Genomic DNA, 54,854 nt, shown 5'->3' on the forward strand with positions numbered 1-54,854 from the left:
GCATCGCCCACCCCGTCCACCACCTGCCCGAGCACATCTGGCACTGGTCGTCCTGGCGACGAACATGCCAAGCCCGTACCCGCGCCAGCCACTACAAACGCAGAGGTCACGATCTGTCGTTGCAGTACTAAGCATGGTCGCCGAGTTTGAATCCGATCTGATTCGGATGCGCACCCGCGAGGGCATGGCCGTGGCCCGGGCCAAGGGCCGGCTGCGGGGCAAGCAGCCAAAACTCTCTGCCCTGCAGCGGCGCCATTTGATGGCGTTGCATGCCCGGGGCGAGCACAACCAGGCTGAGCTGGCGGAGCTGTTCGGGGTTTCGAGGGCGACGATCTACCGCACCATTCAACGAGAGAGTGCCCGGGCCACCCGCTGAGAGCTCAGATGGTCGTTGCCTGCGGCAGCTCCCGGATCCGCCGGTAGAGGGTGGCCCGCGACATTCCGAGGTCCCGGGCGACCTGGGTGGCTGGCTCCCCGGACTCGACCAGGCGCAGGGCGTTACGGATCTGCGAGTCGGTGAAGGTCTGGCGCCGTCCACCCAGGTCCTTGCCGGCCGCTCTGCGCTTGGCCACGGAGTCGGTGATCCGCTCCCGCTTGATCTCCAGTTCCATCTGCGCCAAAGCAGCCATGACCGTGAACACCATCGAGCCCATCGGGGTGGCGGTGTCCACGTCTCCCCCACCGAGGTTGAGCACCCGTAGACCGGCACCCCTGCCCCGCAGCGCCTCGGCGAAGGCCAGCATGTTCTGCGTCGAGCGTCCCAGACGGTCCAGCGTCGTGATCACCAGCGTGTCGCCCCTCTCGAGCGCTGCCACCGCTTTGTCGAACGCCGGACGGGACGCACGGCCTCCAGATACTCCACTGTCCACATAAATGTCATCGCGCCGCACGCCGGCGGCCAGTAGGTCAGACACTTGACGGTCTGCGTCCTGTTGCCGTGTCGACACGCGCGCATACCCGATCAGCTTTCCCATGTCCACCCCATCTGTCTCGCAACTAACGTTGAGTGTTCAATTCTAGGGGCGCGGATAAAGCACAAGGATGCGAGACACACCAATCCGCGGAATCATGCGGGCGCAAATTCCCCGGACGAGACGTCTCGCATCCCCTGCCTTATGACGCAGCTGCGACTGACGCCACCACAGCAATCACCATCCGATCCCCTGTACCTTGTGTATTCGATGCACAACGAGCACGGGGATTTCATGCAGGTACGACCGTCGCCCCGTCTCTGAACCTGTGCTCCTCAGGTGCACGCCAGTACTTCAGTTCCGTACTCGACACGGCATCACATACTTGGATGGTCACAGTGACCCGCGGCTTCGACTCCGAAGGCGCAACACTGGAGACGGCGATCACCGCTTTCACCGCATCTTTGCGCGAGCACGCCGAGGACCGGGCTGAGCGCCTCCGGCATGCCCCCAACCATGCTGTGTCTCGTCGACGAACTCTCCCGCCGTGGGGTTCCCATCCAGGGAACCAGCGCAATGACCGAGGACGACGCCGAGAAGCGAATCCACCGGCTCCGGAGCGAGCAGGATGACTCGACGCGGGCCCTGCCCACGGTCCGCTCGACAGCTCCGCCACCAGCACGAGCATCATTCGGAACCCGCGCCGGCCCATCCTTACCATGAGGGCATGTCCTCACCTCAGCACGTCGGCCGGCCGGGCGTCGGCGTGGTCATCCCGGCCTTCAACGAAGAAGCGGTCCTGCGCAGGTGCCTGCAGGCGGTGTTGGACCAGACGGTGGCCGCGCAGCAGATCATCGTCGTCGACAACGCTTCCACGGACGGCACCCGTGATGTGGTGAACCGGATGCAGGACGAGAACCCGCACGCTCCGCTGATCCTCGTCCAGCAGCATGCCGCACAGGGGTTGGTCCCCACCCGCAACGCCGGCCTCGACGCCGCCCGCGCAGAGGTACTGGGCCGCATCGATGCGGACTCCGTGCTCGCCCCGGACTGGGTGGCCCAGGTCCAGCAGGCCTTCACGGACCCGGACCTGGCCGCCGCGACCGGCCCGGTGTTCTACTACGACCTGCCGCTCCCCCGACTGGGATTGGCCATCGATGCTGCCGGACGGCACCTCATGATGAAATGGGTCGCCGATCAGCACCCGTTCCTGTACGGCTCCAACATGGCCATCCGCCGCACCGCCTGGGAACAGATCCGCACCACGACCTGCCGGGACGCCCACGACCAGATGCACGAGGACATCGACCTGTCGCTGCACCTGAGCGAACACGGACTGAAGGTCGCCTACCGCCCAGTCATGGTCGCCGGCGTCTCAGCCCGTCGCATGGACGACTCTCCTGCGCGCTTCCACCACTACGTGGGCCGCTACCACCGCACCTACCGTGCCCACCAGATCAGCAGCCCCATTCCCGCCGCGGCAGGCACCATCCTCCGCTGCCTGTACTGGCCACTGAAACTCGTGAGAGCCCTACGCCGGCCTCGGCCCTTCCCCAGCAGCCGCTCCACCGGGCCGGCTCCTGACCGCTGAACGACGACACCGGCACGGTCCCGGAGATGATCGCCAGGAAACACCCCGAGATCACGGCATGGCACCGTCTCACCGCCTGATCGCCTCATGTCCCTCGGGCCGCGTCTTCGTCCGCTGCGGGGCCCAGCCCCCGGCCGCCGTCGCGACGTGGTTCCGCACCGACGACCAGGACATCGGCATGGACATCCGCATCCCCGGGACTTCCGCCGTCGAGCTGCGCCCCCGCTCCCCCACCCACTGGGTGGCCACCTCCTCTCCCCCGGCGAGCACTCCCGGGTGACCAGGACCTCCCTCAGACCGCTGATCTGCTGGGCGTCGGCGAAGGCCTCCGCCGCTCCGGGGACCGGGTCCGGGGCGACATCCACCATCGTGGCCAAGGTGGCCTCGACGTCGTCCTCGTCCTGCAGGCATCGGGCCAGCTCGCCGAGCCGGGACGCCAGGTCCCCGTCCACGCCGGTGCGGGGCCGACCGCCGGAGGGATCCCGGTGCGGCTGCGTCGATGCGTGCATGCCCCCCGCTCTCCCGCGCCCTGCCCCGGCACGCACCGGCCGGACGGGCCCGCAACCGGTGCCCCCTTCGCGGAACGAGCACCGCGCGCTCGGCGGGACACCCCCCAGGCCTGCGCCCGAGGGGCGCCGTGGACACATTGCTCAGCGTGCTTTCATGGTCGACGGCTCAGCGTCTAGGCTGAAGCAGCACGACCGGGCTTCCTCCGGGCCCCGTGCGGTCCAGCCCCGGCCGCCCCGTGCTTCCCCTGCGATCCGAAGGACGGCATGAACGACTCCGCGTCCGGGGCTCTGGCTGTCGAGCTCCACCCGCACTCCCCCACGCAGTGGGTGGCCACCTACTACCCCATGGTCCACACCCCGTCGGGTCGCTGGGCGGACGTCACCTGGGCGCTGCACCAGCGCTGCATGCCCCCCGCCCCCGCACTCGTGGCACCGGCGCGGTGGATGGAGGCGCGCAGTCCCGACCCGGACCACGCCTGCTACGCCGGCCACCGCGCCTGGAGCGAGGCACTGGCCGCCGGGTACGCCGCGGCCCTGACCGTGCTCGAGGCCGAGGCCACCGAGGAGGGCTCCTCCCTGGAGGACCCGGACCGGCTGCGACAGGCGTCGGTCGTCGTCCCCGCCGGACAGCTGGCGGAGTGGGTGCTCGACGACCTCGAGGACGAGACCGCGCAGATGGGCCGCTGAGCCTCCGCCGGTCGGACCGCTCGCCCCCGGTCCCGCGGACGTCCCGGGGATCACCGGCGGAAGGAGGCCCCGCGGTGGTCGTCGGCCAGCCGCGGACCGGCCCCGGTCAGGACCTCGCGCAGCGTCCGACCGGCGGGGACGCTCCCGGGCTCCGGCAGCAGGCCGCGGCGCCGCAGCTCCGGCGAGACCATCGTCGTGAACCGCTCCAGGTCCGCCGGCCGCACGGCCGCCGAGATGTTGAAGCCGTCCACGCCGGCCTCCTCGCGCCAGCGCTCGAGCTCGTCCGCCACGGTGGCGGGCGCCCCGGCGATGACGGGCCCCCGGCCGCCGATGGCCACGAACTCGGCCAGGTCCCGCACCGTCCAGGTCCGGTCCGGGGACAGCGAGGTGAACGCCGCGAGCGCGGACTGGTTGGCGTCGGTGGCCACGTACTCGAGCGGTGCGTCGGGGTCCGCGCCGGCGAGGTCGACCCCGGTCCAGCCGCCGAACAGGGACAGTGCGCCCGGGATGTCCACGTGCCGGCGGTACCCCTCCAGGCGGGCGCGGGCCTCGTCGTCGGTCTCGGCGACCACCACGGTGGCCATGGTGAAGGTCTTGACCGCGTCCTCGGCCCGGCCGCGCTCGACCAGCCCGGCGCGGACACCGTCGGTCCACCGGCGCACGAGCCGCGGGGTGTTCCCGATGAAGAAGATGGCCTCGGCGTGGTCCACGGCGAACTGCTGTCCGCGCTTGGAGGCGCCCGCCTGGAACAGCAGGGGGGTGCCCTGGGGGCCGGGGTGGGTCAGCGCGTGGCCGGGCACGGAGAAGTAGGTGCCCTCGTGGCCGACGGGGTGCGCGCGGTCCGGGTCCACGAAGACCCCGGCACCGGCGTCGGCCGGCACCGCCCCGGGCTCGAAGGAGCCCTCGAGCAGCTTGTACATGACCTCCATGTACTCGTCGGCGCGGTCGTAGCGCTCGTCGTGCGGGATCTGCCGGTCCATGCCCAGGTTCCGGGCGGCGGAGTCCTGGTAGGAGGTCACCACGTTCCACGCCACCCGGCCGCGGGTGAAGTGGTCCAGGGTCGCGAAGGTGCGGGCCAGCAGGTAGGGCGCCTCGTAGGTCACGGAGGCGGTCACGCCGAAGCCGAGCCGCTCGGTCACCGCGGCCATCGCCGGCACCGCGACGAGCGGGTCGAGCAGCGGGTACTGCACTCCCCCGCGGGCGGTGGCCTCGGTCCCGCCGCCGTAGACGTCGTAGACGCCCGGGATGTCGGCCAGGAACAGCGAGGCGAAGCCGCCCTCCTCGAGGGTGCGGGCCAGGGACGTCCAGTACTCCAGCGTGTCGAACCCTGCGACCCCGGCCTCGGGGTGGCGCCACAGACCCGGTGACTGGTGCACGGGCACCATCATGTCGAAGGCGTTCAGCAGCAGGGGGCGGCTCATGCGGTGGTCCTCTCGGTGGTGGTCCCGGCGGCGGCGCCGACCGGTGCGCGGTCGGCCCCGGCCGCGGTGGAACCGGCGTGCAGGTCGGTGAGCTCGGCGCCGCGCTGCTGGCGGGCGGGGTCCTTCGCGGCCAGGGCGGCGACGACGGAGAGCACGGACAGCCCGGAGAGGTATCCGGCGATCAGCCACGGGGTGTCCCCGCCGGCGGCGAACAGCAGGGCGGCGATCATCGGCATCAGCCCGCCGCCCAGGACGGTGCCGACCTGGTAGCCGAAGCTCACCCCCGAGTACCGCACGTGCACGGGGAACTGCTCGGCGAACCAGGCCGCCTGCGGTCCGTAGATGGCGTCGTGGACGAGGTTGATGCCGAGGACCACCACGAGCGGGAGCAGGGCGAGCGGGCCGGAGCCGAGGAAGGCGAACAGCACCCAGCCGAAGACGCCGATCGCCGCGTAGGCGCTCACCGAGACGACCCTGCGGCCCACCCGGTCCGACAGCCAGCCCCAGAAGGGGGTGGTGAACAGGCCGATGGCCGAGGCGATCATCACCGCGGTCACGCCGGAGGAGCTGTCCCCGCGCACGTCCCGCAGGTAGGTGAGCATGTAGACCGTCACCAGGTAGTAGACGGCGTTCTGGGCCAGGCGCAGGCCGACCGTGACCAGCAGCGGGCGGCGGTGGTGGAGCAGCAGCTCCCGCAGGGGTGCTGCGGCCACGTTGCCCGAGGCCCGGTGCTCCAGGAACTCGGGGGCGTCGGCCACGCCGAGGCGGATCCACAGGCCGACCGCCACCAGCAGCGCCGAGAGCAGGAAGGGGATGCGCCAGCCGTAGGCGGCGAACTGCTCCGCGCTCATGACGTGCTGCACGACGAAGAACGCGCCGGTGGCCAGCAGCATGCCGGCCGAGGAGCCGATCTGGGTGAAGGACCCGAAGAACCCGCGGTGCCGGGCCGGGGAGTGCTCCACGCTCAGCAGCGCGGAGCCGCCCCATTCGGCGCCGGCGGACAGGCCCTGCAGGATCCGCAGGGCGACGAGCCCGACGACGGCCCACCAGCCGATCACCTCGTAGGTCGGCAGCAGGCCGATCAGGGTGGAGGCCACGCCCATGAGCAGCAGGGAGGCCACGAGCAGGGCCTTGCGGCCGATCCGGTCGCCCAGGTGGCCGGCGACGATCCCGCCCAGGGGCCGGGCGATCACCCCGACCGCGAGGGTGGCGAAGGAGGCGACGATGCCGCCGAGCTCGGTGGCCATGGGGAAGAACTGGACGTTGAAGACCAGTGCGGCGGCGGTGCCGTAGAGGTAGAAGTCGTACCACTCGATGGTGGTGCCGGCGAAGGCCGAGGCCAGGACGCGCTTCTTGCCGTGGACGACGCTGGTGCGTCCCGCGGCGGCCGTGGTCGGGGTGGTCATGCGTCAGACTCCTGGGGTTCGGTCGGCGGCGGTCCTGGCGTCGCCGATGGCGTTCAGGCCCTCCGGCAGGGTGCCGTTGATGAGGTAGTCGCCGAGGGCGCGGGCCCGGAAGGCGATCGGGTTGTGGGTGGCCACGGTCTGGGCGTTGCGCCAGTGCCGGTCCAGGCCCTTGGCCGTAGACGTGGCGGACGCGCCCACCGTGAGGAACAAGTCCTGGGCGGCGCCGAGCGCCAGCTCCGGCACGGTGACCTGGGCGTGCTCCACGGCGATCTCGGACTCGTGCAGCGCCGCCGGGAGGGTCCCGGTGAACTCCGGGCGGTCGGCGCCGGACGCCGCGGCGGCGGCGATCCCGGCGTCCAGGGCGCGGGCGGCGTGCAGCACGGTGGCCTCCGCGGCGAAGGCCTTGGCGGAGATCCGGCCGGTCGCCTCCTGGATCAGCGGGTCCTCGCGGAACGGCAGGCCGAGGCCGGTGTTGAAGGTCCGCCGGCGGGTGGCGATGGTCCCCACGGCGTCCCGCCGGGCGGCGCGGGCGATGCCGGCCAGCACGGCCAGCAGCACGAGCTGGAAGAAGGCGGCCTCGTGGACGGCCTCCGCGCTGCCGGCGGTGCGGTCCAGCACGGCGTCGTCCGGGACGCGCACGCGGTCGAAGTGGCGGTGCCGGTGCCGGTGAGCTTCTGCCCGAAGCCGTCCCAGTCGTCCTCGAGCGTGACCCCCGGGGCGTCCGTGGCGACCACGGCGAAGCGGCGCCCGTCCCGGCCGTCGAGGGCGGCCGAGACGCGGGTGTAGTCGCAGAAGATGGAGCCGGTGGCGTAGAACTTCCGGCCGGTGATCTCCCATCCCTCGGCGGTGCGGCGCAGCACGGTGTTCAGCGTGCCCAGCGCGTTGCCGCCCTTCTCCGTGGAGGCGTTGCCGACGGTGGCCCCGGCCAGCACCCGCGGGTACCAGACGTCCTGGAGCTCCCGGGGCAGGAAGCGCAGGGACTCCACGAAGCCGGCGTGGGAGCGGTAGAGGTGGGCGATGTTGGAGTCCGCCTCGGCCAGGTCGACCAGCAGCCGGGTGAAGTCCTCGATGCCGACGCCGGGACCGCCGTGGGCCGCCGGGACGCGCAGGGCGCCGAATCCGGCCCGGTCCAGCCGGCCGACCTCCTCGTGGGGCAGCGCGCGCCGGAGGTCCCGGGTCAGGGAGCCGGCGGCGATCTCCGCGAACAGCGGCCCGAAGTGCTCGCTCAGCCCGGCGTAGTCGCCCGGCAGACCGGCGGCGAGGTTCGTGCCGGCGCGGGGACGGGTGGGAGTCCCCTCGTCCGTGGTGCGGGTCATGCGGTGGTCCTTCCGGTCGCACCGAGGAGTGCCGGCCGTCCGGTCGCGCCGGGGCGGGCCCGGCGACGACGGCGCCGGGGGCCGGCGTCACGGGGCGACTGCAGATCCGGGATCTCCATCGGTTCTGGCCTTAGCACCCTGACCCCTGCGAAGGACGGGTTGCTGCGGCGTCGTCGAGCCAGATCTCTCGGCCGCTCTGAATGGGACGGATGACATCGCACCAGACCGCGGGGGTGCGGAGCCACCCGGTGACCGTCACATGTCATCGGGTGTCACGGGCACGTCACAGACGGTCATGTCCTCCCGGATGGTGTACGCATCCGCCGCGGCCGCACCGGCGGGGGACGGATCAGTAGCGCGGCCGCTCCGGCTCCACCAGCTCCGCCCAGGCCAGCACCCCGCCCTCGAGGTGGCGGAGCCGCTCCTCCCGGCCGGCGTAGAACGGGCGCAGCGCGGCGAGGGCGCTCGCCGAGCGGGCGCCGGCCTTGCAGTGCAGCACGAGGTCCGCGCCCCGGGCCTCCGGCGGCAGGGCGGCCGGCCCCCGATCCAGCAGCTCCGGGAGCGGCACCGGCACGGCGCCGGGGATGGCCAGGAGCTGCCGCTCCCAGTCCTCCCGCACGTCGACCAGCACGAAGTCCGCCTCGCCGCGCGCCCGCCGTGCCAGCAGCCGGGCCAGCTCGGCTGCCCCGACGGTCTCGGCGGGCTCCGCCCCGCCGCCGGGCGGCGGGGCGACGGCCTCGGGCCGGGCGACGGCGGTGACCGGGGCGGCGTCGGGGTCCGGGCTCAGGCGCATCTCGCGCCAGGTCATGGCCAGGGCGTCGTGCAGCAGCACCCGCCCGAGCAGGGGCTCGCCGGTGCCGGTGATCAGCTTGACGGCCTCGGTGACCATCACCGCGCCCACGGTGGCGGGGAGCATGCCGAAGACCCCGCCCTCGGCGCAGCTGGGGACCTCCCCGTCCGGCGGCGCCTCGGGGTAGAGGTCCCGGTAGGTGGGCCCGTGGCCGGCCCAGAAGACGCTGACCTGCCCCTCGAAGCGCAGGATGGAGCCCCACACGCAGGGGATCCCGGTCAGGGCGGCGGCGTCGCCGACCACGTAGCGGGTCGCGAAGTTGTCCGCGCCGTCGAGGACGAGGTCGTACTCTCCGAGGATCCGCAGGGCGTTGTCCGCCGTGAGCCGGCAGGGGTGGGTGCGCACCCGCACGAGCGGGTTGAGCGCGGCCACGGCCTCCGCGGCGGAGTCCGCCTTGGGCCGGCCGACGTCGGCGGTTCGGTGCACCACCTGGCGCTGCAGGTTGGAGACCGCCACGACGTCGTCGTCGACGATCCCCAGCGTGCCCACGCCGGCCGCGGCGAGGTACTGCAGGGCCGGGGCGCCCAGCCCGCCGGCGCCGACCACGAGCACCCGGGCGTTGCCGAGCCGGCGCTGGCCGAGCGGACCGATGCCGGGCAGGCTCAGGTGCCGGGCGTAGCGCTCGAGCTCCGCCCGGGTCAGGTCGGGGCCCGGCTCCACCAGGGGGGGCAGCGGGCTCACGGCCGCTCCCCCACGGGCGCCCAGTCCCCGCGCGGGACGTCCGCCGGGTCGGCGGCCGGCCCGCCGTCGGACATGCCGTCGGGGGTGCCGTCGGGCGCGCCGGCGCCGATCCGCCCGGCCATCGGCGAAGACGCCCGGGCGTGGCGGCGGGCCGGGATCCGCCCGGCGCCGGCGGCGAGCCGCCCGGCGGCCACGGCGTGGCGCATCGCGGTGGCCATGGCCACCGGGTCCTGGGCTCGGGTCACGGCGCTGGCCAGCAGCACGGCGTCGCAGCCCAGCTCCATGGCCAGGGCGGCCTCGGAGGCGGTGCCGATCCCGGCGTCGAGCACCACGGGCACCGAGGCCCGGGAGGTGATGAGCTCGATGTTGTGCGGGTTGAGGATCCCCAGCCCGGTGCCGATCGGCGCCCCCAGGGGCATCACGGCGGCCGCGCCGAGGTCCTCCAGCCGGCGGGCCACGGCCGGGTCGTCGGAGGTGTAGGCGAAGACCCGGAAGCCGCGGGCCACGAGCTGCTCGGTGGCGTCGAGCAGCTCCACCACGTCGGGCAGCAGGGTGTCCTCGTCGGCGATGACCTCGAGCTTGACCCAGTCGGTCTCCAGGGCCTCGCGGCCGAGCTCGGCGGTGAGCAGGGCGTCCCGGGCGGTGTAGCAGCCCGCGGTGTTGGGCAGGATCCGGATGCCGTTGCGCTCGAGCATCGCGAACAGCGAGTCGCCGTGGCCGGGGGCGTAGCGGCGCAGGGCCACGGTGGTCAGCTCGGTGCCGGAGGCGAGCAGGGCCTGTTCCAGGGTGTGCAGCGAGCTGAGCCCGCCGGTGCCCATGATCAGCCGGGAGGACAGCGCGGCGCCGTCGAGCACGAGCGGGTCCGCGAGGGGTGCGGGGTGGGTCATGTCAGCCTCCCTGGACGGCGGTGATGATCTCGACGGCCTGGCCCTCGGCCACGGGGGTCCGACCCCAGCGGCTGCGCGGGACCACGGCGGCGTCCACCGCCACGGCCACGCCCAGCCGGCGGCCGTCCAGCGGGGCGCCGTCGGGGCCCAGGGGCCGCCCGACGGTCTCGGCCACGAGGTCTCCGACGGTGGTGTCCCCGGCCACGACGTGCGGGCGGCCGTTGAGGGTGATGGCGGTCATCGGGTGCTCCTGTGCGGGGTGCGGGACCCGGTCGCGGGGTCCGTGGTGGGCGCCTCGACGGGACGGTCGAAGCGGTGCGGGTCGGTGGTGGCCAGGTACTCGGCGTCGGGGCCCGGGTCCGCGCCGGAGCGGCCGAGCACCAGCTCCGCGGCGAGGCGGGCGGCCAGCGGGGCGAGCAGCACGCCGTGGCGGAAGTAGCCGGTGGAGACCACGAGACCGGGCACCGGGCCTGCCTCCGGTCCGCGGACGCGGCCCAGGTACGGGATGTCGTCCGGGGTCCCGGGCCGGGCGCGGGCCATGGCCTCGACCAGCTCGAGGTCGGCGACGCCGGGGACCACGGCCTGGGCGTCGCGCAGCAGCCGGAACACGCCCCCGGCGCTGGTCCCGTCGAGGCCGTCCTCGCGGGAGGTCGCCCCGATCACCACCGTCCCGTCGTCGCGGGGCACCAGGTAGACGGGCACCCCGTGGACCAGGCCCCGGACGGTGCGCTCGAGCAGGGGCGGCGCCCCGCGGGGCGGGCGGGCGCGGAGGATGTCCCCGTGCACCGGGCGCAGCGGCGGCCGCCAGGACCCGGGCAGGCCTGCCAGGCCGGTGAGACCGGTGCCGGGGGCGAGGACCGTCTCCGCCGCCGAGACCATCCCGCCGCAGGCCAGGTGCAGGCCCGTCACCGCGCCGTCGGGGCCGTGGCGCAGGCCCGTGGCGCGGTCGTGCACCAGGCGGGCGGGCCCGCCGTCGGCGCCGTCCGTCCCGCAGGCCCCGGACGGGCCGGGGAGCGCGGGGACGGGGAGCGCGGGGGCGACGAGGGCGGCGAGCAGCCCGGCCACGAGCCGGCGCGGGTCCACCTGGTGGTCGTCGGGCACGCGGTGCACGGCGGACAGCCGCGGGCTCAGGGCCGGCTCCAGGGCCCGGGCGGCGCGCAGCGGGAGCGGCTCCACGGCCATGCCGTGGCGCCGCTGGAGCTCCCGCAGGTCCGCCAGGGCCTGCCGGTCGGCGGCGTCGACGCCGCACACGAGCGTCTCGGTGGCGCGGTGGCCCACCGAGCCGCCGGCCGCCTCCTGCACGGCGGCCACGAACGCCGGGTAGGCGGCGGCCGAGGCGAGCATGAGGGGGTAGAGCGGCTCCTGCTGGTACTGGACCTCGCTCACCGGGGCGAGCATCCCGGCCGCGGCCCGGCTGGCCCCGGCACCGGGCTCGGGGTCCACCACGGCCACCGAGCGGCCGCGGCGGCGCAGCTCCCACGCTGTGGCCAGGCCGACCACCCCGGCTCCGACCACGGCGACGTCGGCCCGCACGTGCTGGGCGGCGGAGCTCGGAACGGGGGGCACGGACGTCACCGGCATCGTCCTTTCCTACGGCGGCATGACCCGCATCAGGTGTGGCGGTCGGCGCCGGACGCCCTCTCAGCCCCTCGTGGGGCTCCCGCAGAACCGCTGACCTATCATCAGCGTGTGACCCAGCATACCCAGGACGTCCCCGCCCCCGCCGCTTCGCCGCTGCGCACCACGCGCACGGACCGGCTCCTCGCCGCCCGGCTGTACGTGTGCACCGACGCGCGCCGCATCCAGGGGGACCTCGAGGAGTTCCTGCACGCCGTCTGCGCCGGCGGGACGGACGTCGTCCAGCTGCGGGACCGGAGCATCGACACCGACGAGGAGATCGCCGCCCTGCGGCTGCTGGGCCGGGTCGCCGCCGAGTACGGCACGCTGGTCGCCGTCAACGACCGCGCCGACCTCGCCGCGCTCGTGGGCGCGGACGTCTTCCACGCCGGCCAGCGCGACCTCACCCCCGCCCAGGCCCGGGGGCTGCTCGGCCCCGACGTGCTGATCGGCCGCTCCACCCACGACCTCGACCAGGCTCGGGCCGCGCTGGCCGACCCGGACGTGGACTACTTCTGCACCGGGCCCGTGTGGGAGACCCCCACCAAGCCGGGCCGGCCCGCCACCGGCCTGGGCCTCGTGCGGGAGGTCGCCGCGCTGACCGAGGCCCGGCTGGACGCCGACCCGGCGGCCGCGCCCGTGCCGTGGTTCGCCATCGGCGGCATCGACGAGCAGCGCCTCCCCGAGGTGCTGGCCGCCGGGGCGCGCGGCGCCGTGGTGGTGCGGGCGGTCACCGAGGCCCCGGACCCGCGCCTGGCCGCCGGGCAGCTGCGCAGCCTGCTCCCCGCCTGACGCACTCCCCGCCCGGCACGCTTCCCGCCGGACACGCCGGGCGGGGCCTGCGCCGGACGCGCCCGGCGCAACTCCCCACCGGCTCCCCGCCGCCGCACAGCCCGATCTGGGAGCATGGACCTCACGGACGACGACGGAGGAGTGGCCCATGGACCCCGAGCTCGACCCGCAGGTGCGGCACGCGGTGGAGCATCCCGCGCAGACCGCCCGCGGCCCGGAGGACGTGCAGCTGCGCGTCCGGCTGGCCGGCGAGCCCGCCCGGCGGGCGCTGGGCACCCACTGGGAGGAGGGCGCCCCGGAGGACGCCGCCCCCGGCGAGGACCGGCTCGCGGCGGCCGTGCTGCTGGCCACCCTCTTCGGCGACACGTTCTGGCTCGAGCGGGCGGCCCGGCTGCCCGGCGACGTCCCGGGCTGCCCCTCGGCCCCGCCGAGCGGGCTGCTGGAGCTCACCCGCGTGCCCGGCGCCCGCGCGGCGATGGCCTCGGTGCTGGAACGGCCGCTGCTGACCGGGCTGCTGGAGTGGGGCACGAACCCGCTGCCCGAGCAGCCGCCGCTGGCCGTGGCCCGGGCCGCCCGGGACCTCTCGATCCCCGACGACGGGCGCGTCTACCGGGTGGTGCGCCGCCGCGCCGAGCGCTTCCTGGCCCGCGAGTACGACGGCTCGGAGTCCCTGGAGCGCTTCGTGGCCCTGCTGACGGAGGCCGAGCGGGGCCACCGCGAGGACGGGCCCGTGCTCTCCGGCGGGACGCCGCCGCCCGCAGCGCCCCCGGTCGCTCCTCCGACACCGACGGCACCGGCGAGCGGCCCGGCCGGGCCGCCGTCGTCGCCGCCCTCGATCGCGGACGCCCCGCAGGCCCCGCAGTGGGGCGTGAGCCCCGCCACGCCCGCCCCGCCGCCGCCCGGGCAGGTCGGCCGGCCCGGCGCGCCCGGGGAGCCGTTCCCGGGCCAGGCCCAGGGCGGGCCGCTCCCCGGTCCGGGCGGGCGCGGCCCGGCGACCGGCGGCTGGCCGCCGCCCGCCGCCCACGACCCCGCGGAGGACGACTCCGACAACCTCAAGGCCTGGGGCCTGGTCCTCCTGGCGATCGTGGCGGTGATCGTGGCGCTGATCTTCGTCCTCTAAGCGGCTGCGGGACGGCGGGGGCCTCCCAGATGCTTGCACCGGAAATAGTTTCCCCGGTATTCTTGGGGGCACATCACCCTGAGTTGCGCCGACGCCGACGGAGAAGCCCGAGATGCCGATCTTTCCCCAGAACCCCGATCCCCGGAGCCTGACACCGCGCCCGGCGGACGACCTGCTGTCCGCCGGGACCCGGATGGGCGCCGTGGAGCTGCTCGTGGCCGATCTGGACACGATGCTCGCCTACTACACGGACGCCGTGACCCTCGAGGTCCTCGCCCACGCCGGGGACACCGCCGTGCTGGGCCGTGCCGGCCGGACCGTGCTGCGCCTGCGGCAGGTCCCGGAGCTGCCGCCGGCCCGCCGCGGCCAGGCGGGGCTGTTCCACACCGCGGTGCTCTTCGAGGACGAGCCGGCCCTGGCGGCCGCCCTGGCCTCGGTCGCCGCCGTGGCGCCGCGCTCGTTCACCGGCAGCGCCGACCACCTCTACAGCCAGGCCTTCTACTTCGACGACCCCGAGGGCAACGGCGTGGAGCTGTACACCGACCGCCCCCGGGACACCTGGCGGCGGGAGGCCAACGGGCTGCTGACGCTGGCGTCCAACCCGCTGGACCCCACCGCGTTCCTCGGCGAGCACCTGCCCGAGCCGGCCGGCGCCCGCCCGGCGGCGCCGCCGGCCACCCTCGGCCACGTCCACCTGCAGGTCGGCGACATCCCACAGGGCCGGCGGTTCTACGTGGACGTCCTGGGCTTCGAGGTGATGAGCGACATCGGCTCGGCCCTGTTCATCGCGGCCGGCGGCTACCACCACCACATCGCGCTCAACACCTGGCACAGCGCCGGGGCGGGCCCGCGGGCCGCATCCCTGGGGCTGGGGCAGGTCAACATCGACCTCCCCGCGGCCGAGGACGTCGCCGCCCTGCAGGCCCGGCTGGCGGACCACCGGGTCCCCACCCGGCACGACGGCGCCGTGCTGCGCTTCGAGGACCCCTGGAGCACGCTGATCCAGGTGGGCGTCGCCGCCTAGGCCCCGCCCGCCGCGGCTCCGCCCGGCGGCTCGGCGTCGGGGACGACGGGCCGGGGTCAGCGCCGGAGCGGGCGGCGGACACGCCGGTGGCGCAGGACGCCGGGGATGCGGCCGGCGTCGCCGAGGGGCTCCCCGCGGGCGAAGTCGGCCCACAGCTGCCGCACCGGCCGGCCGGCGGCGTCGATGTCCTCCCACGCCGCACCGGCGACCAGCCCGGTGCCCGCCCAGGTCGGCTCGTCGCCGAAGAGCAGGGGCAGGTCGACCGTGTGGGCCGCGCCGTACGGGTTGCCCGGGGCGGCCCAGGAGATCACGTAGTGGCGGGCCGTCCCGCCGGCGCGCACGTGCCGGCGGGCGAACCGGCGGACCGCCCGGGTGTACACGGCCCGGGTCGCCCATCCGACCACGGCGCGGCGGACCACCGGCCCCAGCAGCGGCACACGGGTCCAGCGCTGCAGGGCCGGCACCGTGGGCAGGTACAGCCGCGCCTCCTCGGTGGTGCGGCCGATGAGGACGTCGACGTGCGGGGCCACCCGGTCCCAGGCCGCGTCGACGTCCTCCTCGGCGGGCAGCGGGTGGTGGCCGTACTGGGTGCCGAAGGGCATCGCCCCCAGGAGCCCGAAGGGTGCCGCGTGCCGCTCCACGTCCGCCTGGGCGGCTACCACGTCGGCGGCGGGCATCGCGGCCGTCACGGACTCCGCCGCGGCGGCCATGGCGGCGTTCATCCGCTCCCGGCCACGGGCGATGCCCAGCGGCGGGCTCTGGATGATGGCGCGCCGGAACAGCGACTCCGCGCCGGGGACGGCCATCAGGTGGGCCACGGCGTCACCCCCGGCGGACTGGCCGAAGGCGGTCACGCCGTCCGGGTCGCCGCCGAAGGCGGCGATGTTGCGCCGCACCCAGCGCAGCGCCTCGAGCTGGTCGAGCAGCCCGAGGTTGGCCGGGCGCCCGTGCCCGGAGCCCAGGTAGCCGAAGAGCCCGAGCCGGTAGGTGACGCCGACCACGACGACGCGCTGCTCGGCCACCAGCCGCGCCGGGTCCATGATCGGGGCGTCCCCGGCGCCGGTGGTGTAGGAGCCGCCGTGGATCCACACCATCACCGGCAGCCCCTCGCCGGCGCGCACGTCGCGGGGCGCCGTGACCGACAGGCGCTGGCAGGCCTCGTCCTGCGGCAGGCCGCCGAGCGCGTCCCCCAGCACCGAGGCGAGGAACGGCGAGCGGACCTGGGGGCAGGCCGGGGCCGGGCCCGTGGCCGGGAACGGCTCGTCCCGGTCCGGGGCGGGCACGGGAGCGGCGAAGCGGTCGGCGGTGGCGTAGGGGATGCCGCCGGCTCGGACCACGGCGCCGTCCACCCGAGCGCGGACGGGCCCGCAGGGCGGGGTGAAGACGAGCGTGGTGGTGGTCATGCGGTCCTTCCTCTGCGGTCGCTGCTCTCCGGTCTTCCCGGGGTGCCTCCCCCGGGCCCGGGGGTCAGGCGAACGGCTGCGAGGCCCGGTCGAGGACCCCGACCTCCTCGGCGGTGAGCGCCAGGCCGGGGGCGGCCATGAGCGCCGGCACCTGCTCGGGCCGGGAGGCCGAGGCGATGGGGGCGGTCACGCCCTTGGCCAGCAGCCAGGCGAGCGCCACCGTCGTCGGCTCGGCCCCGCGAGCCTCGGCCACGCCCACCAGCGCGTCGACGACGGCGAGGCCCTGCGCGTTCAGGTAGGCCCCCGTGGCGCCGCCGCGGGCCCGGCCCTTGAGGTCGGCGGCCGTGCGGTACTTGCCGGTGAGGAATCCCGAGGCGAGACCGAAGTACGGGAGGACCGCCACCCCGAACTGCCGAGCCAGCGGGGCGAGGTCCTGTTCGTAGGACCGCCGGCCCACCAGGTGGTACTCCGGCTGGATCGCGACCGGCACGGTGAGGTGCTCGCGCTCGGCGGTCTCGAACCACTCCCGCAGCCGCTGCGGACTGTAGTTGGACAGTCCCACCGCCCGGACCTTCCCGGAGCGGACCAGCTCGTCGAAGGTGGCCGCCTGCTCGGCGACGGGCACCGACTCGTCGTCGCGGTGGGCGTAGTAGAGGTCGACCCGGTCGGTGCCGAGCCGTCGCAGGGACTCCTCGAGGGCCTGCACCACGTTGTCCCGGCCCAGGCCGGGGCGCTGCGGCAGGGAGCCCACCTTGGTGGCCACCACGACGTCGTCGCGGACGCCGCGGGCGGCCAGCCACTCCCCCAGCACGGTCTCGGACTCCCCGCCGGTGTGCCCCTCGCCCCACACGGAGTACACGTCCGCCGTGTCGACGAAGTTGCCGCCGGCCTCCGTGAAGGCGTCGAGCACCGCGAAGGAGGTGCTCCGGTCGGAGGTCCAGCCGAAGGTGTTGCCGCCCAGGTTGAGCGGGAAGATGTCGAGGTCGGTGCGGGGGATGGTGGTCATGCGGGGCTCCGTTCCGTGGTCGGACCTGTCCTGCCGTGCGCCGGGGTCCGGTGCGGGCGCCGGCGCGGTGTGCTCCCGGTACAGGCCGGGAGCGCACCGCCCTATTCCCGGACCCGGGGGCGCCCCCGTATATTCTTGCAGTTGTGCAACACGTGCAGGAGTGCAAAAATATCAGGGTGAACGACATCGACTCCTCCTCCCTGCGCGCCCGCAAGAAGGCCGAGACCTGGTGCGCCATCCACGAGGCGGCCGCCGGCCTCGCCCTCGAGCACGGGGTGGAGGGCGCCACGGTCGAGGCCATCGCCTCCGCCGCCGGGGTTTCCCCGCGCACCTTCTTCAACTACTTCCCCGCCAAGGAGGACGCGGTGCTGGGCATGCGCGCCCCCGTCCTGGACCCGCGGCTGCTGGAGGACTTCTCCCTCGAGCACGACCTGCTGGGCCAGGTCTCGCGCCTGCTGCTGGCCGTGACCCGCAGCGCCTACGCCGGCCCGGACGCGGAACGACGCCGGAGGCTGCTGCAGGACCACCCGGGCCTGGGCCGCCGCCGCCACGAGCTCACCCTCGAGGCCGAGGACCTGGTGCGCCGCACCCTCGCGGAGCTGCTGGCCCGGGACCCGCAGTGGTCGGCCGGGATCGGGGAGCACCCCGTGGACGACGTCGCCCGGATGCTCGTCATCCTCGGCGGCGTCCCGCTGCGCTTCGCCATCACCGCCGAGGACTACTCCCCCGCACAGGGCCTGCCGGCCGCGGACCACGACTCGGCCCTCACCCTCTTCCACCGTCTCCAGGAGAAGCTCTCATGACCCGCACTCCCGCCCACCGGGCCGAACCGGCCCGCGGCCCCCAGCACCTCGGGCTCCTCTTCGTGGGCCTGATGCTCTCGATGCTGCTGGCCGCCCTGAACCAGACCGTGCTCAGCACGGCGCTGCCCACGATCGTGGGCGAGCTCAACGGGGTCGACGAGATGCTGTGGGTGATCACCGCCTACATCCTGGCCTCGACGATCATGATGCCGGTCTACGGCAAGCTCGGGGACCTGATGGGCCGCAAGCCGCTGCTGCTCGGCGCGATCCTGGTCTTCATGGCCGGGTCCGTGGTCGGCGCGCTCGCCGGGACCATCGAGGTCCTCATCGCGGCCCGCGCGATCCAGGGCCTGGGCGGCGGCGGGCTGATCATCCTCTCCCAGGCCGCCATCGCCGACGTGGTCCCCGCCCGGGAGCGCGGGAAGTACATGGGCGTCATGGGCGGGGTGTTCGCCGTCTCCTCGGTGGCCGGTCCGCTGCTCGGCGGCTGGTTCACCGAGGGCCCCGGCTGGCGCTGGGCCTTCTGGATCAACATCCCGCTCGGGCTGCTGGCCCTGGCCGGCGCCGTGCTGTTCCTCCGGCTGCCCCGGCACGCCGGGCGGCCGCGCCTGGACATCGGCGGCATGGTGCTGCTGGCCGTGGCCACGACCTGCCTGGTCCTGTTCGCCACCTGGGGCGGCGGCAAGTACGCCTGGACCGACCCCGTGATCCTCGGGCTGATCGCCGGCACGCTCGCGGCCGGGGCCGCGTTCGTGGCCGTGGAGCGGCGCACCGCCGAGCCGATCATCCCGATGCACCTGTTCGGCGAGCGCAACTTCGTGCTCACCACCGTCGCCGGGCTGCTCACCGGCGTGGGGATGTTCGGCGCCATCGGCTACCTGCCGACCTACCTGCAGATGGTCTTCGGCGTGGACGCCACCGCCTCCGGGCTGCTGATGGTCCCGATGATGGGCACCCTGCTCGTGACCTCGGTCCTCGCCGGGCGGGCGGTGAGCCGCACCGGGCGCTACAAGTGGCTGCCGGTGGCCGGCAGCGTGGTCGTGGCCGCGGCCATGGGCCTGCTCTCCACGCTGACCCCCGAGCAGGGGGTCTGGCACGTGTGCCTCTACATCGCGGTCCTGGGCCTGGGGCTGGGCCTGTCCATGCAGGTGCTGGTGCTGATCGTGCAGAACACCTTCCCGCTGCGGCAGGTCGGCACGGCCACCGCGGCGAACAACTTCTTCCGCCAGATCGGCGCGACCCTGGGCTCCGGCGTGGTCGGCAGCGTCTTCGCGGGCCGGCTGGCCGACCAGCTGGCCGAACGCCTCCCGGCCGCCGCGCTGGAGGGCGGCGCGGGCGGGGCCAACTCGCTGACCCCCGCCGTGGTCGCCTCCCTGCCGGAGGCGCTGCGGAACCCGATCGTGGCCTCCTACAACGACGCGCTGACGCCCATCTACCTGTGGATCGTGCCCCTGGGCCTGCTGGCGGCCGCCCTGCTGTGCTTCGTCGCCGAGAAGCCGCTGGCCACCTCGATCGAGCAGGACGCGGAGTCCGGGGCGCTCGCCGAGGGCAACCTCGTGGTCACCGCCGACCGGCCGGCCGACCGGCGCCCGGAGGCGGCCGTCCTGGAGACCACGGCCCCGGCACGCTGAACCCCGCGGCGGATTCGGCGCAGGGGGTCGTCGGGACGGCCGTCGCTCCGTAGGCTGAGGATCGCGCCCGGGCGTCCGGGCGCGGGACCGGCCCGGACGCGGCCGCCCGGAGACGAGGACGAGGAGCGCGGCATGAGCGACAGCGACGACACCGTCGGCCAGGACTTCGACGAGGCCGTCAACATGACGGCCAAGCAGCTCTCGGACTGGCTGGAGACCGACGAGTCGCAGTCGGTGGGCCAGGACGACGGCGGCGAGTCGGTGGGGCACCGCTCCGGACGGCGCATCGTGGAGATCCTGCAGAAGAAGAAGGGGGAGCGCACCGACTCCGACCAGGAGCACATGCGCAAGGTCGTCGGCTACGTCCACCGCCACCTGGCCCAGCGGCCCGACGGGGACGTCACCGAGACCCGGTGGCGCTACTCCCTGATGAACTGGGGCCACGACCCGCTGAAGAAGTGACCGGCGCCGGGTTCCCCGGCGCGGCACGAGGAGAGGAGCACGCATGAGCCTGACGAAGGGCACGAAGGTCACCTGGAACACCCCCCAGGGCACGACCGAGGGCACCGTGGTCGAGAAGAAGACGGAGGACTTCGAGCTGGACGGCCACACGTTCCGGGCGAGCTCGGACGACCCCCGCTACATCGTCGAGTCCGAGAGCTCGGGCGCCCGCGCGGCGCACAAGCCCGACGCCCTGACCGAGGCGTAGGACCGAGGCGCAGGACCGGGCCGCCGCGGCCGGCTCAGCCGGCCGCGGCGAGCACGCCGGCGGCCCGGCACCGACCGGCGGGCCGCACGGAGGCGGGAACGGGCGCCGGAGCGAATGGTGCGGATGCGCCGGCGGCCGCCGTCCGGGCGCCGGGGACCGCGACCGGCGGCGCAGCGGCGGAGGAGACCCCAGCGGTGCCCTCCGTCGTGCGGGCGGCACCCGCTCCCCGGGACGGGTCGAGCGCGAGCGCGGCCACCAGGTCCTGCTCCGGCAGGAACGTCTCCCGGGCCAGCACGGCCAGGGACACCCCGTGCCGGGTCGCCAGGCGCAGCTCGACGCGGAGGTCGCCGAGGGCCCGGTCGAGCCGCCGCCGGTCGGCCCGCACCGCCGCGCCGAAGGCCCGGAGCACGGCGGCGGGACCCTCCGCGGCGTCGAGGTCGAGACCGCGGAACCCCGCGAGCTGCTGGTCGAGGGACCGCTCGGCGGCCTCGACCCGCCCGGCCGCGGCGAGCACCCGCCGGGTGAAGAACGGCCGGAACAGCACGGCGGTGTCGTCGGGCACGATGCGCTCCTCGGCACCGGAGATCGCCGGCACCTCCTGCAGGGCTCCGCAGGCGCAGGCGTGCAGCCGGCGGCCGGCGAGGGCGGCCCGGGCCACCGCGGCGTTGAGCCGGTCGTCCACGTCCGCGAAGTCGAGCAGGCGCACCGGCATGGGGGCGCCGCAGTGGACGGGAGCCGCCGGCACGGCACGGTCGGGGCGCGGCGGGCGGTCGTGCGGCGCGGCCGCGGGGCGGTGCTGCGCGTACTGGTCCATCGCTCGCCCGTCCTCACGTCGGTTGCGGGGTGCTGCGCCCGATCCCGGCGGGAGAGGACGTTCCCATCTCACCCCACTGTCGTTAGATTGTCTAGTTACCAGTCGGGGTAACTGCATGGTGATCTAGACTGTGCGCATGCGTGCACACCGACCGACCTCTTCCGGCTACTGGTACGGCACCGACGACTCCGGCCCCGGACCGGTGCAGGTGCTCGAGGCCCTGCGCGCCTACCGCACCGCCGAGACCGCGATGCGCCGGCGCACCAAGGACTCCATGGGCATGGGCGAGAAGGACGTCCTGGCCCTGCGCTACCTCCTCGAGGCCGACCGCGCCGGCACCCCCATGAGCCCGCGCGACCTCGCCGCCCGCCTGGGCATCTCCTCGGCCTCCACCACCACCCTGCTGGACCGCCTCACCCGCACCGGCCACATCGCCCGCCGCCCGCACCCCACCGACCGGCGCGCCCTGGTGATCGTGGCCACCGCCGAGGCCGACTGCGAGGTGCGCACCACCCTGGGCCGGATGCACGAACGCATGCTCGCCGCCGCCCGCGCCCTGGACCCCGACCAGGCCGCCACCGTCACCGCCTTCCTGCACGCCATGGCCGACGCCGTCGACGCCGCCGAGGACGTGGGCGACGACTCCTGCCGGCCCGAGCCGCCGCAGCGCTCCACCGACCACGGCCGGAGTTCCCGGCGCCCCGCCTGACGCCGCCCGAGCCGGTCCGTCATCCCGGTGAAACACGGGCTTGGCACCATCGGGTCCGTGCCGGTCTCGCCCGAGCCCGGCCCCGCACGAATCCGAAGGGCGGTTCCCCGATGCACGTTCCGGACCATTTCCTCGACCCGGTGGTCAGCACGACCACGGCCGCCGTGGCGCTCACCGGGGTGTCCGTGGCCGCCTGGCAGGTGCGCCGGCACGCGCCCGCCCACCGGCTGGGCTTCGCCGCGGCGGTCACGGGCTTCGTCTTCGCCGCCCAGATGGTCAACTACGCCGTGCTGCCCGGCACCAGCGGCCACTTCCTGGGCGCCGCCCTCGCCGCGGCGCTGCTGGGCCCGTGGCTCGGCATGCTCTCGGTGGCCGTGGTCCTGGCCGTCCAGGCGCTCGTCTTCGCCGACGGCGGGCTCACCGCCCTGGGCACCAACGTGACGCTGATGGCCGTCGCCGGGGTGGCCGTGGCCTGGGCCGCGGGCCGTGCCCTGACCCGCGTGCTCGGCCGGTCCGCGCCGCGCGCGGCGGCAGGGCTCGGCGCCGCGCTGTCCGTGCCGGCGGCCGCCCTGGTCTTCTCCGGGCTCTACGCCCTGGGCGGCACCGTGCCGGTGGAGGCCGGCGGGCTGGCCGCCGCCATGCTGGGGGTGCACGCCCTGATCGGGCTCGGGGAGGCCGTGATCACCGTGGCCGTCCTGTCCCTGGTCCTGGCCGTGGCCCCCGGCCTGGCCGCCGTGGACACCCGCCCGCCCGCCCCGGCCCGCGCCCGTCGCGGGGTGCTGGGCGTGACCGGCGCGGGGCTGCTGTGCGCGGCCGCGCTCTCCGCGGTGGCCTCCTCCGCTCCGGACGGGCTGGAGTCCGTGGCCCTGGCCTACTCGTTCGCCGAGGCCGCGACGCCGCACGCCCTCGCCGGCGCCGTCCTCGCCGGCTACGGCGAGACCGCCGGTCTGCCGGTGGCCCTGGCCGGGGTGGTCGGGCTGGTGCTGACGGGTCTGCTGGCCGCCGGTGCGGTGGGCGCGCTCACCGCCGGGCGCCCCGCCGCCGTGCGGCGCTGACCCGCCGCTCCCCGTGCGGTCCCCCTGCCGCCCCTCGCCCCGCCGGCGCAGGGGCGGCCTCCGCACGCCGGCGGGCACTTGCCCCACCGGCCGGATCCTGACACGGTCGGCAGACGGCGCCGGTCACCGCACCGCACCACCGCAGGGCGCGGCCGCACCCCGGCACCACACCGCACCAGCCCTGGAACCACTGCACCGAAGGAGCACCCCATGCGCGGAGTCATCATGCACGCCCCCGGCGACGTCCGGGTCGAGGACCGCGAGGTCCCGGCGGTCGTCGAGCCCACCGACGCGGTCCTGAAGGTCGCCGCCGCCTGCGTCTGCGGATCGGACCTGTGGCCCTACCGCGGGGTCGAGGACGTCGACGGGCCCTCCCCGATGGGCCACGAGTACGTCGGCGTGGTGGAGCAGGTCGGCGACGAGGTGCGCACCGTGCAGGTGGGCGACTTCGTCGTCGGGTCCTTCTTCGCCTCCGACAACACCTGCGAGATCTGCCGGGCCGGCTACCAGACCCACTGCGTGCAGCGTCAGCCCGGGGCGGCCACCGGCGCCCAGTCGGAGTACGTGCGCGTGCCGCTGGCCGACGGCACGCTCGTGGCCACCCCGGGTCAGCCCGACCCGGAGCTGATCCCGTCGCTGCTGGCGGCCTCCGACGTGCTGGGCACCGGGTGGTTCGGCGCCGTGGCCGCCGAGGTGGGGCCGGGCAAGACCGTCGCCGTCGTCGGCGACGGCGCGGTCGGGCTGCTCGCGGTGCTGGCCGCGCGGCAGCTGGGCGCGGAGCGGATCATCGCGATGTCCCGCCACGCCGACCGCCAGGCCCTGGCCCGCGAGTTCGGGGCCACGGACGTCGTGGAGGAGCGCGGGGACGAGGGCGTGGCCAGGATCAAGGAGCTCACCGGCGGACTGGGCGCCCACAGCACGGTCGAGGCCGTGGGCACCCAGGAGTCGATGATGCAGGCCATCCGCGCCACCCGTGCCGGCGGCCACGTGGGCTACGTCGGGGTGGCCCACGACGTGGCGCTGCCCGGGGAGGAGCTGTTCTTCTCCGGGGTGCACCTGCACGGCGGGCCCGCCCCGGTGCGCCGGTTCCTCCCGGAGCTGATCCAGCTCATCTGGGACCGGGAGATCGACCCCGGGAAGGTCTTCGACCTCACCCTGCCCCTGGAGCAGGCCGCCGAGGGCTACCGGGCCATGGACGAGCGCCGCGCCGTCAAGGCCCTGCTCACCCCCTGACCCGCCGGCGCCCCGCCCCGCCCGCGCGGGCGGGGCGGCCCCGCGTCAGGCCCAGTAGCCCTCGTGCACCCGGGCGGCCTCGTCCTCGAGCAGCGGGCCGAGCACGGCGATCTCCCGCTGACCGCGGCGCAGCACCTCCCGGCAGGGCAGGTCCAGGGTGGGGTTCTGCTCGTGCGCGCCGGTGAGCGCCAGCAGCGAGGACTCGGCGAGGCCGTAGACGATGCGGCCCACGCCGGTCCAGTACGCGGCGCCGGTGCACATCGCGCAGGGCTCCGCGCTGGTGAACAGCGTGGCGCGGCGCATCTGCTCGGGGCCGATCGCCCGGACCGCTGCTGCCACGGCGCGCAGCTCGGCGTGCTGGGTGGGGTCCCCGTCCGGGGGCAGCGCGTTGTTCCACGCCTCCGCCACGATCTCGCCGTACTCGTCGGCGACCAGGGCGCCGAACGGGTGGTGGCCGGCCTCCCGCGCCGCTGCGGCGAGCTCCACGGCTCGGCGCAGCAGGGCCGTCTCGGCGTCGGTGAGCGGGTTCTCGGTCATGGGTCCAGCCTCCTGCGGGTCGGCGTCGTCGTCCGCTCACCGTAGCGGCGCCGTGCGGACGGCGACAGGCCCCGCGGGAGCTACGGCACCAGGAACCGGCCGAGGTGGGCCTGGCGGGCGGTGCCGATGATGCCGGCCGCGTTGCGCAGCTGCGCGGGCACGGTCCGGGCGCGCAGCCGCAGCTGGGGCAGGAACTGCTGGTGCCGCTCGCTGATGCCCCCGCCCAGCACGATCAGGTCCGGGGCGACGAGGCCCTCCAGGTGGGCGAGGTAGCGCTGGAGCCGGGCCGTGTACGTCGGCCAGTCGAGCCCCTCGGCCACGCGGGCGGAGGCGCCGGCCCAGCCGTCGACGTCCCGGCCGTCCAGGTCCACGTGGCCCAGCTCGGTGTTGGGCAGCAGCTGCCCGTCGTGGAACAGCGCCGAGCCGATGCCGGTGCCCAGCGTGATCATCAGGACGGTGCCGCCCACGCCGCGGGCGGCACCGAAGCGGGCCTCGGCGAGCCCGGCGGCGTCGGCGTCGTTGAGCACGGCGACGTCGCGGCCCAGCCCCTCGCCGAGCAGGTGCCCGGCGTGCCGGCCGAGCCAGGAGTCGTCCAGGTGCACGGCCGAGCGGGTGATGCCGCGGTCGATGATCCCCGGCACGCCCACGCCCACGGGGCTGCGCGGGTCCACGGCGCCGGGCCCGGTGCTCAGCTCCGCCAGCGCCGCCCGCAGGGCGGAGACCACGGCGTCCGGCGTGGCGGGGGACGGCGTGAGGATCCGCCGCAGCGGGCCGACCACCACGCCGCGCACCGGATCGACGACGGCGTACTTGATGGCGGTGCCGCCGATGTCCACCCCGATGCGGCGGACATCACCACCGGCCGCGTCGTCGACGGGCGTGCCCTCGACGGGCGGGGAGGTGGGGGTCGCCCGCGGGGACGACGGGGTGCAGGTCATGTCACGGTCCTGGGTCGGGGTCGGCGCGGCGCGCCCACGACAGGGACGCTTGAACGAGAATACAACTGCCCGAGGACAACAGCGGCCCGGCGGGGATCGTTCCCTAGAATCGAGGGGTCCGGACCACCGGCCCCGTCCCCGCAGCCGCCGGGCCGGTGCGCCCCCTCGCCGAAGGGCCTCCCGCATGACCGCATCCGCCCCTGCCCCCTGGCCCGTGCCGCAGCGCACCACCCGCCGCGTGCTGCTCGCCTGCTGGCTGGCCATCCTGGCCGAGGGCTACGACGTCGGCGTGCTCGGCGCCGTGCTGCCCGCCCTGGCGGAGTACCGCGCCTGGGACCTCACCCCGCTGGAGCTCGGCGGCCTAGGATCGTATGCCCTGATCGGCATGCTCATCGGGGCGATGGTCATCGGGACGCTGTCCGACCGGGTGGGGCGCCGGAGGATGCTGCTGGCCTCGGTCGCGATCTTCACCACGATGCAGCTGGGCGCCGCCCTCGCCCCGAGCCCGGAGCTGTTCGGACTCTTCCGGCTGCTCGGCGGGCTGGGCATGGGCGGCATCATCCCGGTGGCCGCGGCCCTCACCATCGAGTACTCCGCCCCGCACCGGCGCTCCTTCAACTACGGGCTCATGTACTCGGGCTACTCCCTGGGCATCCTCGTCGCGGCGCTGCTGGCGCTGCTGCTGCTGCCCACGCTGGGCTGGCGGTGGGTCGTGGGCGCCGGGTTCGTGCCGGTGCTCCTGCTGCCGGTGCTGGCCCGGCTCGTGCCCGAGTCCCTCGAGTACCTGGTGGGCAAGGGCCGGCCGGAGGACGCCGCCCGGGTGGCCGCCCGGCTGGGCGTCGAGCCGTTCGTGCCCGGCCACTGGGCCCCGGCCGAGGCGCCGCGGTCCGCGGGGTGGCGGCAGTCCCTCGCGGCGATGTTCTCGCGCGACTGGCTGCGGCCCACCGTCTTCTTCTGGATCTCCCTGTTCTGCGGCATGGTCCTGGTCTACGGGCTCAACACCTGGCTGCCCTCGATCATGCGCTCGGCCGGCTACGCCCTGGGCCCGGCCCTGACGTTCCTGGTGGTCTTCAGCCTCGCCTCGGCCGCCGGCGGCGTCGCCCTGGGCCGGGCGGCCGACGCCTACGGCAAGAAGCTGATCCTGATGACGTTCTACCTGCTGGGCGGGGTGGGGATCCTGCTGCTGATGTTCCCCAACAGCATCGTGGTCAACTACGTCTTCGTCGCCCTGGCCGGAATCGGCTCGATCTCCACCTCGCTGGTGCTCACCGGCTGGGTGGCCGACTACTACCCCTCCTACGCCCGGGCCACCGCCACCGGGTGGGCGCTGTCCTTCGCCCGGATCGGGGCGATCTCCGGCCCGCTGATCGGCGGCTGGATCGGCTCGATGGCGCTGCCGTTCCAGTGGAACTTCGTCGTCTTCGCCGCCGTGGCCCTGGTGGCCGCCGGGGCCGTGGCGCTGATCCCGCGGACCCCGGGCCCCGGGCGGCCGGGCGCGCCGGCCGCGGACGTGCTCGGCGCCTCCGCCGGGTGAGCGGGGGCGGGCTGTGACCGGGCCGGAGCTCGCCCTGGTGGCGCTCGTGGTGTTCCTGGCGTCCTGCCTCCAGGGCACGATCGGCTTCGGCCTCGGCATGCTGGCCGCCCCGGTGATCGGGCTGCTGGACCCCACCCTGCTGCCCGGCTCCGTCGTGCTGCTCGCGGCGGGACTCACGGTCTTCGGCGTCCTGCGGGACCGCACGGCCGTGGACTTCCGGGGCACCGGGTGGGCGCTGCTCGGGATGGTGCCGGGCACCGTGGGGGGCGCCCTGCTGGTGGTGGTGCTGCCCCCGCAGACCCTGGCCCTCGCGGTGGCGGGCACGGTCCTGGCGGCCGTGCTGCTCAGCGTCTGCGGCTGGCGGCCCCGGCCGCGCCCGGCGGCGGTCGCCGCCGCGGGGGCCGCCTCCGGGCTCATGGGCACGGCCGCGGCCATCGGCGGCCCGCCCATGGTGCTCGTCTGGCACGGCTTCTCCCCGGCCCGGCTCCGCGGCACGATGAGCGCCTTCTTCCTGGCCGGCGCCCTGGTGTCCATCACGGCCCTGGCCGCGGTGGGGTCCATCGACCGGGAGGTCCTGCGGTTCGCCGCCGTGCTCCTGCCGGCCGTGCTGCTCGGCTTCGTCGCCTCGGGCGCGGTGAACGGGCGCCTCGACCGGGCCCGGGTGCGCCGGGTGGGACTGGCGGCCTCCGCCGCCGGCGCCGTGCTGGTCCTCGTGCAGGCCCTGTGACGACCGCTCAGGCCCGGGCGGGCGTGAGGAGCTCCACAGCGATCCCGCGCTGGCGCATCAGTTGCACCTGCTCGGCCGGGGCGTCCGCGTTGGTGACGAGCGTCCAGGGCAGCGGCAGGTCCGCCCACGCGTGGAAGGGACGGGCGCCGATCTTCGCGGAGTGGGCCAGCACGTAGACGTGGGTGCTGCGGGCGGCCATGACCTCCTTGAGCCGGGTCTGCATGTGGTCCGCTTCGCAGATCCCGTGCTCGGCCGTGACGGCGTCGGCCCCGAGGAAGACCCGGTCGAACGTCATGCGGTCCAGGCCCAGCTCGGTGAGCGGGCCGTAGAAGCTCTGGCTGGTCTCCCGCAGGTGCCCGCCCAGGCAGGAGAGGCGGATACCGGGGCAGCCGTTGAGCTCCTGCAGCGTGTTGATCCCGATCGTCGTGACGTCGAGGTCCTGGTGGCTGCGCAGTTCGTGCGCCAGCGCACCCACCGTCGAACCGCCGTCGAGCAGGACGTGCTCACCGGGCTGCACCTGCTTCGCGGCCCACCGGGCGAGGGACTGCTTCTCCTCGTAGGCCTCCCCGACCCGCTGGCGCAGCGAGGCCTCCGGGTGCGGGTCCAGCGGCATCGCCCCGCCGTAGGTCCGGGCGAGCCGGCCCTGCTCGTTGAGCAGGGCCAGGTCGCGCCGGATGGTGGAGGCCGTGACCTCGAAGCGCGCCGAGAGCTCCTCCACCGACGCCAGCCCGCTGGTCTTCGCCAGGTCGTAGATCTTCTCCCGCCTGATCTTGGCCGGCATCGTCATGGGGGCTCCGCTCGTTCTCGGGGACGGCCCGGTCAGCGGGTCGCCATCTCGGCGGCCTGGTGCAGGGCCTCGACCATGCTACGAGAGTCCGCGATGTTCTTGCCCGCGATGTCGAACGCCGTCCCGTGGTCCACGGAGGTGCGGATCACCGGCAGCCCGACGGTGATGTTCACGCCGGCCTCGATGCCGAGGACCTTCACCGGCCCGTGCCCCTGGTCGTGGTACATGGCCACCACCAGGTCGTAGTCGCCGCGCCCGGCCAGGAAGAACAGGGTGTCGGCGGGCAGCGGGCCCACGGCGTCCACGCCGTGGGCGCGCGCGGCCTCCACGCCCGGGGCGATCTTCTGCGCCTCCTCGTCGTAGCCGAACAGGCCGTTCTCCCCGGCGTGGGGGTTGATGGCGGCCACGCCGATCCGCGGCTGCGGGATGCCCGCCCGGACCAGGGCCTCGTGCCCGCGCTCGATGGTGCGCTGCACCAGACCCGGCTCGATCTTCGCCACGGCGTCGATGAGCCCGATGTGCGTGGTGACGTGGATGACCCGCAGCTTCGGGGTGGAGAGCATCATGGAGACCTCCTCGGTCTCCGTCAGGGCGGCCAGCAGCTCGGTGTGCCCGGGGTAGACGTGCCCGCCGGCGTGCAGCGCCTCCTTGTTCAGCGGGGCCGTGCAGATGGCCTGCACCTTCCCGGCCATCGCCAGCTCGGAGGCCACCTTGATGTACTGGTAGGCCGCGTCCCCCGCCACCGGGGACAGCTCGCCCCAGGGCAGGTCCTCGGGCAGCAGCCCGAGGTCGAACACGTTGACGGTGCGGCCGTCGAAGACGGCGTCCTCGACCGCCTCGATGCGGCGCAGCTCGATCGTGCGGCCGATGGTCGCGGCGGCGGCCCGCAGCCGGGAGGCGTCGCCGACCACGACCGGGCGGCACTCGGCGAGGATCGACGCGTCCAGGACGGCGGCCACGGTGACCTCGGGGCCGATCCCGGCGCCGTCGCCCATGGTGACGGCGACGTAGGGGGTGCTCACAGCGGAGTCGTCGTGCTGGGGGCCGGTGGCGACGGCGATGGAGGGAGAGCTCATGATGGGACCTTTCGGGTGGTGTCCTGCAGGACGTGCATGGCGGTGAGGATCCGGAGCAGGCTGTCGGGCGCCCCGTAGCTGCCGGGGCGGGTGGTGACGAGGCGGCCGTCGGCGGCGACGCCGACCACCGCCCCGGGATGGGCCTGGAGCAGCGGGACGAGCTCGGTGACGCCCAGGGCGGCCAGGACGGCCTGGGCCGTCTCCCCGCCGCTGAGCACCAGGTGGCGGTCCGCGTGGTGGCGGAGCACCAGCGCGGTGAGCGCGGCGGTGAGCGCGTCCGAGATGGCGGGATCCACCGCGGCGTCCACGGTCACGGCGACCGTGCCCCGGTGCTCGAGCGGGAACCCGTGGATCTGCTCCGGACGCAGCCGGTGGACGGGCACGCTGGCGGCGGCGAGCTGCTCGGCCTGCCGGCGCGCGGCCGCGCTGGCGGTGCCGAGCACGATCAGCACGTCGGCCCGGCGCGGCTGCGGCGGATCGAGCGGCTGCGGCGCACCGTACGGCTCCGGGGGCGTGCGCGGGCCGGGCGCCCCGAGGCCGAGCTGCCGCCCTAGGGCGGCGGCCAGCCCGGCGGCCCCGGCCAGGACGAAGCCCTGCGCCAGGCCGGCGGCGGCGATCCGCTCGAGGTCCGCGGCGGACTCGGCGTCGCAGACGGCCACCGCGCCGTCGGCGGCCGCCCGCGCCAGGGACTCCGCCAGTCCGGGACCCCGGACCGTGCCGAGGTCCAGGACGCGGGTGGGCGCCGGGGCCAGCTGCGCGGCGACGGTGCGCGCCGGCGGCCGCGGCTCCGCTGCCCACAGCCCGGTCTCGTGCAGGGGCCGGCCGTCCACCTGCAGCACCCCGCTGCGGACCGTGCGGCCCAGCTCCGGGACGGCCGGGCAGAACAGCACCGGGGCGGCGCCCGGCACGGTCTGCAGCTGCGCGCCGATGTGGCCGCGCAGCAACGAGTCGAACTTCAGGAACAGCGCCCGCCCGGGGCCGGTGGGCTGCGCGGTGAGGACGGCGCGCAGGCGGTCCGCTGCCTCGGCGGGCGTGCCGCGCCGGGTGTCGGTGTTGACCACGGTGACCGCGGCGTCGTCGGGCGATCCCGGGCCGGGCGTGAGGCGCACGGTGGCGGACACGGACGGCGCGTCACGCACCGGGTCGCCGTCCGCGTGCTGCGGCAGGGCCGCGAGGACCGCGGCGACCTCGTTGGCGCCGGACAGGTCGTCGGCCAGGGCCAGGACGCGCATGCCACCTCCTCCGTCCGTCGGATCGATCTCGTCTGCGCGTTTCACGCTAAACCAGTTGCGCACTTCGCGCAACCATGACACCGTGAGAGACGCAACAATCGAGTCGTGCAGCACCGCCCACCCGAGGGAGAAGAACCACCATGGAGACCGTCCACCTCACCGGCATCGACCGGCCGATGTCCACGCTGGTGCTGGGCACCATGACCTTCGGCGACACCGTGGGCCGCGAGGCCGCCGCCGCCATGCTGGAGACCGCCCTCGCGGCCGGGATCAACGCCGTGGACACCGCGAACGGCTACGCCGGGGGCGCCACCGAGACCATGCTCGGCGACCTCCTGGCCGGCCGGCTCGACGACGTGGTGCTCGCGACGAAGGCGGGCATGCCCCACCCGGACGCCGGGGAGCACTCCCCGCTGTCCGAGCAGGGCCTGCGGCGCTCGCTCGAGGGCAGCCTGCGGCGCCTCCGGGCCGAGCGCGTGGACCTCTTCTACCTGCACCAGCCCGACCGCCGGGCGAGCCTGGACGAGACGCTGCAGACCGTCGCGGCCCTCGTCGACGAGGGCCGGATCGGCGCCCTGGGCGTGTCCAACTTCGCCGCCTGGCAGATCGCCGAGGTCAACGCCGCCGCGGACCGCAACGGCGCCCCGCGCCCGGTCGTCGCCCAGCAGCTCTACAACCTCCTGGCCCGGCGGATCGAGGAGGAGTACGTCGAGTTCGCCCGGACCACCGGGCTGCACACCATGGTGTACAACCCGCTGGGCGGAGGTCTGCTCACCGGCAAGCACCGCTTCGACGCGGCCCCGCAGGACGGCCGCTTCCAGGGCTCCCGCCTCGCCGAGATGTACCGGGAGCGGTACTGGGACGAGCAGCTCTTCGCCGCGATCGGGGAGCTGACCGCGATCGCCGAGGACGCGGGCATGCCGCTGATCGAGCTGGCGCTGCGCTGGCTCGTGTCCCGGCCGGCCACGGGCTCCGTGCTGCTCGGCGGGTCCAAGCCGCACCAGCTGACGGCCAACCTGGACGTGCTGGCGCGGGGCCCCCTCGACGCCGCCGTCCTCGAGGCCTGCGAGCGCGTGGGGGCGTCCCTGCGCGGCCCGATGCCCGCCTACAACCGCTGAGCACCCCGCGCACCCCGCGCACCGGGCGGGCCCCGCGCACCGGGCGGTCCCCCGCCGCGGCGCCGCCGCGGCACCCCCGGATCCCGAGAACCGATCGAGACGAAAGACAGGCACCGACGTGAACCATCCCGCGACCGACGTCATCCGCAAGGCCAAGAACAAGGAGGTGACCCTGGGGTACTGGTCGGTGCTCGACTCCCCGATCTCCAACGAGCGCCTGGCCATGACCGGCTACGACTACATCGCCCTCGACGGCCAGCACGGCCTCATGGGCTACTCGGGGATCCTGCACAACCTCATGGCGGTCGACGCGGGGCACGGCCCCGCCGGCATCGTGCGGGTCGAGGCCAACGACCCGGCGGTCATCGGCCAGGCCCTCGACGCGGGGGCCCGCGGGGTGATCGTGCCGATGATCGACACCCCCGAGGAGGCCGCGGCCGCGGTGCGCGCCGCCCGCTACCCCGGGACCGGCATGCGCTCCTACGGGCCGATGCGCTCGGGCCTGCGGGTCGGTCCCGTCCCCGCCGAGGCGGATGCCGCCGTGCTGGTCCTCGTGATGATCGAGACCCCGCAGGGCCTGGAGAACGTCGAGGAGATCTGCGCGGTCGACGGCGTGGACGGCGTCTACATCGGCCCCTCCGACCTGTGCCTGGCCGTGGGCGGGCGGTTCCCCAACGATCCCGAGGTGAAGGAGGTCTTCGACGCCGCGATCGAGCGCGTGCTGGCCGCCGCGCGGGCCGCGGACAAGATCCCCGCGATCCACACCCCGGCCGGGGAGGTCGCCCGGCAGCGCATCGCGCAGGGCTTCACGTTCGTCACCATCGCCTCGGACCTCACCCACCTCGAGCAGGCGGCCCGGCAGCACCTGGACGCCGCCCGCGGAAGCTGATCGCCCCGGCCCTCCGGGGTCCGGGCCGGGGGCGCCACCCCGGACACGGTGAGCACCTGGCCGGTGATCGACCGGCCGTGGGGGCCCAGCAGGAAGCCGGTCAGGGCCGCGACGTCGGCCGGGTCGACCAGCTCCCCGAGCGGGGGCACGGCCGGGGGCACGGCCGCGCGCCCGGGGTCGTGGAGCATGGGGGTGTCCGTGGGCCCGGGGGCGACGACGTTGACGGTGATCCGCCGGGGAGCCAGCTCCATCGCCCAGCTGCGGGCCAGGCCGACCAGGGCCGCCTTGGTCGCCGCGTACTGGCTCTTGCCCGCCGCCCCGGTGGCGGTGCGGCTGCCGACCAGCACGATCCGCCCGCCCTCGGCGATCCGCCCGCTGAGCGCGTCCACCAGGGTGGCGGCCGCCTCCACGTGGACGGCGAGCATCTCGCGCAGGGCGCCGTCCTCGAGCCGGCCCAGCGGCTGGGCGCGCTGGAACCCCGCGGCGTGCACCACCGCGGAGAGGCCCTCGACGCCCTCGACGACGGAGCGCAGCCGCTCGGTGCGGGAGAGGTCCGCGGGCAGCCAGGTGAGGTCCCCGGCCAGGTCCGGGCGGCGCCGGCTGAGCCCGGCCACCCGCCAGCCGTCGTCGAGCAGCGCCTGCGCCACGGCGCGGCCGATCCCGGAGCTGCACCCCGTGACCAGGGCGTGCGGGGCGGTCACGGCTCGCTCCGGCCGAGGTCCATGCGCACGTACTTGATGGCCTGCCGGAAGTAGGTGTAGGCGATGTGCAGGGCGCCGTCGGGGCCCTGGTGGATGCTCGGGTAGGAGAACTCCCGGTTCAGCCCCTCCCGGGAGTTGTTGGACAGGCAGTACCCGTCCCCCACGTCCAGGTCGCGCAGCACCTCCCAGCTGCGCCCGTCGTCGTGCGAGAGCGCCAGGGTCATGGGCGCCCGGGGCGTGCCCCAGAACGCGGTGCGCTCGCCGTCCGCCGGCACCGGCTCGACGGCCGCGGCCTGCTCGGGCGCCAGTCCGTCGTCGTCGATCTCGTCGTAGAGGGACAGGCGGCGCTCGGTCGACGCCTCGGCCCGCCGGTGGTTGTAGACCAGCGCGAGCCGGCCGTCGGCCAGGCGGACGTACTGGATGGAGGAGTTGTTGTTGGGCAGCTCCGTGGGGGCGGGCTCGTCCCAGGTCTGCCCGCCGTCGCGGGAGCGCGAGGCGTAGATCGCGTCCGCCCAGCGGCTGCGGAACAGGGCCAGCAGCGTGCCGTCGCCGAGCTCCTGGACGTTCATGTGCACGCACCCGGTGCTGCCCGGCAGCAGCACCTGGCGCCAGGTCGCGCCGCCGTCGTCGGAGATCATCACGGCGCTGTCGTCGTGGTCGCCCACCCACTTGCGCCCGGGCACCGACAGGCAGCGGAAGACGGGGATGATCCACCGCCCGGAGGAGAGCACCACCGGGGGCTGGCGGACGAAGATGCCGCCGGCCTCGCTGGGCGGGAACAGCGTCTCCACCGGGCCCCAGGTCTCGCCGCTGTCGGGAGAGATCCGGCGCCGCACCTCCGCGGTGTCCTGGTTGCCGGCGTGCTGGGCGGTGTAGAGCAGCCACAGGTCGCCGTCGGGGGTGGGGAAGAGGATGGGGTTCTGCTCGGAGCGGGTCGGGTCGTCGGAGAGCTGCCGCGGCGCGGACCAGGCCTCGGCCCCCGGGGCGAGCGTGGAGAACCAGACGCTGATGTCCGGCACGCCCTCCTGGGTGCCGCCGAACCAGACGCAGCCCAGGCGCCCGTCCGGCAGCGTCATGAGGTTGGCCGCGTGGCTCTGCACCGTGGGAGCGGGCAGGTAGGCGTAGGCGAGGTCCTCCTCGGTGCGCAGCCGCCCGTCGGCGGTGATGGTGTCGTAGGTGCCGGTCGTGGTGCTCATGGCAGGGAATGTCCTCTTCTGGTCGGTGCCGGTGGAACGGGCGCTGGACCCCCCGCGGTGCGGGAGGTCCAGCAGGTGGGGCGCTACTCGCCCGAGAAGGCCGTGGCGAACATGTCCGGGATGTTCATCGCGATCTGGAAGCCGACCACGACGGCGATGACGCCCAGGACCGCCAGCAGCGCGGTCTGCCACCACTTGTTCACCGCGTAGTCGGCCATGAACTTCTTGCTGCCGGTCAGGACCAGGATCCCGACGACGATGAACGGCAGGCTCATCACGGTGGCGACGCTGGTGCCCACGATGTTCAGGGCGATGAGGTTCGGTGCGGCGGGAAGGGAGGCCAGCAGCGGCAGGACGATGAAGCCGCCGATCTGGATGCGCTTGAACAGCGGGTCCTGCTCGTCGCGGCCCAGCCACTTCTTGCCCCTCCGGGTGCTCAGGTGGATGCCGTTGACGGCCAGCTGCGCGAAGCCGCGGGACTGCGGGGGGAAGCTGGTCATGGCGGCCAGCAGGATGCACAGCCACAGCAGCGCCGGGCCGAGGGGGCCCACGATGACGCCCATCATCTCGGACAGGTCGCCCTCCGTGTTGATCACGAAGCCGGGGTTGTCGCGGGAGAACTCGGCGGCCACGATCCAGAAGAGCAGGTTGATCACGAGCAGCGGGGCCATGCCGGCGACGAGGTCGAGCTGCTGGATGCGGCGGTAGCGCGGCCCCACCCAGCCCTTGTCCTTCATGAACCCGGAGTAGAGCAGGTTCGGCATGTTGCCGGCGATCGTGCCGATGGTCGCACTGGCCACCACGATGGGCGCGAAGGCGCTGTCCACCGAGTTCGGGGGCATCTCGAAGGCCATGCCGCGGAAGAAGCCGCCGACGTCCATGTGACCCAGCTGCACCAGGGCGTAGACGAACGCCAGGATCATGGCGACCGTCGCGATGCGGGCGAAGTACTCCAGGATGACGAAGGCGCGCTTCCGGGTCACCATGAAGAGCGTCACGCCCATGACCACCAGGGCGCACACGAAGTTGCCCCAGGACCCGCCCCAGGACCCGCCGGTCAGCTGGTACAGCCCGATCGCGGAGGCCTTGAGGAAGGTCGCCTGGATGACGAACCCGGCGATCAGCGCGACCGTGGCCATGAGCCCCGGCAGCCAGGGCAGGATCCGGTGGAAGCCCTCGAGGATCTGGGTGTCCCCGAACCGGTTCATCAGCGTGTACTTGGCGATCGACGAGATGATGAACGCTCGGGCGATCAGGGAGAGCACCAGCGTCCACAGCAGCGCGTAGCCGTAGTTGGCACCGGAGACCGAGGAACTGACGAGGTCACCGGTGCCCAGGAAGGTCATGGCCAGGACGAGACCCGGACCGATGGATGTGATGAGGCCCAGTCCGCGGGGCAGAGGGTGCTGTTCCGGGTAGGGCTGTTGCACAGTGACCGGTGCAGTGGGTGCTTTCGTCGACATGGTCCGCCTCCTCGGGGAACGACACCGCGTGCCGGCGCGGCCGGAGGCCGCCGCACGGGTGATCTCAGATGGTGCGCGACCAGGCCGTGTCGACGTGATGCCGGTCACCTGTTTGCGCGATCTGAGTAAGATGCTGGCACGTCTGCGTGATTCGCGCAACACCTGGATGTGAACTCCACCACGGTGACGTGCGGTGCCTGCGCCCTACCGGCCTGCTGTGATCCTGGAAGTACGCAGGGTACGCGCCTGATAGTGCGCGCGGCTCCGCGGGTTTCCGCGGCAATCAGCGGGAGCACCGGTCACTCGATTGCGCGAAACGCGCATTACTGTCAGAGTGGGGTGCACGACGGCGCCTCTGCGCGCCCGACCCCCTGTGACCGGAAGGCGATCGATGACCGGCGTGGAGCTCGCCCTGGTGGCGCTCGTGGTGTGCGTGGCGTCCTGCCTGCAGGGCGCGATCGGCTTCGGCCTCGGCATGCTGGCCGCCCCGGTGATCGCCCTGCTGGACCCCACCCTGCTGCCCGGCTCCATCGTGCTGCTCGCGGCGGGACTCACCGTGCTCGGCGTGCTGCGCGACCGCACCTCGGTGGACCTCCGGGGCACGGGCTGGGCCCTGGCCGGACGCGTGCCGGGCACGGCGGCGGGCGCCCTGCTGGTGGCCGCACTGCCGCCGCAGGCCCTGGCGCTCACGCTGGCGGGCACGGTCCTGGTGGCCGTGCTGCTCAGCGTCTGCGGCTGGCAGCCCCGGCCGCGCCCGGTCGCGGTCGCCGCGGCCGGGGCGGCCTCCGGACTCATGGGCACGGCCACGTCCATCGGCGGCCCGCCCATGGCCCTCGTCTGGCACGGCTCCTCCCCCGCCCGGATGCGCGGCACCATGAGCGCCTTCTTCCTGGTCGGCGCCCTGATGTCGCTCGCGGCCCTGACCGCGGTGGGGTCCATCGACCGGGAGGTCCTGCGGTTCGCCGCCGTGCTGCTCCCGGCCGTGCTGCTCGGCTTCGCCCTCTCCGGCGTGGTGAACGGGCGCCTCGACAAGGTCCTCGTGCGCCGGGTGGGCCTGGCGGCGTCCACCGCCGGCGCCGTGCTCGTCCTCGTCCAGGCCCTCTGAACAGCGCCGCGGGGCCCGGCGGCTCAGGGCTCCACCGACCCCTGCACATGCTCGAACACCAGACTGGTCTGGGTGGCGGCCACCGCCTGGTTGGAGGACAGGTGCTCCAGGACAAACTGGCGGATGTGGTCGGTGTCCCGGGCGGTGACGTGGATGAGGAAGTCGTCCGTGCCGGCCAGGAAGAAGAACTGGGAGACCTCCGGCACCGACCTGAGCCCCTCCCCGAACGCCGACATGAGGTGGCGGGCCCCGGGGCGCAGCCGCACGCTGATCAGCGCCTCGATGCTGCGCCCGATCGCCCGCGGCTCCACCTCCACGGTGAACCGGCGGATCACCCCGGTGCGCTGCAGGTTCTTCATCCGGGCCAGGCAGGTGGACGGGGCGACCCCGAGCGCCTCGCTGAGCGCCTGGTTGGTCATGCGGGCGTTCTCCCGCAGCAGGGCCAGCAGCCGCCGGTCCAGCTCGTCCAGCGCGGGGGCCGGGCGCAGATCCTGCGGCGGGCGCCGCGTGTCGCGCGTCACATGCTCCATCATTCCTCCAGTTCTGCACGGATTGCCGAAGGATCCTCGGAAAAGCCTCCGGGCACGGCGGAAAACCGTAGTTTGTAGTCGTCCAGTCTACGGTTCCTGCGGAAGAAGGCCCCCGATGATCGTCTCCGTCCCCCGCGAAGTGAAGAACAACGAGCACCGCGTGGCGATCACCGCCTCCGGGGTGCACGAGCTGGTCGCCCACGGGCACCGCGTGCTCGTGCAGACCGGCGCCGGCACCGGCTCGGGCATTCCCGACGCGGACTACGCGGCGGCCGGCGCCGAGCTCGTGGCCGACGCCGACGAGCTGTGGGCCCGCGCCGAGCTGGTGCTGAAGGTCAAGGAGCCCGTGGCCTCCGAGTACCACCGGTTCCGGGAGGGGCTGGTGCTGTTCACCTACCTGCACCTCGCCGCCGAGCCGGAGCTCACCGCGGCGCTGCTGGAGTCCGGGGTCACCGCCGTCGCCTACGAGACCGTCCAGACCGCCGACCGGCGCCTGCCCCTGCTGGCCCCGATGAGCGAGGTCGCCGGCCGGCTGTCCGTGCAGGCCGGGGCCGCCGCCCTGACCGCTCCTGCCGGGGGCAAGGGCGTGCTGCTGGGCGGGGTGCCCGGCGTGCGCCCGGCCCGGGTCACCGTGATCGGCGCCGGGGTGGCCGGCACCAACGCCGCGGCGATGGCCGTGGGCCTGGGCGCCGAGGTCACCGTCCTGGACGTGAACGTGGACCGCCTGCGCGAGCTCGACGACCGGTACGCCGGGCGGCTGCGCACGGTGGCCTCCAACAGGCTGGAGATCGAGCGCTCGGTCACCGAGGCGGACCTCGTCATCGGCTCCGTGCTGATCCCCGGGGCGCGGGCCCCGAAGCTGGTCACCAACGCCATGGTCGCGGCCATGAAGCCGGGCAGCGTGCTGGTGGACATCGCCGTGGACCAGGGCGGGTGCTTCGAGGACAGCCGGCCGACCACCCACCAGGACCCGGTCTTCCGGGTGCACGACACCATCTTCTACTGCGTGGCGAACATGCCCGGGGCGGTGCCGAACACCTCGACCTACGCCCTGACCAACGTCACGCTGCGCTACGCCGTGGCCCTGGCCGACCGGGGCGTCGCCGCGGCCCTGGCCGCCGACCCGGCCCTGGCTGCCGGGCTGAACACCATGGCCGGCCACGTGACCCACCGCTCGGTGAGCGAGGCGCACGGGCTGGAGTTCACCGACCGCGCGGCCCTCCTGCCCGCCGCCTGACGCCGGCGGTCCCGGCCACCTCAGCCGCCCGCCCGGACCACCTCCGGGACCGTCCGCTCCGGTCGGGCGCCCGGCAGCCGCACCCGGGCGTCCGTCCCGGCGGCCCCGTCGGCGAGGTGGTGGGTGACGAGCACGACGACGCGGTCGGCCAGCCCCTGCCGCAGGTCGGCCAGCAGCGACCGCGCCGCGGGAGCGTCCAGGTGGGCCGTGGGCTCGTCGAGCAGGACCACGTCGGCGCGGGTGAGCAGGGCCCGGGCCACCGCCACGCGCTGCCGCTGGCCCCCGGACAGGTGGGCCCCGCCGGGGCCGACCCGGGTGCCGAGGCCCTCCGGCAGCTCCGCCAGGAAGGGGCCCAGGCCCACCCGCTCCAGCGCGGCCCGGAGCTCCGCGTCGGACGGGCGGTCCCCGCGGTCGCGGGCCAGCAGCAGGTTGCCGCGCAGGGTGGAGTCGAACAGGTGCGCCTCCTGCGGGCACCAGGCCACGCTGCGCCGCAGCCCGGCGGCGTCGAGCTCCCGGCTGTCGACGCCGTCGACGGACCACCCGCCCTCGGCCGCCGGGAGGTGGCCGAGCAGCGCGGCGAGCAGGGTGGACTTCCCCGCCCCGGAGGGCCCCTCGACTACGAGCCACTGCCCGCGCCGCACGGACGCCTCCAGCCCGCGGAACGCCGGGGTCGGGGCCCCGGGCCAGGCGACCGCGAGCCCGTGCAGGGCCAGGTGGTGGACGGGCGGCGGCGCGGACCGCGCCCCGCCCGGGGGGCCGGGCTCGTTCCCGGGCGCTTCGCGGGCCGCCGCGGTGAGCGGGCGCAGCTTGCGCAGCGACGCCGAGAGCGCCGGCCACTGCTGCACCGCGTCCACCGCGGCGAGCATCGGTTCCAGCAGGCCCAGGGGCAGCAGCACGAGGGCGGCGACCACGGGCCCGGCCAGGGCGCCCTCGCGCGCCGGGCCCGCGGTGGCCGCGAGCATCAGCACGGACGAGACCGAGCAGGCCAGCACCGCCGTGGCGCTGCCCAGGCCCAGCGCCCAGGCGCTGCGGCGGGCGGCGCGCTCGGCGTCCCGCTCCAGGGCCTCGAGCTCGGAGAGCATCGCCGCGGCGCGCCCGTTGGCCCGCAGCTCGTCGGCGGCGGCGACCATCGCGGCGAAACGGCGGAGCACCCCGGAGCGCAGCACGGTGGCGCCGCGGGCGGCGGAGCGGTCGGCCAGCAGCGCCAGGAGGGGGCCGACGAGCAGGCCGCCGACGAGGGCGACGGCCAGGGCCGGCAGCGCGCCGGGGTGCAGGGCCGCGACCGCGATCGCCGCGCCGGCCGCGGTGCCGACCCCGACCAGCGGCGGCAGCACGACGCGGGGCACGAGGTCGCGCACCCGGTCGGCGGTGGCGACGAGGTGGTCCAGGGCGGCGCCGCCGGTCGCGAGGCTGCGGGAGGCCACCCCGCGCACGGCCAGTCCCGCCCAGACCCGGGCCCGCAGCCCGGTGGTCGAGGCGAGGACCGCGTCGTGGCCGACCAGCCGCTCGGCGTAGCGCAGCACGGCGCGGCCGATGCCGAAGAAGCGGACGCCGACGATGGCGACCATCAGGTACATGATCCCGGGCTGCTCACTGGCGCGCACGATCAGCCAGCCCGAGAGCGTGGTGAGCCCGGCGGCGAACAGGGCGGCGGCGGTGCCCAGGGCCACCGCGCCGGCGGCCCGCCACGGGGCCGGGGCCAGGAAGGCCGCCAGCTCCCGCAGGGCGTCGCGCGCGCCGTCGCCGGGGGCCGCGGCCGGGTCTCCCGGTGCGGGGAGGGGGCTGTCGGCACCGGGCAGGCCGTCGGCACCGGGCGGGGCGGGGGTCCCGGGCGCGGGGTCGGGGCCGCCCCCGGCGCGGGGCGCGGCCGCGGCCCCGAGCAGCAGCTGCCGGTCCGCGAGCGCAGTCACCTCCGTCTCGTGGGAGGCCAGGACCACGGTGACGCGGCCGCGCAGCTCGTCGACGACGGCCTCGACGCGGCGGGCGTTGGCGGGGTCGAGGTGGGCGGTCGGCTCGTCCAGCAGCAGCAGCCGGGCGCCGGCGGCCACGCGGGCGAGGCCGCGGGCGAGGCCCAGCCGGCGCAGCTCCCCGGGGCTGAGCCGGTCCGGGTCCGCGCCGGAGAGCCGGGTCAGTCCCACCCGGGCGAGAGCGTCCCGGGCGGCGGCCTCGTCCCCGGCGTGGAGCAGCACCTCGTCCAGGACGGTCCCGGCCACGGTGTGCACGTGCTGGGGCACCCAGGCGACGGCGGCCGGGTCGACGCCCTCCACGCTGCCGGAGCTCGCCGGCACGGTGCCGGCGAGCACGCCGAGCAGCGTGGACTTCCCGGCGCCGCTGGGCCCCTCCACGCTGAGCACCGACCCGCCGGGGAGCTCGGCGTCGACCCCGGACAGGGCGGGGACGGGACGACCGGGGTGGTGCACGCCCAGCCCGCGGATCCGCAGGGCCGGCGGCCCGGCCGGGCCGGGCCCCGCGCGGCGGACGTCCTCGGGCACCGGCTCCGCGACGATCTCGTCCGCCCGGCGCAGGGCGGCCCGCCCGTCCTGTGAGGCGTGGAAGGCGGCGCCGAGGTCCCGGAAGGGCGCGAAGCACTCGGGGGCGAGCAGGAGCGCCACGAGCCCCGTCAGCAGGTCGAGGTCGCCGTGCACCAGCCGGACCCCCACGAAGACGGCGACGACGGCGACCGAGAGGGTGGAGATCAGCTCGAGCACGAGCGAGGAGAGGAAGGCGGTGCGCAGGGTGACCAGGGTGGTCTCCCGGTGCCGTTCGGAGACCCCCCGCAGGGCGGCGGCCTGCTCCTGCACCCGGCCGAGGCCCACGAGCACGGGCAGCCCCCGGGCGAGCTCCACGAGGTGGTGGGAGAGCCGCTGCAGCACGGCGGAGGACTCGTCCACCCGGTCCTGGGTGTGCAGCCCGACCAGGGCCATGAACAGCGGCACCAGGGGCACGGTGAGCACCACGACCAGCGCGCTCACCCAGTCGGCGGACAGGATGCGCAGCCCCACCAGCAGCGGCACGACGGCGGCCGTGACCGCCGCGGGCAGCACGCGCGCGTAGTAGTCGTCGAGGGCGTCGAGCCCGACGGTCCCGACGACGGTGGTGGCCCCGACGTCGTGGCCGCCGCCGGCGAGGACCCGGCGGGCGAGCTCCCGGCGCAGGCCCCGCTTGGCCGCGCCGGCGGCGCGGACGGCGACGTACTGGCCGGCCCACGTGGTCGCGGCCCGCAGGAGGCCTGCGGCGACGCCGAGCGCGAGGGCGCGCCGCCAGGCGTCCGGGCTGTCCTGGAGCACCCCGACGACGCCGCGGGCCACCGCCTCGGCCAGCAGCACCAGGGCCAGTGCCTTGAGGGCCGCCAGGACGCCGAGGGCGAGCACGGCCGCGGCCCCGCCCGGGCCGAGAGGAGGTCGTCTCATGCCGGTCGCGGGCCCGCGGGGCCACCGCCCGGCCGGCGCTCCCCGGGCGAGCCGGCGGGCGGCACGGCACCGGCCGCGGGGGCCACGGCCGCCCGCACGGCGTGGGCCGCAGGCAGGTGCTCGGTGCTCAGGCGGCGGCGGAAGACCCAGTAGCTCCAGCCCTGGTAGAGCAGCACGAGGGGCAGGCCGAGGCCGGCCACCACGGTCAGCACCCCGAGCGTGTAGTCGCTGTTGGAGGCGTTGTCGACCGTCAGGTGCCAGGCCGGGTCCAGCGTGGAGGGCAGCACCACCGGGTAGACGTTGGCGAAGATCGACCCGACGCCGAGGACGAGCACGGCCGAGGTGCCGGCGAAGGCCCGTCCCTCGCGGCCCAGGCGGGCGCTGGCCCAGCCGAAGAGGCCGGCCACGACGGCGCCCCCCACGAGCAGCCAGGTCCAGGACCCGCCGTCGAGCAGCTGCACCGCCACCACCCAGCCGGCGAGCGGGAGCAGCGCGGGCAGCCCGCAGCGCACCAGCAGCCGGCGGGCGCGCAGCCGCACCGGCCCCTCGGTCCGCAGCCCGAGGAAGGCCGCGGCGTGCACCAGGCAGAAGCCCACCGCGGCGAGGCCGCCGAGCAGCGCGTAGGGGGTGAACCAGGCGAAGGCGCCGCCCACGCGGTCGCCGTTGGCGTCGATGGGCAGGCCCGTGGTGGTCAGGGCCAGGGCGGCGCCGAGACCGAAGGCGGTCAGGAAGGAGCCGGTGCCCAGGCCCCGGTCGGCCCACCGCCGCCACCGGTCGGTGTGCCCCTTCCCGCGGTACTCGATCGACACCGCCCGGAAGATCAGGCCCACGAGCACGAACACCAGCGGGAGGTACAGGGCGGAGAAGAGCGAGGCGTACCAGAGCGGGAAGGCCGCGAAGAGCCCGGCCGCCGCGGTGATCAGCCACACCTCGTTGCCGTCCCAGACCGGGCCGATCGTGTTGAGCATCTGGCGGCGCTCGCGCTCGTCCCGGGTGCTGGTGAGCATGAGCATGCCCACGCCGAGGTCGAAGCCGTCGAGGAGCAGGAACCCGGTCCACAGCACGGCGATGGCGATGAACCAGAGGGTGGGGAGGAAGTCCATGTCGGCTGGCTTTCTGCGCCGGTCGGGCGGGCGCGCGTCGGGATCGAGGTGGCGGGGCCGGGACGGCAGGGCGCCGGGGTCAGTAGGCGAAGGCGAGCACGTCGTCGCCGCGGGCGCCGTCGTGGCCCGCACCGTGGTCGTCGTGGTCGTGGTGCGCCAGCTCCGGCATCGCGGAGGCGACCCCGCCGCGCACGTAGCGGGTCAGGAGCACGACCTCCACCACGAGCAGCACGGCGTAGATCAGCCCGAGCACGGCCAGCGAGAAGATCACCTCCTGCCCGCTGATCCCCGGGGAGACGGCCGCGGCGGTGTACATGTAGACCCCGTCCACGCCGCTGGGGTTGGGGTTGGGCGCCACCACGAAGGGCTGCCGGCCCATCTCCGTGAACACCCACCCGGCGATGTTGGCGCCGAACGGCGCCAGGATGGAGGCCACGGCGACCCACATCATCGGCCTGGAGGCGGGGACGGTGCCCTTGCGGGTGATCCACAGCGTCAGGGCGGCGAAGGCGGCGGCGAGCACCCCGAAGCCGATCATCAGGCGGAAGCCCCAGTAGGTGACCTCCATCAGCGGCAGGTAGTCGATCTCCTGCCCGGCGCGCTCCCCGTACAGGGGGTCGTCCGGCAGGTGGGTGCCGTAGGCGTCCTCGTACTCCGGGATCAGGGTGTTGACGCCCTTGACCTCGGTGTCGAAGTCCCCGTGGGCCAGGAAGGAGAGCAGCCCGGGGATCTCGACGACGTTGACCACCTGGTCGCAGTCCTGGCCGCCGAGCGGGCCGACCGCCAGCACGGAGAAGCTCGTGCCGTCGTGGCAGGCGGCCTCGGCGGCGGCCATCTTCAGCGGCTGCTGCTCGAACATCAGCTTGCCCTGGACGTCGCCGCTCGCGGCCACGGCCCCGAAGCCGAGCACGGCCACGACCGCCCCGATGCGCAGGCTGGACAGCCACACGCCGTGGTCGGTGCGGTCCCGCCCGGGGACGTCGGCCCGCTCCCCCACCACGACGGCGCCGCGCTCGTCCACGGTGTCGATGCCGTCCCGGCGGCGCTGCCACAGCTGGTACCAGGCGATGCCCACCAGGAAGGCGGCGCCCACGGCCACGGCGCCGGCGAGCGTGTGCGCGTAGGCCACCAGGGCCGTGTTGTTGGTCAGCACCGCCCAGACGTCGTTCATCACCGGGCGGCCGTCGACCATCTCCACGCCCACCGGGTGCTGCATCCAGGAGTTGGCGACGATGATGAAGAACGCCGAGACCACGGAGCCGAGCACGGCGGCCCACAGGGTGGCGAGGTGGACCTTGCGCGGCAGCCGGTCCCACCCGAAGATCCACAGGCCCAGGAAGGTGGACTCGAAGAAGAACGCGAGCAGGCCCTCCATCGCCAGCGGGGCGCCGAAGACGTCGCCCACGAACCGGGAGTACTCGCTCCAGGCCATGCCGAACTGGAACTCCTGCACCAGCCCGGTGGCCACGCCCATGATGAAGTTGATCAGGTAGAGCTTGCCCCAGAACTTCGTCATCCGCAGCCAGCGCTCGTTGCCGGTGCGCACCCACAGCGTCTGCATGAGCGCCACCAGCAGCCCGAGCCCGAGCGTGAGCGGGACCATCACGAAGTGGTAGACGGTGGTGATCCCGAACTGCCAGCGGGCGATCTCCAGAGGATCCATCGGCTGCTTCCCCCAACTTTTCTACGAGCTGTAGAACTACTTCTACAGAGTGTAGAACACAACGCCGACAGGGGTAGAATCGACCCGTGGCACGAAACGACCCCCAGCGCGCGGCCCCCCTCGGCGAACTCGAGCGCTCCATCATGGAGATCCTCTGGCAGAGCGCCGAGCCCCTGTCCGCCTACGACCTGCAGGACCGGCTCCCCGACTCCGGGGACGGCGCCCGCCCCCGCGCCGCCACCACCGTGCTCACCGTCCTCTCCCGGCTCGAGCGCAAGGGCTTCGTCCAGCGCGACCGCGCCTTCCGGCCGCACCGGTACCGCGCCGCGGCCTCGCGCGAGGAGCACATGGCCAACCTCATGCACGAGGTGCTCGGCTCCTCGGGCGACCGCACCGCGGTCCTCGAGCGCTTCGTCGGGCAGGTCAGCCCCGAGGAGGCCCAGACACTGCGCCGCCTGCTCGGCGGCACCTGACCGCGTGGTCGACACCTCGCTGGTGCTCGCGGCGCTCGCCGTCGCCCTGGCCTGGCCCGTCCCGGTCCTGCTGGCCCGGGCGCGGTGGCCCGCCCGGGCGCCGGCCACGGCCCTGGTGCTGTGGCAGGCGATCGCCCTGGCCGGCGGGCTGTCGATGCTCGGCGCCCTCATCACGTTCGGGCTGGCCCCGTTCGGCCCGGACCTGGTGAGCAGCGGGATCAGCCTCTCCGCGCAGTTCCGGGGCCACGACCTCGGACGGGCTTTCGGGCCGCTCCAGGTGCTCGCGCTCGCGGGCGCGCTGCTGCTGGGCGGGCACCTGCTGCTGAACCTGCTCGTCACCGTGCTGCGCGCCGAGCGGGACCGCCGCCGCCACGCCCAGCTGGTCCTGCTGCTCAGCACGCCCCTGCCGGACGCGCCGGGCACCCGGCTGCTCGACGACCCGGCCCCCGTGGCCTACTGCCTCCCGGGGGCGTTCACCACGCTCACCGTTCTCTCCGTGGGGCTGGTGTCGCTGCTGGAGGAGGACGAGCTGTCCGCCGTCGTCGAGCACGAGCGGGCCCACGCGGACCAGCGCCACGACATCGTGCTCGTCCTCTTCCGCGCCTGGAAGGCCTCGCTGCCGTGGTTCCCGATCGCCCGCCGCGCCCAGCGCGAGGTCGGGCTGCTCGTGGAGATGCTCGCGGACGACCACGCGCGGCGCACCGTCGACGACGACGTGCTGGCGCGGGCCATCGCCCTGGTCGGCGCCGGCGGGCCGGGACTGGCGTTCCGCGCCGCGGGGGACGGCGGGCCGGTGCACCCCTCCCCCGCCGGGCCGGGACGGACGCTGGCCGACGAGGCCCGGGAGCGCATCCTGCGCCTGGCGCTGCCCCCGCTGCCGCCCGGGCGGACCGCGGCGGTGATCGGGGCCGCCACCGCGCTCGTGGTCGTGCCCACGCTCCTGCTGCTGGGGCCCGGCCTCGGCCGGCTGCTCGTCTGAGCCCCGGGTCCGGCGAGTCCGGGGCCGGCGATCAGCCCGCCGCCGAGGACGCCTCCGCGGCCACGTGCGCGTCCGCTCCCGCCACCGCGGGCGGGCGGACCCGGGCGGTCTCGATGAGGGTGGTGAGGTCGGCGAGGTCGGTGGGGGTGAGGTCCTGCAGTGGGGGGCGGACTCCGCCGGCGGGGCGGCCGATGGCCTGGAGGCCGGCCTTGATGATCGAGACCCCGTAGCCCTTGGCGCGGTCGCGGATCTCCAGGTAGGGCAGCACGAAGCGGTTGAGCTTGTCGGTGACCGCTACCCGGTCCTGGGCGCGGACGTCGGCGTAGAAGGCCAGGGCGAACTCGGGGACGAAGTTGAACATCGCCGAGGAGTAGGTGGACATGCCCAGCTGCAGCAGGGGCAGGGCGAAGGTCTCGGCGGTGGGCAGCCCGCCGAGGTAGAACAGCCGGTCCCCGTTGGCGGCGTAGACCTTGGTGAGGTGCTCGATGTCGCCGATGCCGTCCTTGAAGCCGATGAAGTTCTCGTGCTTGTCCGCCAGGCGGGCGACGGTCTCGGCGGAGTAGACGGCGTTGGCGCGGTTGTAGATGATCACGCCCAGGTCGGTGGCGGAGCAGATCGCGTCCACGTGGGCTTCCAGGCCGCGCTGGTCGGCCTCGGTGAGGTAGGGGGGCAGCACCAGCAGGCCCTCGGCCCCGGCGGCGGCGGCGTCGGTGGCGTTGCGGATGGCCTGGGCGGTGTTGCCGGCGGCGGGGGCGAGCACGGGCACGGTGTCCCCGACCTCTGCCACGGCCACGGCCACGACGGTGGCGGTCTCCTCGGGGGTGAGGGAGAAGCCCTCCCCGGTGCCGCCGGCGGCGAAGAGCCCGGCCACGGGGTGGGAGGCCTGCCAGGCCAGGTGCTGGCGGTAGGTGTGCTCGTCGAAGAGCAGATCGGCGTCGAACGCGGTCACGGGGAAGGACAGCAGGCCGTCCTTGAGCCGAGCGGCGAGTTCCTGAGGAGTGTGTCGGGCCATGGGAGGAGTCCTTCGGGTCAGGGGCTGCCGGGCAGCCGGGGTGGGGCGGGTGCGGGACGCTGCCGGGGTCAGCCCCGGGGGCCGACCCTGACCTTGACGGCGTGCACGGGGCACCCCGCCTCGAGCAGGACGCGCTGGGAGAGGGAGCCGAGGAAGAGCTTGCCCACGGGGGACCGGCGGCGCAGGCCGATCACCACCATGAGGGTGTCCGTCCGGTACGAGGCGTCGACGAGCGCGTCCCCCAGGTCGGCGCCGTCCTCGAGCGGGCACACCTCCAGAGGAACCCCGGCGGCCCGCGCCTCGGCGCGCAGGGCCTCGAGCGCCTCCGGGTGGTCGGCGGTCCCCTCGACGGCGGGGTCCAGGAGCGTGACACCGGTGCGGCGCAGGGCCGCCTCCGCGACGGCGGCCCCCACGGCCGCGGTGCCTTCGGGAGTGTTCGCGAAACCGACGGCGATGGTCATGGTCGGCGTCCTTCCAGGGCTCGGGGGGACAACGGGGTCAGGCGACGGGCGTGAGGAGGGTGCCGCTGCCGAGGTAGCTGCGCAGGTTGGCCAGCGTCAGCTCGGCCATGTCGGCCCGGGTCTCCGTGGTGCCGCTGGCCAGGTGCGGCAGCAGGACCACGTTGTCCAGCTCCGTCAGTGCGGAGGGCACGCGGGGCTCGTCGGCGAAGACGTCCAGTCCCGCCCCGGCGAGCCGGCCCTCCACGAGCGCGGCCACCAGCGCATCCTCGTCCACGACCGAGCCGCGGGCGATGTTGATCAGGTAGCCCTCGGGACCCAGCCCCGCCAGGGCGGCCTCGCCCACCAGCCCGGCGGAGGCCGGGCCGCCGGCCGCGGCCACGACGAGGACGTCGACGGCCTGGGCCAGCTCCTCCACGGAGGCGTGGTAGGTGTATCCGCTGCCCTCCACCGGGCGGCGGTTGTGGTAGTGGATCTCACAGCCGAAGCCCTCGAGGCGGCGGGCGACGGCGCTGCCGATCCGGCCCAGGCCGAGGATGCCCACCGACCTCCTGGACGCGCGGACGGCCAGGGGGTAGTTGCCCTTCGCCTCCCAGTCCCCGCGCCGGACGTAGCGGTCCGCCGCGGAGATCCGCCGGAGCACGTCCAGGTACAGGGCCAGCGCCGTGTCGGCGACGCAGTCGGTGAGCACGTCGGGGGTGTTGCTGATCGGGATGCCGCGGGCCCCGGCCTGGTCGACGTCGGTCGCGTCGTAGCCGACGCCGAAGCTGACGATCGCCTCGAGCCGGCCGAGGCGGCGCATCAGCTCGGTGTCCACCCCCACCTTGCCGGAGCAGACGGCGATCCGGATCCCGTCCCCGTGCTCCGCGAGGAACGCCTCGCGCTCCGACGGGTCGTCGGGCAGGCGCACGGCCCCGAACTCCGCCGCCAGGGCGGTCTGGACGGTGGGGTTCACGGGGCCCACCTGCAGGATCCCGGTGCCGCGGATTCGATCGGACGGTGCGTGCGGAGCCGGTGCGGTGTTGGTCATGAGTGCAACGTAAGGAACCCGCCGAATACCGTCCAACACTTAGATTGGATGGATCAATGCCCCTGAGGCATGGATTGCCGTTTCGCCGCGCAATGTCGCGCAAGTCACATGCGGAACGACGCCCGGAGCGCCGTTCCGCGTCCTCCCGCGGCGTGCCACCGCCCATCCTGAGCCTTGACCGCCGTACGGGCCGAACCCACGCTGTGCATACGCCACCGCCGTCGGCCGGCTCCCAGGAGTTCCTCGGCACCGGCGACCGTTCGTTTCCCGCACTCGGAGGACACCATGACGTTCAGCCTGCCGCGCCCCGCCACCACCGTCCCGGGCAGCACCCGCCCACGCCGGGCGATGTCCCTCTCGGCCGCCGCCCTCAGCACGGGCGTGCTGCTGAGCGGCTGCTCCGTGGCCAACTCGGAGAACGCCTCGGGCTCCGAGGATGCCCCCGAGACCCTGCGCGTGGTCCTGCAGCAGGAGCCGCCCACCCTGGAGCCGTGCGAGGCGAACCTCACCAGCACCGGCGTGGTCGACCGCTCGACCATCACGGAGCCGCTCGTGGAGCGCAACCCGAGCACCGGTGAGCTGGAGCCCAAGCTGGCCACGGAGTGGAGCTCCGAGGACGACACGACGTGGACCTTCACCCTCCAGGAGGGGGTGACCTTCCACGACGGCAGCGAGTTCACGGCGGAGGACGCCGCGGCGACGATCGAGCGCGCCGTCAACTCCGACCTGGGCTGCAACGTCGAGGGCTACGTGTTCGGCGACGACGACCTCGAGGTGGAGGTCGTCGACGACACGACCCTGGAGGTCACGGCGGCGGAGGCGGACCCGATCCTTCCCCTGCGCCTGTCCTTCCTCGAGGTGGTGCCCAGTGAGACCTCCACGACCGAGAAGGTGCGCGAACCGATCGGCACCGGCCCCTACCAGCTGGACTCGTGGGACCCCGGCCAGCGGATCACCGTCTCCGCCTACGACGGCTACTGGGGCGAGGCGCCCGCCTTCCGCAACGCCGAGTACCAGTGGCGCTCCGAGGGCAGCGTGCGCGCCGCCATGATCAGCTCCGGGGAGGCGGACATCGCCACCGGCCTCAGCCCCGAGGACAACATCGGGGACCTAGGGGTTCCCTACCCGAACAACGAGACCGTCGCCCTCCGCATGCACGACGACAAGGCCCCGTTCTCGGACATCCGCATCCGCAAGGCCGTCAACTACGCCATCGACAAGGAGGGCATCGTCGCCAGCCTCTACGGCGGGCGTGACCAGGCCGCCGCGCAGCTGGTGCCGGAGGGCGTCGTCGGGCACAACGAGAGCCTGGAGACCTGGCCGTTCGACGTCGAGGAGGCCAAGAAGCTGGTCGCCGAGGCCAAGGCGGACGGGGTCGACACGGACGCCCCGATCAGCCTGGTCGTCCGCACGGCCCAGTTCCCGAAGGTCCAGGAGCTCGCCCAGGTGATCCAGGAGCAGCTCATGCAGGCCGGGCTCACCGTGGAGCTCAAGATGCTCGAGACCAGCCAGCACCTGACCTACCAGGTCCGGCCCTTCGCCGAGGACGAGGGCGACATCGCGCTGATGATCCAGCACGGCAACCAGGCGGGCGACGCGGCCTTCACCGTGGAGCAGTACATGCTCTCCGACGGCGCCCAGAGCTCCTTCGGCACCCCCGAGCTCGACGCCATGATCGAGGAGGCCGGCAAGGCCACGGGCGAGGAGCGCCAGGCCGCCTACGAGGAGGTCTTCGAGTACCAGAACGAGAACGTGACCCAGTTCGCCCACATCGCGCACCAGACCGGCATGCTCGGCAAGTCCGCGGCCGTGGAGTACGAGCCGAACTCCTCGTCCGGCGACGAGCTGCGCCTGGCCGAGATCCGGCCGGCGCAGTAGCGGCACGAGAGCGGAAGCACGAGAGCACAGGGGAAGTCATGCTGACCTATCTGCGCAAGAGGATCGTCTCCAGCGCCATCCCGCTGGCGGTCGTCGTCGTCGGTGTCTTCGCGCTGGCCCGGCTCACCGGCAACCCGGCGAGCCTCTACCTGCCGCTCAACGCCACGCAGCAGATGCGTGACGACTTCGCGGCCCGCAACGGCCTGGACCAGCCTCTGCTGGTGCAGATGGCGGACTACTTCGGAGGGGTCCTGCGGCTCGACTTCGGGACGTCGCTCCGGACGGGGGAGTCCGCGGCGGCGATGGCGCTGCGGGCCTTCCCGGCCACCCTGCAGCTGGCGGCGGTCACGATGATCATCGCCGTGCTGCTGGCCGTGCTCGTGGGCAGCTGGGCCGCGCTGAAGCCCAACGGCGTCGCGGACCGGGTCGCCAGCTTCACGTCGATGGCCGCGGCGTCCGTCCCGGACTTCTGGCTGGCCATCGTGGGCATCTGGATCTTCGCCATCACGCTCGGCTGGGTGCCCACCTCCGGGGTGGCCGGGGGCGCCGCCTGGGTGCTGCCCATTGCGACCCTGGCCATGCGACCATTCGGCGCGCTGGTCCAGGTGGTGCGCGGCGCCATGGTCTCCGCCCTGTCCGAGCCCTACATCAAGCTGGCCCGCAGCAAGGGCGCCTCGCAGTCCCGGGTGGTCACCCGCCACGCCCTGCGCAACGCCGCCGCTCCCGCCCTCACCGTGGCCGGCGACCTCACCGTGGGTCTGGTCAACGGCGCCGTGGTCGTCGAGACGATCTTCGGCTGGCCGGGCATCGGCAAGCTGATGATCGACTCGATCCTGCAGCGGGACTTCGCCGTCCTGCAGGCCTGCGTGCTGCTGACCGCCGTCGCGATCTTCGTCCTCAACATCGTCATCGACCTCGCCTACGCCCTGCTGGACCCCCGGGTCCGGCCGGCCGCCGCGAGCCGCAGGTCGTCCCGCCGGGCCGCGCCCCCCGAGGCGTCGGCAGCTCCCCCAACGGCGGCCCCCGGCCCCGTGACCACCGTGAAGGCCTAGGAGGAACCTCATGAGCCAGACCACCCAGGACGTGCGGGCCGCCGACGGAACGCCCGACGGCCCCCGGCCCGCGGCCGTCCCGTCCGGCAGGGCACGCTCCGACGACCCGAGCATGCTGCGCATGCTCCTCCGGGACGGGTTCGCCACCACCGGTGCCGTCATCCTGCTCCTGGTGCTGCTGACCGCGGTCCTCGGGCCGGCGCTCATGGGCCCCCTGGCCACCCGCCAGGACCTGATGTTCGCCAACAAGCCCCCGTTCGTCCTCGCCAACGGCTGGGAGTACGTCCTCGGCTCCGACTCGTTGGGACGCTCCCTCCTGGCCCGCCTGGTCGTCGCCACCCGCACGACCCTGCTCGTGTCCGTTCCCGCCGTGCTGATCGCCATGGTCATCGGCTCCCTGTGGGGCGTGTGGGCCGGCTACCACCGGGGATGGCGGGAGAACGCGTCGATGCGCGTGGCCGACATCATCATGAGCTTCCCGTCGCTGCTGCTGGCCGTCGTCGTGCTCTACGTCTTCAGCCCGTCCATCGCCAACATCGTCCTCATCCTGGCCGTCACCCGCATCCCCATCTACCTGCGCACCGCCCGGGCCGAGTCCGCCGAGCTGCAGAGCCGCACGTTCGTGGACGCGGCCCGGACCTTCGGCGCCCGGCCCAACACGATCATCCGGCGCCACGTGATCCCCGTGGTCGTCCCGTCCATCCTGACGCTGGCCACCCTCGAGTTCTGCTACGTGATGCTGGCCGAGTCCTCGCTGAGCTTCCTCGGCATCGGCATCCAGCCGCCGGACGTCAGCTGGGGCCTGCTCGTGGCGCAGGGCCGGCAGTACCTGCAGACCGCCTGGTGGCTGTCCATCTTCCCCGGCGTGGCCATCGTGATCACCGCGATCTCGGCGAACATGCTGGCCGCCTGGCTGCGGATCGCCACCGACCCCTCCCAGCGCTGGCGGCTGACGCTGCCGAAGCGCCGGAGGTTCATCGTCCGGACCGAGTCCAAGGAGTCCCAGTGAGCACGAGCGCTCCCGTCGCGACCCACCGGCGTCCCGCCGTCGAGAACCCCGTGGTCCTGCGGGTCGAAGGCCTGGACGTCGACATCCGCACCCCCGCCGGCACCGTGCGCGCCGTCAGCGACGCCGGCTTCGAGGTGCGGGCCGGCCGGACGCTGGCGCTGCTGGGGGAATCGGGCTGCGGCAAGTCCATGACCGCCAAGGCCGTCGTCGGCCTCCTCGACCCCGTCGCGAGCGTGACCGGCGGCAGCATCGAGCTCGACGGCGAGGAACTGACCACCATGTCCGCGAAGCAGCGCCGCCGGATCGCCGGGGAGGAGCTGGGCATCGTCTTCCAGGACGCCCTCACCGCCCTGAACCCGGTGTACCCGGTGGGCGTGCAGATCGGGGAGGCCTTCCGCATCCACCGCGGGCTCTCCGCCGCGCAGGCCAAGCGGGAGGCCGTCGAGCTGATGCGGCGCGTGGGCATCCCGGAGGCCGAGCACCGGGTGAACGCCTATCCGCACCAGTTCTCGGGCGGCATGCGCCAGCGCATCCTCATCGCCGCCGCGGTGGCCCTGAGCCCCAAGCTGCTCATCGCCGACGAGCCCACCACGGCCCTCGACGTCACCGTCCAGGCGCAGATCATGGAGCTCCTGCGCACGCTGCGCGAGGAGCAGCAGATGGGCGTCGTGCTCATCACCCACGACCTGGCCGTCGTGGCCGAGGAGGCCGACGACGTCACCGTGATGTACGCGGGGACCGTGGCCGAGAGCGGGCCGGTGGACGAGGTCTTCACCAGCCCCCGGCACCCCTACACCAAGGGCCTGCTGGAGTCCGTGCCGGTGGACGGCGAGCGCGGCGCCGCGCTGTCCTCCATCCCCGGCAGCCCGCCGGAGCTGAAGAACATCCCGCCGGGGTGCGTGTACCAGGACCGCTGCCCGCTGGCCGCGGACCGGTGCCGCGCCGAGCGCCCCGTACTGCGCGAGGTCGCCCCGGGCCACCGGGCGGCCTGCCACTTCTCCGAACTGCTCGCCGCCGACACCACTTCCGAGGAGATCACGTCATGACCGCACTGCTGGACCGGCCGCACGCCCGGAACACCACCACCCTGGAGGTCCGCGACGTCACCAAGACGTTCCACGTGGCCCGGAGCGCCTCCGGCAACAGCCGCCTGCGCGCCCTGGACGGGATCGACCTCACCGTGGGCCGCGGGGAGACCGTGGGCCTGGTGGGCGAGTCCGGGTGCGGGAAGTCGACGCTGGCCCGGACCCTCATGCTGCTGGAGCGTCCCGACTCCGGGACGGTCGCCTTCGAGGGCCAGGACCCGTTCGCCCTGCGGGGCAAGGAGCTCCTGGCCTGGCGCCGCCGCGTGCAGATGGTCTTCCAGGACCCGTTCGCCTCCCTGAACGCCCGGATGACCGCCGGGGAGATCATCTCCGAGCCGTGGAGCACCCACCGGGACCTCCACCGCTCCGGCCGAGAGCGCACCGCCCGGCTGCACGAGCTGCTCCAGCTGGTGGGCCTGCGCCCCTCCGACGCCAGGAAGTCCCCGCAGGAGTTCTC

The 54,854-nt window shown here is 74.5% G+C and carries 51 protein-coding genes, 2 pseudogenes and 2 riboswitches (1 of these 55 running past the window's edge); of the genes and pseudogenes, 27 read left to right on the forward strand and 26 right to left on the reverse strand.

Annotated elements, in window-relative coordinates; translation table 11 throughout:
• Window positions 1-52: 52 nt before the first annotated feature.
• Window positions 53-376 (forward strand): recombinase family protein, encoded by a 324-nt coding sequence (locus ACWCOM_RS02110; RefSeq protein ID WP_454547312.1) that lies wholly within the window; start codon window positions 53-55, stop codon window positions 374-376.
• Window positions 377-380: 4 nt separating this feature from the next.
• On the opposite strand, the gene ACWCOM_RS02115 is transcribed toward ACWCOM_RS02110, so the two are convergent.
• On the reverse strand, window positions 381-974 hold the full coding sequence (locus ACWCOM_RS02115) for a recombinase family protein (RefSeq protein WP_454547087.1): 594 nt from the start codon (window positions 972-974) through the stop codon (window positions 381-383).
• Window positions 975-1,638: 664 nt separating this feature from the next.
• Here ACWCOM_RS02115 and ACWCOM_RS02120 point away from each other — a divergent pair.
• From ACWCOM_RS02120 to ACWCOM_RS02130, 3 genes are all read left to right on the forward strand, one after another.
• On the forward strand, window positions 1,639-2,502 hold the full coding sequence (locus ACWCOM_RS02120) for a glycosyltransferase (RefSeq protein ID WP_454547088.1): 864 nt from the start codon (window positions 1,639-1,641) through the stop codon (window positions 2,500-2,502).
• 58 nt (window positions 2,503-2,560) lie between these two features.
• The gene (locus ACWCOM_RS02125; RefSeq protein WP_454547089.1) at window positions 2,561-2,782 is read left to right on the forward strand and encodes a hypothetical protein; all 222 of its coding nucleotides are present in this window, start codon (window positions 2,561-2,563) and stop codon (window positions 2,780-2,782) included.
• Window positions 2,783-3,275: 493 nt separating this feature from the next.
• Window positions 3,276-3,698 (forward strand): hypothetical protein, encoded by a 423-nt coding sequence (locus tag ACWCOM_RS02130; protein ID WP_454547090.1) that lies wholly within the window; start codon window positions 3,276-3,278, stop codon window positions 3,696-3,698.
• Between the two features lie 50 nt (window positions 3,699-3,748).
• On the opposite strand, the gene ACWCOM_RS02135 is transcribed toward ACWCOM_RS02130, so the two are convergent.
• From ACWCOM_RS02135 to ACWCOM_RS02165, 7 genes and pseudogenes are all read right to left on the reverse strand, one after another.
• A complete protein-coding gene (locus tag ACWCOM_RS02135; RefSeq protein WP_454547091.1) occupies window positions 3,749-5,119 on the reverse strand; it encodes an LLM class flavin-dependent oxidoreductase in 1,371 nt (456 codons plus the stop codon).
• Window positions 5,116-6,525 carry an MFS transporter gene (locus ACWCOM_RS02140; protein WP_454547092.1) on the reverse strand — a complete coding sequence of 470 codons (1,410 nt, stop codon included), beginning with the start codon at window positions 6,523-6,525 and terminating at the stop codon, window positions 5,116-5,118. Before ACWCOM_RS02140 ends, ACWCOM_RS02135 begins: the two co-directional genes overlap by 4 nt.
• Window positions 6,526-6,528: 3 nt before the next feature.
• Window positions 6,529-7,841: pseudogene (locus tag ACWCOM_RS02145) on the reverse strand (acyl-CoA dehydrogenase family protein).
• Between the two features lie 112 nt (window positions 7,842-7,953).
• Window positions 7,954-8,048: riboswitch (SAM riboswitch) on the reverse strand.
• A gap of 142 nt (window positions 8,049-8,190) precedes the next feature.
• Entirely contained in the window at window positions 8,191-9,372 is a 1,182-nt protein-coding gene (moeB, locus tag ACWCOM_RS02150) for a molybdopterin-synthase adenylyltransferase MoeB (RefSeq protein WP_454547093.1), read from the reverse strand.
• Window positions 9,369-10,259, reverse strand: a complete 891-nt coding sequence (locus ACWCOM_RS02155) for a thiazole synthase (RefSeq protein ID WP_454547094.1) — start codon at window positions 10,257-10,259, stop codon at window positions 9,369-9,371. Before ACWCOM_RS02155 ends, moeB begins: the two co-directional genes overlap by 4 nt.
• Window position 10,260: 1 nt before the next feature.
• Window positions 10,261-10,500 carry a sulfur carrier protein ThiS gene (gene thiS, locus ACWCOM_RS02160; RefSeq protein WP_454547095.1) on the reverse strand — a complete coding sequence of 80 codons (240 nt, stop codon included), beginning with the start codon at window positions 10,498-10,500 and terminating at the stop codon, window positions 10,261-10,263.
• Window positions 10,497-11,840: an FAD-dependent oxidoreductase gene (locus ACWCOM_RS02165; protein WP_454547096.1), complete on the reverse strand. Its 1,344-nt coding sequence runs from the start codon at window positions 11,838-11,840 to the stop codon at window positions 10,497-10,499. Before ACWCOM_RS02165 ends, thiS begins: the two co-directional genes overlap by 4 nt.
• A riboswitch (TPP riboswitch) is annotated at window positions 11,830-11,933 on the reverse strand. It overlaps the preceding gene by 11 nt.
• A gap of 15 nt (window positions 11,934-11,948) precedes the next feature.
• On the opposite strand from ACWCOM_RS02165, the gene thiE reads away from it, so the two are divergent.
• The 3 genes from thiE (at window position 11,949) to ACWCOM_RS02180 (ending at window position 14,812) form a co-directional block, all read left to right on the forward strand.
• The gene (thiE, locus tag ACWCOM_RS02170) at window positions 11,949-12,668 is read left to right on the forward strand and encodes a thiamine phosphate synthase (RefSeq protein ID WP_454547097.1); all 720 of its coding nucleotides are present in this window, start codon (window positions 11,949-11,951) and stop codon (window positions 12,666-12,668) included.
• Between the two features lie 148 nt (window positions 12,669-12,816).
• The gene (locus tag ACWCOM_RS02175; protein ID WP_454547098.1) at window positions 12,817-13,788 is read left to right on the forward strand and encodes a hypothetical protein; all 972 of its coding nucleotides are present in this window, start codon (window positions 12,817-12,819) and stop codon (window positions 13,786-13,788) included.
• A gap of 112 nt (window positions 13,789-13,900) precedes the next feature.
• The gene (locus ACWCOM_RS02180) at window positions 13,901-14,812 is read left to right on the forward strand and encodes a VOC family protein (RefSeq protein WP_454547099.1); all 912 of its coding nucleotides are present in this window, start codon (window positions 13,901-13,903) and stop codon (window positions 14,810-14,812) included.
• Window positions 14,813-14,868: 56 nt separating this feature from the next.
• On the opposite strand, the gene ACWCOM_RS02185 is transcribed toward ACWCOM_RS02180, so the two are convergent.
• Complete coding sequence (locus tag ACWCOM_RS02185; RefSeq protein ID WP_454547100.1) at window positions 14,869-16,215, reverse strand: carboxylesterase family protein; 1,347 nt, start codon at window positions 16,213-16,215, stop codon at window positions 14,869-14,871.
• 64 nt (window positions 16,216-16,279) lie between these two features.
• Window positions 16,280-17,221, reverse strand: coding sequence for an aldo/keto reductase (locus ACWCOM_RS02190; protein ID WP_454547101.1), 942 nt, complete (start codon window positions 17,219-17,221; stop codon window positions 16,280-16,282).
• A 176-nt stretch (window positions 17,222-17,397) separates the two neighbouring features.
• Here ACWCOM_RS02190 and ACWCOM_RS02195 point away from each other — a divergent pair, with 176 nt between their 5' ends.
• The 4 genes from ACWCOM_RS02195 (at window position 17,398) to ACWCOM_RS02210 (ending at window position 20,364) form a co-directional block, all read left to right on the forward strand.
• A complete protein-coding gene (locus ACWCOM_RS02195; RefSeq protein WP_454547102.1) occupies window positions 17,398-18,024 on the forward strand; it encodes a TetR/AcrR family transcriptional regulator in 627 nt (208 codons plus the stop codon).
• Entirely contained in the window at window positions 18,021-19,655 is a 1,635-nt protein-coding gene (locus ACWCOM_RS02200; protein WP_454547103.1) for an MDR family MFS transporter, read from the forward strand. The genes ACWCOM_RS02195 and ACWCOM_RS02200 overlap by 4 nt, the downstream gene beginning before the upstream one ends.
• A 132-nt stretch (window positions 19,656-19,787) precedes the next feature.
• Window positions 19,788-20,117: a DUF3140 domain-containing protein gene (locus ACWCOM_RS02205; protein ID WP_454547104.1), complete on the forward strand. Its 330-nt coding sequence runs from the start codon at window positions 19,788-19,790 to the stop codon at window positions 20,115-20,117.
• A 43-nt stretch (window positions 20,118-20,160) separates the two neighbouring features.
• The gene (locus ACWCOM_RS02210; protein ID WP_047804407.1) at window positions 20,161-20,364 is read left to right on the forward strand and encodes a hypervirulence associated TUDOR domain-containing protein; all 204 of its coding nucleotides are present in this window, start codon (window positions 20,161-20,163) and stop codon (window positions 20,362-20,364) included.
• A 34-nt stretch (window positions 20,365-20,398) separates the two neighbouring features.
• On the opposite strand, the gene ACWCOM_RS02215 is transcribed toward ACWCOM_RS02210, so the two are convergent.
• Window positions 20,399-21,178, reverse strand: coding sequence for a hypothetical protein (locus ACWCOM_RS02215; protein WP_454547105.1), 780 nt, complete (start codon window positions 21,176-21,178; stop codon window positions 20,399-20,401).
• Window positions 21,179-21,314: 136 nt separating this feature from the next.
• Between ACWCOM_RS02215 and ACWCOM_RS02220 the strand changes: the two genes are divergently transcribed.
• The 3 genes from ACWCOM_RS02220 to ACWCOM_RS02230 all read left to right on the forward strand — a co-directional run bounded on the left by ACWCOM_RS02220 (window position 21,315) and on the right by ACWCOM_RS02230 (window position 24,175).
• A complete protein-coding gene (locus ACWCOM_RS02220; protein ID WP_454547106.1) occupies window positions 21,315-21,887 on the forward strand; it encodes a MarR family winged helix-turn-helix transcriptional regulator in 573 nt (190 codons plus the stop codon).
• A 110-nt stretch (window positions 21,888-21,997) separates the two neighbouring features.
• Window positions 21,998-22,942: an energy-coupling factor ABC transporter permease gene (locus tag ACWCOM_RS02225; protein ID WP_454547107.1), complete on the forward strand. Its 945-nt coding sequence runs from the start codon at window positions 21,998-22,000 to the stop codon at window positions 22,940-22,942.
• A 210-nt stretch (window positions 22,943-23,152) separates the two neighbouring features.
• Entirely contained in the window at window positions 23,153-24,175 is a 1,023-nt protein-coding gene (locus ACWCOM_RS02230) for a zinc-dependent alcohol dehydrogenase family protein (RefSeq protein ID WP_454547108.1), read from the forward strand.
• 45 nt (window positions 24,176-24,220) lie between these two features.
• Here the strand turns inward: ACWCOM_RS02230 and ACWCOM_RS02235 are convergent, their stop codons facing one another.
• Window positions 24,221-24,712, reverse strand: coding sequence for a nucleoside deaminase (locus ACWCOM_RS02235; protein WP_454547109.1), 492 nt, complete (start codon window positions 24,710-24,712; stop codon window positions 24,221-24,223).
• Between the two features lie 80 nt (window positions 24,713-24,792).
• Window positions 24,793-25,650 carry a polyphosphate--glucose phosphotransferase gene (gene ppgK / locus ACWCOM_RS02240; protein WP_454547110.1) on the reverse strand — a complete coding sequence of 286 codons (858 nt, stop codon included), beginning with the start codon at window positions 25,648-25,650 and terminating at the stop codon, window positions 24,793-24,795.
• A gap of 184 nt (window positions 25,651-25,834) precedes the next feature.
• On the opposite strand from ppgK, the gene ACWCOM_RS02245 reads away from it, so the two are divergent.
• Window positions 25,835-27,184: an MFS transporter gene (locus ACWCOM_RS02245; protein WP_454547111.1), complete on the forward strand. Its 1,350-nt coding sequence runs from the start codon at window positions 25,835-25,837 to the stop codon at window positions 27,182-27,184.
• A 13-nt stretch (window positions 27,185-27,197) separates the two neighbouring features.
• The gene (locus ACWCOM_RS02250; protein ID WP_454547112.1) at window positions 27,198-27,911 is read left to right on the forward strand and encodes a sulfite exporter TauE/SafE family protein; all 714 of its coding nucleotides are present in this window, start codon (window positions 27,198-27,200) and stop codon (window positions 27,909-27,911) included.
• Window positions 27,912-27,918: 7 nt separating this feature from the next.
• Here ACWCOM_RS02250 and ACWCOM_RS02255 read toward each other — a convergent pair whose 3' ends face one another.
• From ACWCOM_RS02255 to ACWCOM_RS02265, 3 genes are read right to left on the reverse strand one after another with little or no spacing between them, the layout of a single operon-like run.
• On the reverse strand, window positions 27,919-28,698 hold the full coding sequence (locus ACWCOM_RS02255) for a DeoR/GlpR family DNA-binding transcription regulator (protein ID WP_454547113.1): 780 nt from the start codon (window positions 28,696-28,698) through the stop codon (window positions 27,919-27,921).
• A gap of 32 nt (window positions 28,699-28,730) precedes the next feature.
• Window positions 28,731-29,774: a 4-hydroxythreonine-4-phosphate dehydrogenase PdxA gene (pdxA, locus tag ACWCOM_RS02260; protein WP_454547114.1), complete on the reverse strand. Its 1,044-nt coding sequence runs from the start codon at window positions 29,772-29,774 to the stop codon at window positions 28,731-28,733.
• Window positions 29,771-31,006, reverse strand: a complete 1,236-nt coding sequence (locus ACWCOM_RS02265; RefSeq protein WP_454547115.1) for a four-carbon acid sugar kinase family protein — start codon at window positions 31,004-31,006, stop codon at window positions 29,771-29,773. The genes pdxA and ACWCOM_RS02265 overlap by 4 nt, the downstream gene beginning before the upstream one ends.
• Before the next feature lie 140 nt (window positions 31,007-31,146).
• On the opposite strand from ACWCOM_RS02265, the gene ACWCOM_RS02270 reads away from it, so the two are divergent.
• Both ACWCOM_RS02270 and ACWCOM_RS02275 read left to right on the forward strand, forming a co-directional pair.
• Window positions 31,147-32,124, forward strand: a complete 978-nt coding sequence (locus ACWCOM_RS02270; protein ID WP_454547116.1) for an aldo/keto reductase — start codon at window positions 31,147-31,149, stop codon at window positions 32,122-32,124.
• Between the two features lie 118 nt (window positions 32,125-32,242).
• Entirely contained in the window at window positions 32,243-33,013 is a 771-nt protein-coding gene (locus ACWCOM_RS02275; RefSeq protein ID WP_454547117.1) for an HpcH/HpaI aldolase family protein, read from the forward strand.
• A 50-nt stretch (window positions 33,014-33,063) separates the two neighbouring features.
• On the opposite strand, the pseudogene ACWCOM_RS02280 reads toward ACWCOM_RS02275, so the two are convergent.
• The 3 genes and pseudogenes from ACWCOM_RS02280 to ACWCOM_RS02290 all read right to left on the reverse strand — a co-directional run.
• Window positions 33,064-33,714, reverse strand: a pseudogene (locus ACWCOM_RS02280) (SDR family NAD(P)-dependent oxidoreductase); the annotation flags it as partial.
• Window positions 33,711-34,910: a sialidase family protein gene (locus ACWCOM_RS02285; protein WP_454547118.1), complete on the reverse strand. Its 1,200-nt coding sequence runs from the start codon at window positions 34,908-34,910 to the stop codon at window positions 33,711-33,713. The gene ACWCOM_RS02285 and the pseudogene ACWCOM_RS02280, both read right to left, overlap by 4 nt.
• Before the next feature lie 83 nt (window positions 34,911-34,993).
• Window positions 34,994-36,373 carry an Nramp family divalent metal transporter gene (locus tag ACWCOM_RS02290; protein WP_454547119.1) on the reverse strand — a complete coding sequence of 460 codons (1,380 nt, stop codon included), beginning with the start codon at window positions 36,371-36,373 and terminating at the stop codon, window positions 34,994-34,996.
• 391 nt (window positions 36,374-36,764) lie between these two features.
• On the opposite strand from ACWCOM_RS02290, the gene ACWCOM_RS02295 reads away from it, so the two are divergent.
• Window positions 36,765-37,478 carry a sulfite exporter TauE/SafE family protein gene (locus ACWCOM_RS02295; RefSeq protein ID WP_454547120.1) on the forward strand — a complete coding sequence of 238 codons (714 nt, stop codon included), beginning with the start codon at window positions 36,765-36,767 and terminating at the stop codon, window positions 37,476-37,478.
• Window positions 37,479-37,501: 23 nt separating this feature from the next.
• Here ACWCOM_RS02295 and ACWCOM_RS02300 read toward each other — a convergent pair whose 3' ends face one another.
• Window positions 37,502-38,008: an Lrp/AsnC family transcriptional regulator gene (locus ACWCOM_RS02300; RefSeq protein ID WP_454547313.1), complete on the reverse strand. Its 507-nt coding sequence runs from the start codon at window positions 38,006-38,008 to the stop codon at window positions 37,502-37,504.
• Between the two features lie 115 nt (window positions 38,009-38,123).
• On the opposite strand from ACWCOM_RS02300, the gene ald reads away from it, so the two are divergent.
• On the forward strand, window positions 38,124-39,245 hold the full coding sequence (gene ald / locus ACWCOM_RS02305) for an alanine dehydrogenase (protein ID WP_454547121.1): 1,122 nt from the start codon (window positions 38,124-38,126) through the stop codon (window positions 39,243-39,245).
• Window positions 39,246-39,265: 20 nt separating this feature from the next.
• On the opposite strand, the gene cydD is transcribed toward ald, so the two are convergent.
• The 3 genes from cydD to ACWCOM_RS02320 all read right to left on the reverse strand — a co-directional run bounded on the left by cydD (window position 39,266) and on the right by ACWCOM_RS02320 (window position 45,421).
• Window positions 39,266-42,655: a thiol reductant ABC exporter subunit CydD gene (cydD, locus tag ACWCOM_RS02310; protein WP_454547122.1), complete on the reverse strand. Its 3,390-nt coding sequence runs from the start codon at window positions 42,653-42,655 to the stop codon at window positions 39,266-39,268.
• Window positions 42,652-43,758 (reverse strand): cytochrome d ubiquinol oxidase subunit II, encoded by a 1,107-nt coding sequence (gene cydB, locus ACWCOM_RS02315; RefSeq protein ID WP_454547123.1) that lies wholly within the window; start codon window positions 43,756-43,758, stop codon window positions 42,652-42,654. The genes cydD and cydB overlap by 4 nt, the downstream gene beginning before the upstream one ends.
• Before the next feature lie 79 nt (window positions 43,759-43,837).
• Window positions 43,838-45,421 (reverse strand): cytochrome ubiquinol oxidase subunit I, encoded by a 1,584-nt coding sequence (locus ACWCOM_RS02320; RefSeq protein ID WP_454547124.1) that lies wholly within the window; start codon window positions 45,419-45,421, stop codon window positions 43,838-43,840.
• A gap of 143 nt (window positions 45,422-45,564) precedes the next feature.
• Here ACWCOM_RS02320 and ACWCOM_RS02325 point away from each other — a divergent pair, with 143 nt between their 5' ends.
• Entirely contained in the window at window positions 45,565-45,894 is a 330-nt protein-coding gene (locus ACWCOM_RS02325; protein ID WP_454547314.1) for a BlaI/MecI/CopY family transcriptional regulator, read from the forward strand.
• 4 nt (window positions 45,895-45,898) lie between these two features.
• A complete protein-coding gene (locus ACWCOM_RS02330) occupies window positions 45,899-46,873 on the forward strand; it encodes a M56 family metallopeptidase (protein WP_454547125.1) in 975 nt (324 codons plus the stop codon).
• Window positions 46,874-46,904: 31 nt separating this feature from the next.
• On the opposite strand, the gene kdgD is transcribed toward ACWCOM_RS02330, so the two are convergent.
• The 3 genes from kdgD to ACWCOM_RS02345 form a co-directional block, all read right to left on the reverse strand.
• Window positions 46,905-47,885 (reverse strand): 5-dehydro-4-deoxyglucarate dehydratase, encoded by a 981-nt coding sequence (kdgD, locus tag ACWCOM_RS02335; RefSeq protein WP_454547126.1) that lies wholly within the window; start codon window positions 47,883-47,885, stop codon window positions 46,905-46,907.
• 68 nt (window positions 47,886-47,953) lie between these two features.
• Window positions 47,954-48,346 carry a universal stress protein gene (locus ACWCOM_RS02340; protein WP_454547127.1) on the reverse strand — a complete coding sequence of 131 codons (393 nt, stop codon included), beginning with the start codon at window positions 48,344-48,346 and terminating at the stop codon, window positions 47,954-47,956.
• Window positions 48,347-48,383: 37 nt separating this feature from the next.
• Entirely contained in the window at window positions 48,384-49,373 is a 990-nt protein-coding gene (locus ACWCOM_RS02345; protein ID WP_454547128.1) for a 2-hydroxyacid dehydrogenase, read from the reverse strand.
• Between the two features lie 285 nt (window positions 49,374-49,658).
• On the opposite strand from ACWCOM_RS02345, the gene ACWCOM_RS02350 reads away from it, so the two are divergent.
• The 5 genes in view from ACWCOM_RS02350 to ACWCOM_RS02370 are tightly spaced (at most 38 nt apart) and all read left to right on the forward strand, a layout consistent with a single transcriptional unit that may run on beyond the window.
• Window positions 49,659-51,251, forward strand: coding sequence for an ABC transporter substrate-binding protein (locus tag ACWCOM_RS02350; RefSeq protein WP_454547129.1), 1,593 nt, complete (start codon window positions 49,659-49,661; stop codon window positions 51,249-51,251).
• A gap of 38 nt (window positions 51,252-51,289) precedes the next feature.
• On the forward strand, window positions 51,290-52,303 hold the full coding sequence (locus tag ACWCOM_RS02355; protein ID WP_454547130.1) for an ABC transporter permease: 1,014 nt from the start codon (window positions 51,290-51,292) through the stop codon (window positions 52,301-52,303).
• A 10-nt stretch (window positions 52,304-52,313) separates the two neighbouring features.
• Window positions 52,314-53,312 (forward strand): ABC transporter permease, encoded by a 999-nt coding sequence (locus ACWCOM_RS02360; protein ID WP_454547131.1) that lies wholly within the window; start codon window positions 52,314-52,316, stop codon window positions 53,310-53,312.
• Window positions 53,309-54,358, forward strand: coding sequence for an ABC transporter ATP-binding protein (locus ACWCOM_RS02365; protein WP_454547132.1), 1,050 nt, complete (start codon window positions 53,309-53,311; stop codon window positions 54,356-54,358). The genes ACWCOM_RS02360 and ACWCOM_RS02365 overlap by 4 nt, the downstream gene beginning before the upstream one ends.
• Window positions 54,355-54,854, forward strand: the 5' portion of a protein-coding gene (locus tag ACWCOM_RS02370; RefSeq protein WP_454547133.1) for an ABC transporter ATP-binding protein. The gene runs 592 nt beyond the window's last position; only the first 500 of its 1,092 coding nucleotides appear in the window; its start codon is at window positions 54,355-54,357; the stop codon falls past the right edge of the window. Before ACWCOM_RS02365 ends, ACWCOM_RS02370 begins: the two co-directional genes overlap by 4 nt.

Source organism: Kocuria sp. KH4, assembly GCF_053711175.1.

Bases quoted from the DNA above. Each gene is read 5' to 3' on its own strand.
- ACWCOM_RS02115 (WP_454547087.1), bottom strand. From the start codon at position 974: ATGGGAAAGCTGATCGGGTATGCGCGCGTGTCGACACGGCAACAGGAC.
- ACWCOM_RS02120 (WP_454547088.1), top strand. From the start codon at position 1,639: ATGTCCTCACCTCAGCACGTCGGCCGGCCGGGCGTCGGCGTGGTCATC.
- ACWCOM_RS02125 (WP_454547089.1), top strand. From the start codon at position 2,561: ATGGCACCGTCTCACCGCCTGATCGCCTCATGTCCCTCGGGCCGCGTC.
- ACWCOM_RS02130 (WP_454547090.1), top strand. From the start codon at position 3,276: ATGAACGACTCCGCGTCCGGGGCTCTGGCTGTCGAGCTCCACCCGCAC.
- ACWCOM_RS02135 (WP_454547091.1), bottom strand. From the start codon at position 5,119: ATGAGCCGCCCCCTGCTGCTGAACGCCTTCGACATGATGGTGCCCGTG.
- ACWCOM_RS02140 (WP_454547092.1), bottom strand. From the start codon at position 6,525: ATGACCACCCCGACCACGGCCGCCGCGGGACGCACCAGCGTCGTCCAC.
- ACWCOM_RS02155 (WP_454547094.1), bottom strand. From the start codon at position 10,259: ATGACCCACCCCGCACCCCTCGCGGACCCGCTCGTGCTCGACGGCGCC.
- thiS (WP_454547095.1), bottom strand. From the start codon at position 10,500: ATGACCGCCATCACCCTCAACGGCCGCCCGCACGTCGTGGCCGGGGAC.
- ACWCOM_RS02165 (WP_454547096.1), bottom strand. From the start codon at position 11,840: ATGCCGGTGACGTCCGTGCCCCCCGTTCCGAGCTCCGCCGCCCAGCAC.
- ACWCOM_RS02175 (WP_454547098.1), top strand. From the start codon at position 12,817: ATGGACCCCGAGCTCGACCCGCAGGTGCGGCACGCGGTGGAGCATCCC.
- ACWCOM_RS02180 (WP_454547099.1), top strand. From the start codon at position 13,901: ATGCCGATCTTTCCCCAGAACCCCGATCCCCGGAGCCTGACACCGCGC.
- ACWCOM_RS02185 (WP_454547100.1), bottom strand. From the start codon at position 16,215: ATGACCACCACCACGCTCGTCTTCACCCCGCCCTGCGGGCCCGTCCGC.
- ACWCOM_RS02190 (WP_454547101.1), bottom strand. From the start codon at position 17,221: ATGACCACCATCCCCCGCACCGACCTCGACATCTTCCCGCTCAACCTG.
- ACWCOM_RS02200 (WP_454547103.1), top strand. From the start codon at position 18,021: ATGACCCGCACTCCCGCCCACCGGGCCGAACCGGCCCGCGGCCCCCAG.
- ACWCOM_RS02205 (WP_454547104.1), top strand. From the start codon at position 19,788: ATGAGCGACAGCGACGACACCGTCGGCCAGGACTTCGACGAGGCCGTC.
- ACWCOM_RS02210 (WP_047804407.1), top strand. From the start codon at position 20,161: ATGAGCCTGACGAAGGGCACGAAGGTCACCTGGAACACCCCCCAGGGC.
- ACWCOM_RS02215 (WP_454547105.1), bottom strand. From the start codon at position 21,178: ATGGACCAGTACGCGCAGCACCGCCCCGCGGCCGCGCCGCACGACCGC.
- ACWCOM_RS02220 (WP_454547106.1), top strand. From the start codon at position 21,315: ATGCGTGCACACCGACCGACCTCTTCCGGCTACTGGTACGGCACCGAC.
- ACWCOM_RS02225 (WP_454547107.1), top strand. From the start codon at position 21,998: ATGCACGTTCCGGACCATTTCCTCGACCCGGTGGTCAGCACGACCACG.
- ACWCOM_RS02230 (WP_454547108.1), top strand. From the start codon at position 23,153: ATGCGCGGAGTCATCATGCACGCCCCCGGCGACGTCCGGGTCGAGGAC.
- ACWCOM_RS02235 (WP_454547109.1), bottom strand. From the start codon at position 24,712: ATGACCGAGAACCCGCTCACCGACGCCGAGACGGCCCTGCTGCGCCGA.
- ppgK (WP_454547110.1), bottom strand. From the start codon at position 25,650: ATGACCTGCACCCCGTCGTCCCCGCGGGCGACCCCCACCTCCCCGCCC.
- ACWCOM_RS02245 (WP_454547111.1), top strand. From the start codon at position 25,835: ATGACCGCATCCGCCCCTGCCCCCTGGCCCGTGCCGCAGCGCACCACC.
- ACWCOM_RS02255 (WP_454547113.1), bottom strand. From the start codon at position 28,698: ATGACGATGCCGGCCAAGATCAGGCGGGAGAAGATCTACGACCTGGCG.
- pdxA (WP_454547114.1), bottom strand. From the start codon at position 29,774: ATGAGCTCTCCCTCCATCGCCGTCGCCACCGGCCCCCAGCACGACGAC.
- ACWCOM_RS02265 (WP_454547115.1), bottom strand. From the start codon at position 31,006: ATGCGCGTCCTGGCCCTGGCCGACGACCTGTCCGGCGCCAACGAGGTC.
- ACWCOM_RS02270 (WP_454547116.1), top strand. From the start codon at position 31,147: ATGGAGACCGTCCACCTCACCGGCATCGACCGGCCGATGTCCACGCTG.
- ACWCOM_RS02285 (WP_454547118.1), bottom strand. From the start codon at position 34,910: ATGAGCACCACGACCGGCACCTACGACACCATCACCGCCGACGGGCGG.
- ACWCOM_RS02290 (WP_454547119.1), bottom strand. From the start codon at position 36,373: ATGTCGACGAAAGCACCCACTGCACCGGTCACTGTGCAACAGCCCTAC.
- ACWCOM_RS02295 (WP_454547120.1), top strand. From the start codon at position 36,765: ATGACCGGCGTGGAGCTCGCCCTGGTGGCGCTCGTGGTGTGCGTGGCG.
- ACWCOM_RS02300 (WP_454547313.1), bottom strand. From the start codon at position 38,008: ATGGAGCATGTGACGCGCGACACGCGGCGCCCGCCGCAGGATCTGCGC.
- ald (WP_454547121.1), top strand. From the start codon at position 38,124: ATGATCGTCTCCGTCCCCCGCGAAGTGAAGAACAACGAGCACCGCGTG.
- cydD (WP_454547122.1), bottom strand. From the start codon at position 42,655: ATGAGACGACCTCCTCTCGGCCCGGGCGGGGCCGCGGCCGTGCTCGCC.
- cydB (WP_454547123.1), bottom strand. From the start codon at position 43,758: ATGGACTTCCTCCCCACCCTCTGGTTCATCGCCATCGCCGTGCTGTGG.
- ACWCOM_RS02320 (WP_454547124.1), bottom strand. From the start codon at position 45,421: ATGGATCCTCTGGAGATCGCCCGCTGGCAGTTCGGGATCACCACCGTC.
- ACWCOM_RS02325 (WP_454547314.1), top strand. From the start codon at position 45,565: ATGGAGATCCTCTGGCAGAGCGCCGAGCCCCTGTCCGCCTACGACCTG.
- kdgD (WP_454547126.1), bottom strand. From the start codon at position 47,885: ATGGCCCGACACACTCCTCAGGAACTCGCCGCTCGGCTCAAGGACGGC.
- ACWCOM_RS02340 (WP_454547127.1), bottom strand. From the start codon at position 48,346: ATGACCATCGCCGTCGGTTTCGCGAACACTCCCGAAGGCACCGCGGCC.
- ACWCOM_RS02345 (WP_454547128.1), bottom strand. From the start codon at position 49,373: ATGACCAACACCGCACCGGCTCCGCACGCACCGTCCGATCGAATCCGC.
- ACWCOM_RS02350 (WP_454547129.1), top strand. From the start codon at position 49,659: ATGACGTTCAGCCTGCCGCGCCCCGCCACCACCGTCCCGGGCAGCACC.
- ACWCOM_RS02355 (WP_454547130.1), top strand. From the start codon at position 51,290: ATGCTGACCTATCTGCGCAAGAGGATCGTCTCCAGCGCCATCCCGCTG.
- ACWCOM_RS02360 (WP_454547131.1), top strand. From the start codon at position 52,314: ATGAGCCAGACCACCCAGGACGTGCGGGCCGCCGACGGAACGCCCGAC.